This is a genomic window from Mucilaginibacter sp. GW821-FHT07H05, from assembly GCF_059418485.1.
This window is the reverse complement of record NZ_JBWKPY010000001.1, coordinates 1-57,671: the sequence shown is the minus strand read 5'-3', so window position 1 is coordinate 57,671 and position 57,671 is coordinate 1. Positions and strand designations below refer to the sequence as shown.

General features: G+C 44.4%; 47 protein-coding genes, 1 tRNA gene and 1 pseudogene (1 of these 49 running past the window's edge). 24 read left to right on the top strand and 25 right to left on the bottom strand.

Annotated elements, in window-relative coordinates; genetic code table 11:
* On the bottom strand, positions 1-1,177 hold the 5' portion of the coding sequence (locus tag AC07M6_RS00245; protein ID WP_494886593.1) for a sensor histidine kinase. It extends 953 nt beyond the left edge of the window; only the first 1,177 of its 2,130 coding nucleotides appear in the window; the start codon lies at positions 1,175-1,177; the stop codon falls past the left edge of the window.
* A 115-nt stretch (positions 1,178-1,292) separates the two neighbouring features.
* On the opposite strand from AC07M6_RS00245, the gene AC07M6_RS00240 reads away from it, so the two are divergent.
* The 3 genes from AC07M6_RS00240 to AC07M6_RS00230 all read left to right on the top strand — a co-directional run bounded on the left by AC07M6_RS00240 (position 1,293) and on the right by AC07M6_RS00230 (position 6,464).
* Positions 1,293-1,742, top strand: coding sequence for a response regulator (locus AC07M6_RS00240; protein WP_494887625.1), 450 nt, complete (start codon positions 1,293-1,295; stop codon positions 1,740-1,742).
* Between the two features lie 106 nt (positions 1,743-1,848).
* Positions 1,849-5,442, top strand: a complete 3,594-nt coding sequence (locus AC07M6_RS00235) for a PKD domain-containing protein (RefSeq protein ID WP_494886591.1) — start codon at positions 1,849-1,851, stop codon at positions 5,440-5,442.
* Positions 5,443-5,450: 8 nt separating this feature from the next.
* Positions 5,451-6,464, top strand: a complete 1,014-nt coding sequence (locus tag AC07M6_RS00230) for a PorP/SprF family type IX secretion system membrane protein (RefSeq protein WP_494886589.1) — start codon at positions 5,451-5,453, stop codon at positions 6,462-6,464.
* A gap of 66 nt (positions 6,465-6,530) precedes the next feature.
* Here the strand turns inward: AC07M6_RS00230 and rpoN are convergent, their stop codons facing one another.
* Positions 6,531-8,003, bottom strand: a complete 1,473-nt coding sequence (gene rpoN / locus AC07M6_RS00225) for an RNA polymerase factor sigma-54 (protein WP_494886587.1) — start codon at positions 8,001-8,003, stop codon at positions 6,531-6,533.
* A gap of 157 nt (positions 8,004-8,160) precedes the next feature.
* Between rpoN and mscL the strand changes: the two genes are divergently transcribed.
* Positions 8,161-8,574, top strand: a complete 414-nt coding sequence (mscL, locus tag AC07M6_RS00220; protein ID WP_494886585.1) for a large-conductance mechanosensitive channel protein MscL — start codon at positions 8,161-8,163, stop codon at positions 8,572-8,574.
* Positions 8,575-8,678: 104 nt separating this feature from the next.
* On the opposite strand, the gene AC07M6_RS00215 is transcribed toward mscL, so the two are convergent.
* Complete coding sequence (locus tag AC07M6_RS00215; RefSeq protein ID WP_494886584.1) at positions 8,679-9,458, bottom strand: DUF4249 domain-containing protein; 780 nt, start codon at positions 9,456-9,458, stop codon at positions 8,679-8,681.
* Between the two features lie 15 nt (positions 9,459-9,473).
* Positions 9,474-11,792, bottom strand: a complete 2,319-nt coding sequence (locus AC07M6_RS00210; RefSeq protein WP_494886582.1) for a TonB-dependent receptor — start codon at positions 11,790-11,792, stop codon at positions 9,474-9,476.
* Between the two features lie 468 nt (positions 11,793-12,260).
* On the opposite strand from AC07M6_RS00210, the gene AC07M6_RS00205 reads away from it, so the two are divergent.
* Positions 12,261-13,400: an FAD-dependent oxidoreductase gene (locus tag AC07M6_RS00205; RefSeq protein WP_494886581.1), complete on the top strand. Its 1,140-nt coding sequence runs from the start codon at positions 12,261-12,263 to the stop codon at positions 13,398-13,400.
* A 154-nt stretch (positions 13,401-13,554) separates the two neighbouring features.
* Here the strand turns inward: AC07M6_RS00205 and AC07M6_RS00200 are convergent, their stop codons facing one another.
* Positions 13,555-13,875, bottom strand: coding sequence for a DUF6881 domain-containing protein (locus tag AC07M6_RS00200; RefSeq protein WP_494886580.1), 321 nt, complete (start codon positions 13,873-13,875; stop codon positions 13,555-13,557).
* Between the two features lie 254 nt (positions 13,876-14,129).
* On the opposite strand from AC07M6_RS00200, the gene rpsL reads away from it, so the two are divergent.
* From rpsL to AC07M6_RS00175, 5 genes are all read left to right on the top strand, one after another.
* Positions 14,130-14,543, top strand: coding sequence for a 30S ribosomal protein S12 (rpsL, locus tag AC07M6_RS00195; RefSeq protein WP_073405808.1), 414 nt, complete (start codon positions 14,130-14,132; stop codon positions 14,541-14,543).
* A 19-nt stretch (positions 14,544-14,562) separates the two neighbouring features.
* Positions 14,563-15,030 carry a 30S ribosomal protein S7 gene (rpsG, locus tag AC07M6_RS00190; RefSeq protein ID WP_494886578.1) on the top strand — a complete coding sequence of 156 codons (468 nt, stop codon included), beginning with the start codon at positions 14,563-14,565 and terminating at the stop codon, positions 15,028-15,030.
* Positions 15,031-15,154: 124 nt separating this feature from the next.
* Entirely contained in the window at positions 15,155-17,266 is a 2,112-nt protein-coding gene (fusA, locus tag AC07M6_RS00185; protein WP_494886577.1) for an elongation factor G, read from the top strand.
* Between the two features lie 119 nt (positions 17,267-17,385).
* Complete coding sequence (gene rpsJ / locus AC07M6_RS00180; RefSeq protein ID WP_022830652.1) at positions 17,386-17,691, top strand: 30S ribosomal protein S10; 306 nt, start codon at positions 17,386-17,388, stop codon at positions 17,689-17,691.
* Positions 17,692-18,132: 441 nt separating this feature from the next.
* On the top strand, positions 18,133-19,821 hold the full coding sequence (locus AC07M6_RS00175) for a sodium:solute symporter family transporter (RefSeq protein ID WP_494886573.1): 1,689 nt from the start codon (positions 18,133-18,135) through the stop codon (positions 19,819-19,821).
* Positions 19,822-19,919: 98 nt separating this feature from the next.
* On the opposite strand, the gene AC07M6_RS00170 is transcribed toward AC07M6_RS00175, so the two are convergent.
* The 5 genes from AC07M6_RS00170 to AC07M6_RS00150 all read right to left on the bottom strand — a co-directional run bounded on the left by AC07M6_RS00170 (position 19,920) and on the right by AC07M6_RS00150 (position 24,009).
* Complete coding sequence (locus tag AC07M6_RS00170; protein ID WP_494886572.1) at positions 19,920-20,756, bottom strand: 3-keto-disaccharide hydrolase; 837 nt, start codon at positions 20,754-20,756, stop codon at positions 19,920-19,922.
* A gap of 103 nt (positions 20,757-20,859) precedes the next feature.
* Positions 20,860-21,576 carry a DUF92 domain-containing protein gene (locus AC07M6_RS00165; RefSeq protein ID WP_494886571.1) on the bottom strand — a complete coding sequence of 239 codons (717 nt, stop codon included), beginning with the start codon at positions 21,574-21,576 and terminating at the stop codon, positions 20,860-20,862.
* Between the two features lie 10 nt (positions 21,577-21,586).
* Positions 21,587-22,027 (bottom strand): hypothetical protein, encoded by a 441-nt coding sequence (locus tag AC07M6_RS00160; protein WP_494886569.1) that lies wholly within the window; start codon positions 22,025-22,027, stop codon positions 21,587-21,589.
* 60 nt (positions 22,028-22,087) lie between these two features.
* Positions 22,088-22,387, bottom strand: coding sequence for a GIY-YIG nuclease family protein (locus AC07M6_RS00155; RefSeq protein ID WP_494886567.1), 300 nt, complete (start codon positions 22,385-22,387; stop codon positions 22,088-22,090).
* A gap of 80 nt (positions 22,388-22,467) precedes the next feature.
* Positions 22,468-24,009, bottom strand: a complete 1,542-nt coding sequence (locus tag AC07M6_RS00150; RefSeq protein WP_494886565.1) for an acyl-CoA carboxylase subunit beta — start codon at positions 24,007-24,009, stop codon at positions 22,468-22,470.
* Positions 24,010-24,275: 266 nt separating this feature from the next.
* Here AC07M6_RS00150 and AC07M6_RS00145 point away from each other — a divergent pair, with 266 nt between their 5' ends.
* The 7 genes from AC07M6_RS00145 (at position 24,276) to AC07M6_RS00115 (ending at position 29,510) form a co-directional block, all read left to right on the top strand.
* On the top strand, positions 24,276-24,611 hold the full coding sequence (locus AC07M6_RS00145) for a hypothetical protein (RefSeq protein ID WP_494886563.1): 336 nt from the start codon (positions 24,276-24,278) through the stop codon (positions 24,609-24,611).
* 79 nt (positions 24,612-24,690) lie between these two features.
* Positions 24,691-26,289, top strand: coding sequence for a SulP family inorganic anion transporter (locus AC07M6_RS00140; protein WP_494886561.1), 1,599 nt, complete (start codon positions 24,691-24,693; stop codon positions 26,287-26,289).
* Positions 26,290-26,297: 8 nt separating this feature from the next.
* Positions 26,298-27,020 (top strand): carbonic anhydrase, encoded by a 723-nt coding sequence (locus AC07M6_RS00135; RefSeq protein WP_494886560.1) that lies wholly within the window; start codon positions 26,298-26,300, stop codon positions 27,018-27,020.
* 78 nt (positions 27,021-27,098) lie between these two features.
* Positions 27,099-27,530 carry an energy transducer TonB gene (locus AC07M6_RS00130; protein ID WP_494886559.1) on the top strand — a complete coding sequence of 144 codons (432 nt, stop codon included), beginning with the start codon at positions 27,099-27,101 and terminating at the stop codon, positions 27,528-27,530.
* Positions 27,531-27,544: 14 nt separating this feature from the next.
* A complete protein-coding gene (locus AC07M6_RS00125; RefSeq protein ID WP_494886558.1) occupies positions 27,545-28,279 on the top strand; it encodes a YoaK family protein in 735 nt (244 codons plus the stop codon).
* A gap of 5 nt (positions 28,280-28,284) precedes the next feature.
* Positions 28,285-28,782, top strand: coding sequence for a hypothetical protein (locus AC07M6_RS00120; protein ID WP_494886556.1), 498 nt, complete (start codon positions 28,285-28,287; stop codon positions 28,780-28,782).
* A 38-nt stretch (positions 28,783-28,820) separates the two neighbouring features.
* Entirely contained in the window at positions 28,821-29,510 is a 690-nt protein-coding gene (locus AC07M6_RS00115; protein ID WP_494886555.1) for a carbonic anhydrase, read from the top strand.
* Between the two features lie 321 nt (positions 29,511-29,831).
* Here AC07M6_RS00115 and pruA read toward each other — a convergent pair whose 3' ends face one another.
* The gene (gene pruA, locus AC07M6_RS00110) at positions 29,832-31,469 is read right to left on the bottom strand and encodes an L-glutamate gamma-semialdehyde dehydrogenase (protein ID WP_494886554.1); all 1,638 of its coding nucleotides are present in this window, start codon (positions 31,467-31,469) and stop codon (positions 29,832-29,834) included.
* 189 nt (positions 31,470-31,658) lie between these two features.
* Here pruA and AC07M6_RS00105 point away from each other — a divergent pair, with 189 nt between their 5' ends.
* From AC07M6_RS00105 to AC07M6_RS00090, 4 genes are all read left to right on the top strand, one after another.
* Entirely contained in the window at positions 31,659-31,850 is a 192-nt protein-coding gene (locus tag AC07M6_RS00105) for a hypothetical protein (RefSeq protein WP_494886553.1), read from the top strand.
* 39 nt (positions 31,851-31,889) lie between these two features.
* Positions 31,890-32,150, top strand: coding sequence for a hypothetical protein (locus AC07M6_RS00100; RefSeq protein ID WP_494886551.1), 261 nt, complete (start codon positions 31,890-31,892; stop codon positions 32,148-32,150).
* A 75-nt stretch (positions 32,151-32,225) separates the two neighbouring features.
* Complete coding sequence (locus AC07M6_RS00095) at positions 32,226-32,885, top strand: Pr6Pr family membrane protein (protein WP_494886549.1); 660 nt, start codon at positions 32,226-32,228, stop codon at positions 32,883-32,885.
* Between the two features lie 61 nt (positions 32,886-32,946).
* The gene (locus AC07M6_RS00090) at positions 32,947-34,860 is read left to right on the top strand and encodes an AMP-dependent synthetase/ligase (protein WP_494886547.1); all 1,914 of its coding nucleotides are present in this window, start codon (positions 32,947-32,949) and stop codon (positions 34,858-34,860) included.
* A 92-nt stretch (positions 34,861-34,952) separates the two neighbouring features.
* Here AC07M6_RS00090 and AC07M6_RS00085 read toward each other — a convergent pair whose 3' ends face one another.
* Positions 34,953-35,333 (bottom strand): hypothetical protein, encoded by a 381-nt coding sequence (locus AC07M6_RS00085; RefSeq protein WP_494886545.1) that lies wholly within the window; start codon positions 35,331-35,333, stop codon positions 34,953-34,955.
* Between the two features lie 94 nt (positions 35,334-35,427).
* Positions 35,428-35,676, bottom strand: a complete 249-nt coding sequence (locus AC07M6_RS00080) for a hypothetical protein (RefSeq protein WP_494886544.1) — start codon at positions 35,674-35,676, stop codon at positions 35,428-35,430.
* A gap of 100 nt (positions 35,677-35,776) precedes the next feature.
* On the opposite strand from AC07M6_RS00080, the gene AC07M6_RS00075 reads away from it, so the two are divergent.
* Positions 35,777-36,562: an NIPSNAP family protein gene (locus AC07M6_RS00075; protein WP_494886542.1), complete on the top strand. Its 786-nt coding sequence runs from the start codon at positions 35,777-35,779 to the stop codon at positions 36,560-36,562.
* Between the two features lie 175 nt (positions 36,563-36,737).
* Here the strand turns inward: AC07M6_RS00075 and AC07M6_RS00070 are convergent, their stop codons facing one another.
* The 5 genes from AC07M6_RS00070 to AC07M6_RS00050 all read right to left on the bottom strand — a co-directional run bounded on the left by AC07M6_RS00070 (position 36,738) and on the right by AC07M6_RS00050 (position 44,526).
* Complete coding sequence (locus tag AC07M6_RS00070; RefSeq protein ID WP_494886540.1) at positions 36,738-39,158, bottom strand: DUF5703 domain-containing protein; 2,421 nt, start codon at positions 39,156-39,158, stop codon at positions 36,738-36,740.
* Positions 39,159-39,318: 160 nt separating this feature from the next.
* Positions 39,319-41,346 carry a discoidin domain-containing protein gene (locus AC07M6_RS00065; RefSeq protein ID WP_494886538.1) on the bottom strand — a complete coding sequence of 676 codons (2,028 nt, stop codon included), beginning with the start codon at positions 41,344-41,346 and terminating at the stop codon, positions 39,319-39,321.
* A gap of 1 nt (position 41,347) precedes the next feature.
* Positions 41,348-42,307 (bottom strand): glycoside hydrolase family protein, encoded by a 960-nt coding sequence (locus AC07M6_RS00060; protein WP_494886537.1) that lies wholly within the window; start codon positions 42,305-42,307, stop codon positions 41,348-41,350.
* Between the two features lie 130 nt (positions 42,308-42,437).
* A complete protein-coding gene (locus tag AC07M6_RS00055) occupies positions 42,438-43,706 on the bottom strand; it encodes a zinc dependent phospholipase C family protein (RefSeq protein WP_494886535.1) in 1,269 nt (422 codons plus the stop codon).
* Positions 43,707-44,040: 334 nt separating this feature from the next.
* A complete protein-coding gene (locus tag AC07M6_RS00050) occupies positions 44,041-44,526 on the bottom strand; it encodes an ABC transporter ATPase (RefSeq protein WP_494886533.1) in 486 nt (161 codons plus the stop codon).
* A gap of 44 nt (positions 44,527-44,570) precedes the next feature.
* Here AC07M6_RS00050 and AC07M6_RS00045 point away from each other — a divergent pair, with 44 nt between their 5' ends.
* Positions 44,571-45,059 carry a hypothetical protein gene (locus AC07M6_RS00045; RefSeq protein ID WP_494886532.1) on the top strand — a complete coding sequence of 163 codons (489 nt, stop codon included), beginning with the start codon at positions 44,571-44,573 and terminating at the stop codon, positions 45,057-45,059.
* Positions 45,060-45,068: 9 nt separating this feature from the next.
* On the opposite strand, the gene AC07M6_RS00040 is transcribed toward AC07M6_RS00045, so the two are convergent.
* On the bottom strand, positions 45,069-45,896 hold the full coding sequence (locus AC07M6_RS00040) for a (Fe-S)-binding protein (protein WP_494886530.1): 828 nt from the start codon (positions 45,894-45,896) through the stop codon (positions 45,069-45,071).
* Between the two features lie 111 nt (positions 45,897-46,007).
* Entirely contained in the window at positions 46,008-47,309 is a 1,302-nt protein-coding gene (locus tag AC07M6_RS00035; RefSeq protein WP_494886528.1) for a 4Fe-4S dicluster domain-containing protein, read from the bottom strand.
* A gap of 288 nt (positions 47,310-47,597) precedes the next feature.
* Between AC07M6_RS00035 and AC07M6_RS00030 the strand changes: the two genes are divergently transcribed.
* Positions 47,598-47,670, top strand: a tRNA-Phe gene (locus tag AC07M6_RS00030).
* A 144-nt stretch (positions 47,671-47,814) separates the two neighbouring features.
* Here the strand turns inward: AC07M6_RS00030 and AC07M6_RS00025 are convergent.
* The 5 genes and pseudogenes from AC07M6_RS00025 to AC07M6_RS00005 form a co-directional block, all read right to left on the bottom strand.
* Positions 47,815-48,495 carry a hypothetical protein gene (locus AC07M6_RS00025; protein ID WP_494886527.1) on the bottom strand — a complete coding sequence of 227 codons (681 nt, stop codon included), beginning with the start codon at positions 48,493-48,495 and terminating at the stop codon, positions 47,815-47,817.
* Between the two features lie 767 nt (positions 48,496-49,262).
* Positions 49,263-52,760: a DUF6443 domain-containing protein gene (locus tag AC07M6_RS00020; RefSeq protein ID WP_494886525.1), complete on the bottom strand. Its 3,498-nt coding sequence runs from the start codon at positions 52,758-52,760 to the stop codon at positions 49,263-49,265.
* Between the two features lie 13 nt (positions 52,761-52,773).
* Complete coding sequence (locus tag AC07M6_RS00015) at positions 52,774-56,832, bottom strand: hypothetical protein (RefSeq protein ID WP_494886524.1); 4,059 nt, start codon at positions 56,830-56,832, stop codon at positions 52,774-52,776.
* Between the two features lie 52 nt (positions 56,833-56,884).
* A complete protein-coding gene (locus AC07M6_RS00010; protein WP_494886522.1) occupies positions 56,885-57,247 on the bottom strand; it encodes a hypothetical protein in 363 nt (120 codons plus the stop codon).
* A gap of 73 nt (positions 57,248-57,320) precedes the next feature.
* Positions 57,321-57,671 (bottom strand): annotated as a pseudogene (locus AC07M6_RS00005) (hypothetical protein); the annotation flags it as partial.

The window sequence follows — 57,671 nt, the reverse complement described above, 5'->3', positions numbered from 1 at the left end:
CCTGGGTTTCGCTGGTTTGATTACGATAGAAGTTAATACGATCGGCCAGGGCCACCGAAAACATGATCAATTCAAAGGCCGAACTGTACAGGATAAAATTTGCCGTAAAATCATTAAACCGTATCAGCCCTTTGTTACGGGCAATAGTTGCCACAACGGTTACCAGGAACAAGCCCCATCCCAGCATAAAAAATTTAGCCGGTTTAAAGCCTTTGATATATAATGATATGCCAATAATAAGCAGCACCGTGGCGTTAATGAGGGCGCCGGTTGTAATAAGGCTATAGGTTATTGTATTTTGATTTAGTAAAATACTGATAAAAGGCAAGCTGATAAAAACGTATAACAGGTAATAATAGCGGGTATATTTCTTTTTTATGTTTTGATCTAATTGCAAAAATTCATAAACAAAAAGTAATATAGAATACCAAAAGCATATACGGGATACCGGTATAATATAATTATTAAGTATTACCGTGTTTATGGGTAAAAATGACGTCCCCAAGCCGCGGGACAGCCATTGGGTTAATCCTAAAAAGAGGATATATAACACATAATACAGGTAGCTTTTATCCTTCACCAGTATAAAAAGCATCAGGTTGTACATCACCATGATCACTATTATCCCCATAAAAAAGCCAAACGTGAGGCTTTCAATTACACTATCGTATAAAAAAGCATCGGCACTTTGTACTTTTATAGGTATAGCTAACGAATCATTACTTTTTAAGCGCAGGTAAATGGTAGCGGTAGAATCGGGCAGTATGGGGAAATCTATGATCCTGCTCATCTTCCTCAGGCTGTTCTTATTTTTAATATCTAACGAACTTAAATGTACAACAGCCCCTGTTGTACCCACATAAAACAGATCGAAAGTATCAAATACACCGGTAACGTTTACGGCTACATAGGGTTGAAACGTTTGGTTACATAATACAAATTTGATCCATAAAACCGAATCGGTATACCGCATGAAAGGAAGGGTTGACCTGCTTTGATGAAAGCTTTTGCTATTCATTACCGCATTAATGGACATGTTGCCACGCAGGTCTTCTAACTGAGTAAAATAACTTTTTTTTAAAAGCACCGATTGTTTATTGTGTATGGTAAGCGTATCGCTTGCATTTGCAAAAAAAAACAGCGTCAGCAGGCCAATAACAATCGTAATTATTCTCATTTGTGGGCTTATATTCAATATCAGCAATAATTTTACATAAATTTTTGCGATAATTAAACCTTTAACCTTTAATTTCGTTTAACACTATTGATTGCCTAACCCTAATGATGTGACTATGCAAATAGGTGTATTATATGTTGATGACGAGGTGAATAACCTTAACAGTTTTAAAGCCGCCTTCAGGCGTTATTTTAATATATACACTGCCCAGTCGGCCAAAGAAGGCCGGAAAATACTGGAGAGCGGAGAAATTGGTGTGATTATTACCGACCAGCGCATGCCCGGCGAAACAGGGATCGAGTTCCTGGAATCCGTATTACCCATATACCCAGATACCATCCGTATATTATTAACCGGTTTTTCGGACATTAACGCCGTTATGGGCGCGATTAACCGCGGACAGGTTTACAAGTACCTGGTAAAACCATGGCAGGATGATGAACTGAAAATGTACATCCAAAACGCGCTGGAACTCCATAGCCTGCGTAAAGAAAACAAAGACCTGGCCAACAAATTAAAAATTGCCAACCTGGAATTAGAACAACTAACCAGGGTGAAAATTTAATTTTACCGCAACGCGCTTTTTTTTAACCATTTATGTATTTTTAGCAAACCGTTATGTTTTTGCCTGAATGGCATAGCGGTAACACTAACTAATACTATTGAATAGGTTGAAAAAGCCCTTACTGATTGTAGTTGTACTGCTATTAATTGTTTTTAGCTGCGCCCGTGTTCGGGCACAGGGAAGTACAAGCAAAGGTACCGAGTTTTGGACCTGCTGGATGGACCATATTAATGGCGCTGTAGCTACACCTGGTGTATCGCCAAGTAAAATGAGTCTTTACATTACGTCGGATGTGTCAACAAGCGGCACAGTTGCTATAGCTGACGGAACCGCCAATATCCCTTTTAATGTTACAGCTAACCAAGTTACTATTGTTGATATACCTGCCAGCGCCTATTTAGGTACACAAGGCCCATTTTTAAAGGGCATACACATTACAGCGGTAAAGCCTATTGCCGTTTATGCACATATTTATGCTATGTCGGTATCAGGTGCTACCCTGTTGCTGCCCGTAAACACGCTGGGTAAAAGTTACCTTTCGCTTAATTACACGCAAAGGTCAAACCAGGCCAACAGTTACTCGGCCTTTGATGTAATAGCAACAGAAGATAATACCAAGGTTGAAATAACACCTTCGGCCAAATTAAACGATAATTCACCAGCGAATGTAGCCTTTACAATCACCTTGTCAAAAGGGCAAGTATACCAGGGTTTATCCGCTACCGATTTAACCGGAACAATAATCCGGTCGATAAGTACAGACAACGAGCCTTGTAAAAAAATAGCTGTTTTTTCGGGCAGTGGTAAAATAGCGATAGGCTGCGCGACAGGCAGCCAAACATCCGATAACTTGTTTCAGCAGGTTTATCCTACCGCATCTTGGGGTAAAAATTACATTACAGCCCCATTAAAAAGCCGCCATTACGATACTTACCGTGTAGTATTAAGCGATCCGGCTACCAAAGTTACTATTAACGGCGTTGCCATAACCCAATTTGTAAATAGTTTGTATTATGAATTTAATTCAGATGTCCCCAATGTAATAACTGCTGATAAGCCTATCCAGGTAATACAGTATGCTGTTACACAAGGTCAAACTTTAAACTGCGTGAACGATGGCAACGATGCTGGCGACCCGGAGATGATATTTTTAACTCCTATTGAACAAAGTATTGATCGTGTAACTTTATATTCTACCAACCAATACCTTATTACCAAAAATTTCATCAACGTAATCATTCCGCATTCGGCATCACCATCATTTACAATTGACGGCACTACAACAGGTGTAAACTTTACGCCGGTGCCCGGCAACACACAGTATGATTATGCGCAAATAAATGTAAACTCAGGCACCCACAATATACAAGCTAACGAGGGCTTTAACGCCATAGCCTATGGCTTTGGAAATGTAGAATCCTACGGTTACGCGGCTGGTACCAACCTCAAAAACTTAAATGAGTTTATAGAGTTACAGGATCCGGCAACTAATACAGTAAGCGCCTCGGGTTGTGTAAGTATCAGCTATAAGCCACAGTTAAGCATCCCTTATCAAACAACCAAAATAACCTGGGATTTTAAAAACGGAAGCCCGCCAGTAGTTACTAACCCAACTGCACCTAAAGATACTGTGGTAAAAAATGGCACAACTTTATACGTTTATGAATATCCCTCGCCCGTTACTTATTCCACATCCGGCAGCTATACCATGGTTGCTACTGTTGTAAACCTTACCGCCGACGAATGCGGCAGTAACGAGGATATTCAGTTTGATTATACCATATCAGATATACCCGATACTAAATTTACAGCCTCATCCTTAAACATTTGTCCCGGTGCCGAGGTAAGTTTTGCTGATATTACCAATATCAATGGCGTAGCCACCAAAACCTGGAGCTGGGATTTTGGCGATGCGGCTAATGCTACCGCGGCTAACCCTAACACGGCTACCAATGCAAACCCCAAACATATTTATACCATTCCGGGCGATTATTTGGCAACGTTGACCGTAGAAAATCAAAATGGCTGCTCCACCACTTCGGCACCGCAAACTATACATGTTAACAAAATGCCAGTGGCGGCATTTAATATCGCCCCAATAAATTGCGAAACACAAAGTATCTTATTTACAGATGCTTCGCAGGCTAACGAAGGGACAATTACCCAATGGGCGTGGGATTTTGGTGATGCGGCCAACTCAACTATAGCAAACCCAAACACCTCCATTACACAAAACCCGCAGCATGTTTTTAAAACAGCAGGTACTTATACTGTTGGCCTTACAGTTACCAGTAGTACAGGCTGTACAAGTTTTATTACTAACCAGGTTATTGTGCATCCGCAACCACAAGTTGATTTTGTACCACCGGATGTTTGTATATCAGATGCGTTTGCTGTTTTTAAGAACACCAGTACCATAGCTGATGGTACGGAAGCTGATTTTGAATATACCTGGGATTTTGGCGATAAAAACGCCACAACTGCCAATAATGCATCAAAGGCTATAAACCCGAAACATACTTATACCGAGGCTAATGTATATACCGCAACGTTAACGGTTAAATCAAAATATGGCTGCGAGGTTACTACATCACACACCTTCACAGTAAACGGCGCGACACCCAAGGCAGCCTTCGCCACTGATAAAACCGAAGTACCAAATACCTTTTGCAGCAGCGATGATGTATTGTTTAAAGATAAATCAACCGTTGACTTTGGTATAGTTACCAAAATTGAATGGTATTTTGATTTCAACAATCATCCAAATGATGTAACCGTTTATACCAAAGATCAATTCCCATCCGACCGGATTTTCCGTCATAATTATGGCTTATTTAACAATACACCATCACAAACTTATCATGTTAAAATGATTGTTTACTCTGGCGGAATCTGTCAAAATACCTTTGAAAACGATGTAACGATATATGCCAATCCCCTTATTGATGTATCGCCAATAAACGCTACTAACACCCTTTGTCAGGAAGCCCCGCCGGTTCAAATTAAGGCCACGGTTTTATATGGTGCTGGCACAGGCGTATTCAGCGGTACAGGCGTATCGTCAGATGGGTTATTCGATCCGGCCGTATCAGGCCCGGGTACTTTTACCATTAACTATTTGTTTACTACAGATATTACCAAATGTACTTATGGCAGCAGCCAGCAAATAACCGTTTACCCAACCCCAAAAGCCGATGCCGGGCCCGCGCTGCACCTGTTGCAGGGTGGCAATATCACCATTAACGCAACGGCCAGCGGTGTGCAGCCGCTCACTTATAAATGGACACTGGCCAACGGCAGCAAAGCCATTGGTTTAGATCATGACGACGTACTGACCCCGGTTGCCTCGCCAAACGATGATGTAACGTATATGCTCACCGTAACATCGGCCGACGGCTGCTCGGCATCATCAAACGTAGATATTACCGTACTGAAGGCGCCGGTGGTACCTAACACCTTTACACCCAATAGTGATGGGGTAAATGACCGCTGGGAAATAAAATATTTAGATACTTACCCAAATTGTAGCATAGAAATATACAACCGATACGGAGAAAAGCTATATTCGTCAATTGGTTACCCATTACCGTGGGATGGCACTTACAAAGGCGCCGCTTTACCGGTGGGCACCTACTATTACATCATCAACCCAAAAAACGGACGGAAAGTAATCACAGGCAGTGTAACTATAATCAGGTAGGTTAATTAATGAAGAGGATTTTATTTCTGTGTGTGGTATTTTTGGCAGGACTGCAGCAAATTTTCGCACAGCAGCGCCCGCAATATACCCAGTACGTGTTTAACAGTTATTTGCTTAATCCCGCGGTAAGCGGTATTGAAAATTATATTGACCTTAAAGCCGGCTACCGCAGCCAGTGGACGGGCCTGCAGGGCGCGCCCGTAACCAGCTATATTACTATAAACGGCCCTATCGGCCAGGCCTTTTTACAAGGCGATGCTACCGCCATGCCCGGCGATGGTGCAAACCCCTACAGCCGCAGCTACACGCAGGATTATATGGCAGCCGAACCTCACCACGGTGTAGGTTTCAGCATGGTATCCGACAAAACGGGACCAATCAGCCAAACCAATATGAACCTGAGCTATGCTTACCACCTTGGCCTAACCGAAAAACTGAACCTGGCCGTAGGCGTATCGGCAGGCCTTAATCACATCAGCCTTAATACAAACGAGATCACGCTGGAAAACCCGCTCGATCCTGCCATATCCAACGGCAATAACAGCCAGTGGAAACCCGATATAGGCGCTGGTATATGGGCCTATTCGGCAAATTATTATTTAGGCGTATCGGTACAGCAGTTACTTAAACAAAACCTGTACTTTAATACCAGCAGCACCATAACCCAAAGTCAAACCGTTCCGCATTACTTTTTTACCGCGGGTATTAAAGTACCGATGAACGAAGACCTTTCCCTGCTGCCTTCGGTATTGGTAAAAGTGATACAGCCCGTGCCTACTACTTATGATGTGAACCTTAAAATGGCTTTCCGCGATATTTTCTGGATAGGCGGCTCGTACCGTAAAGATGATTCTTTTGGCGCGCTGGCCGGCTTTAACATCAGCTCATCCATTAACCTGGGCTATTCGTACGATCTGACCACCTCGGCTCTGAAAACCGTCAGCAACGGCACCCACGAAATTGTTATCGGTATTTTGCTGAACAACAAGTACAAAGTAAGATGCCCGCAGCACACTTTTTAAGTCCAAAGTCTCAAGTTCTAAGTCTTAAGACTTTTGACTTAGAACTTGAGACTCCTGACTTAAGACTTACAACTCCTTCCGCAGCCTGGCTACCGGGATATTCATTTGCTCGCGGTATTTGGCTACGGTGCGGCGGGCAATGTTATAGCCGCTTTCTTTCAATATTTCGGTCAGCTTTTCATCGGCCAGGGGATGGCGTTTGTCTTCCTGACCAATATGCTCTTCCAGTATCTTTTTCACTTCTTTGTTAGATACTTCTTCGCCGCTTTCCATTTGGATGGCTTCGCTAAAGAAAGATTTAAGCAGGAAGGTACCGTGTTCGGTTTGTACGTATTTAGAGTTGGCCACACGCGATACGGTAGAGATATCCATTCCTATTTTATCGGCAATATCTTTCAGGATCATCGGTTTCAGGTTCTTTTCATCACCCGTCAAAAAAAACTCGTACTGGTATTGCATAATGGCATTCATCGTTTTCAGCAGGGTTTGCTGGCGCTGCTTAATGGCATCAATAAACCACTTGGCCGAATCCAGCTTTTGCTTCACAAACTGAACAGCCTCCTTTAGCTTTTTATCTTTTTGCGATGCCTTATCGTAATGCTCAAACATATCCTGGTATGATCGGCTTACGCGCAATTCGGGGGCGTTTTTGGCATTCAGGGTCAGTATCAGTATCCCATCGTTATTGCTGATATGAAAATCGGGGATCACCTGCATTTGCTTGGTGTTGATCTCGTTGCTATCGCCCGGTTTGGGGTTCAGCTTCAAAATCTCGTTCACCACGCCGCGCAATTCTTCCGAATCCATATTGAGCGATTTTTCCAGCTTATCGTAATGTTTGCGGGTAAACTCATCCAGGTAATGCTCTACCACATTCATCGCTTTTTTGATGATCGGGTCGCCGTTATCCTTTTTACGCAATTGGATCAGTAAACACTCCTGCAGGGTACGCGCGCCAACGCCCGCCGGGTCAAAGCCCTGTATCACCTTTAGCATCTCCTCTACTTCCTCGTCCTCGGCCATTACGTTTTGCGAAAAAGCCAGGTCGTCTGTAAGCGATGTTAAAGGCCTGCGCAGGTAGCCGTCATCATCCAGGCTGCCGATAATTTGCTGGCCGATCCGGAAATCCTTATCCGATAAAGGCAAAAGATCGAGCTGATTCTGTAGATTCTCGAAAAAGGAAGTTTGTATCGCAATCGGGATCTCTTTACGTTCCTCGTCATCATCACCATTCTGGTCATAGCGCGATCCGTAATCGTTCACGTTATCTTCCTGCAGATAATCATCAATGTTAAACTCATCGCTGCTGCCTTCATCGTCGCCGTTGTAAGTATCCTCGTCCGGGTCGCGGTCGGGGTACTGCTCCTCCGGCTCGCTCATGTTGGTCAGGCTCAGGTCTTCAAGCGCCGGGTTCTCTTCCAGCTCCTCCTTAATACGGGTATCTAACGACACAGTGGGCACCTGCAATAGTTTGATAAACTGTATTTGCTGAGGAGATAGTTTCTGTAATAGTTTTTGTTGAAGATTCTGTTTTAGCATATGTTAGATAGCGGCAAAATTACATCAATTAACTCGAAATAAAAATGCAGAATAATTGATGAAATGCTAAAACCCTTTTATTTGTTTTGGGTTTTTTGACAAAACTAATTAAATCAATATATTGTATAAGTTTTTAGCTTAGTATAAAATTTGACGTATGGCTATCATTAAAGAGTTTAAGGAATTTGCCGTAAAAGGCAATGTAGTTGACCTGGCCGTTGGTGTGATCATTGGCGCTGCTTTTGGAAAAATCGTTACATCTTTGGTTAATGATGTAATTATGCCGCCTATAGGTTATCTAACCGGTGGTATCGACTTTAAGAACATAAAGATCCCGTTAAAAAGCGCCGACCCTGTACTGAAAACCCCCGAAGTTGCTATTAATATCGGCAATTTTATCAATACGGTAATCGAGTTCCTGATCATAGCTTTCTGTATTTTTATGGTGGTAAAAATAATCAACTCGCTAAAACGATCTAACGAGGCCGATGAGGCAACAGCCCCGCCGCCGGTCCCCAGCAAAGAAGAAATATTGCTGACCGAGATAAGGGATTTGCTGGCGAAGAAGTAACCCCCCAGCCCCCTAAAGGGGGAGTTTGGCTGAAAGCTAAAAGACCAAAGCAGAAAGCTTTGTGCTTTTAGCTTTAGTCTTTTAGCTTATCCCCCCTTCAGGGTTTAAAGCACCACAATACTTTTGCGCTGCACGGTATGCGCGCTGAAGTAGCCCAGCGCACCATTGCTGATATTGGAGGTTGGGTTAGATGGCGTGGCCGAATTAGCCGGGCCATTGCCCCCCTGCTGACTAAGACTGTACCAGTAATTGTATACGTTTTTATCAATACACTGCATCTCCACCTCTACCTTATCGCCACTGGCCAATTCAATATCATATTGGTAAAGCATGGAGTTTACAATACGGCCGTTGGTCAGTGCATCGTTAACGGTAAAAATCGCCTTTACCTGTACACTGTTAACATACATAATAAAACGGTACTGGTTAGCCGCATCGGGCGGATCATGATAGTAAACCGATACGGTTTTCACTGTTTTTTTGCCTACAGAGATCCCGCTTACGCCAAGCGAATCCAGCGTTACCTGGCCGGGTAAAACAGACGATGCCGTATAAACTTTACCATCGGCCAGCACATTAAGCGTATAAGCCTGGCCCGATCTTCCCTTGAAATTACTGATGGTATACTGCCCCGGCTGTGTTTCTTTTAGGGTAGTTGTACCGCTGGTGCTTGTTATGGTTACCGTAGCGCCGGTTACCGGCGGATATACGTTGGCATCGCTATAAGGTACTGTTTTTGATATGGATACGGTTTGGATGCCCGCCACGTTAGTAATTTTACCTTCAATTACAATTAACGATACGCCATGATTGATATCAATATCAATTACCCGCTGGCACGATGTAAATGCCAGCAGCTGGATAAAGCTATATATCGTTAACAAGCGTTTATACACGGCTCAAAATTTAAAATTCCAGGTTACGGATGGGATAATGCCAAACAAACTGGTTTCAACAGCTTGCGTGCGCGGTGGAGTATCCTTGGTATCCTTAAATATCACACTGTAAGGGTTTTTACGATTATACATATTATAAATACCAAACGTCCAACCCGAATGGAATTTTTTGTGCAGCTTTCCATCAAACGTAATCCCCAGGTCCAGCCGGTTATCTGATGGCAGCCGGTATCCGTTACGCGCCGAATAGTAATAGGTGGTAACCCCGCCAACCTTATACTTACCATCCGGAAAGGTTACGGCATTACCCGTTCCATAAACAAATACGGCCGAAACCGTAACACGTGGCTTTAGCTGGTAGATCCCCACCAGGGAGATATCGTGCGTACGGTCCTGCCGGGCCGGGAAATAAGTGCCGTTATTGATCCCGTCAAATTTATGTTCAACCCGCGACAGCGTGTAGCCTACCCAACCGTTCAGCCGGCCGAATTTCTTTTTCAGGAAAAGCTCTATCCCATAAGCCCGCCCCACGCCGTAAAGCAATTGCGATTCTACATTCTCGTTAGCCAGTAACTGGGCGTTATTTTTATAATCAATCTGGTTTTGCAGCCATTTGTAATACACCTCGGCCGATAGTTCAAACTTGTTTTGATCCAGGTTTTTGTAGTAACCAAGCGCTAACTGATCGGCAATGCCGGGTTTTACATTATTGCTGCTCATTACATAAATATCGGTTGGCATGGCCGCTGTAGAGTTGGATAACAAATGGATATTTTGCGAATTATGGTTATATGATGCTTTAACGGAGTTTTGCGCGTTGATGGTATAATTGGCTGTAATGCGCGGTTCTAAATTTAAATAATTTTTAACCGCCGCGCCCGATGGGTAAGTAGTAGTGCTGCTGATAAAGCCATTACTATCGTAAGTATAAAACACACCCGGGCCGCGCAGGGTAAATAAATTGAGGCGGGCGCCATATACCAGGTTTATTTTACTGCCTATCTTTAATTCATCGGCCAGGTAAGCGGCTAACTCATAAGCGTTACGGTCTTCTATTTTTGTGGAATTATATATGGCCGTGGGGGTAGAGTTAATATTGCCCGGCGTAATATGATGATGGGTAATATCCGCGCCAAATGTCAGCTTGTTACGGTTATTGGCAAACCAGGTATAATCGGTCTTCACGCTAAAATCTTTAATGCGCGATACTACATTGAACACGTTATTATCGCTGTAATTATTTATCGCGTAATTATAGTTGCTGTACACTACTGAAGTATTGGCAAACAGCTTACTGCTGTAAATATGGTTCCATCTTAAGGATGCCGTAGTATTTCCCCAATTGGTGCTGAAGTTATCTTTTAAGCCGATATCGTCCTTACCGTAATAGGTTGACAGGTACAGCGTATTTTTATCATCCAGCTGGTAATTCAGCTTAGCGTTCAGATCGTAAAAATAAAGACTGCTCCCCTTCAGACTGGAATCTCCGGAGAGCTTCAAAAACACATCGGCATAGGTGCGCCGTGCGCTCACCATAAACGAACTTTTGCCTTTCACCAGCGGGCCTTCGGCTTTAATGCGCGATGAAATGAGCCCTATCCCCCCTTCGAACCCGAAATTCTGATTATTGCCCTCATCCATCTTTACATCCAGTACAGACGATAACCTGCCGCCGTACGATGCCGGCATGCCACCCTTATACAAGCTGACATCCTTTATAGCGTCTGAATTAAAGATGGAGAAAAACCCGAAAAGGTGCGTAGCGTTATAAACCTGCGCCCCATCCAGCAGAATGAGGTTTTGATCGGCCCCGCCTCCCCTTACGTAATAGCCCGTATTAGCATCGCCGGTTGATTTTACGCCGGGCAACAACTGGATGGTTTTCAGGATATCCTTTTCGCCTAACAGCACGGGGACGTTGTTCATCACGTTAATATCCAGTTTGTTTACGCCCATTTGCGGGTTGCTGATGTTATCGTTAGCAGGTACGTTCCCCTTCACCACTACCTCCTTCAGCTCATTATCGGTATGCAATGATTGGTTAACGATCAGGTTTTTATTCAGCGTCACTTTTATGCTGATGGTTTTATAACCGATATAGCTTATTTGCAAAGTATAATCGCCGGCAGGCAAACTGAGGGAATAAAAGCCGAAATCGTTGGTGACTACGCCGTTCTGTTTCAATTCGGCCGTGGTAAGGGTAGCGCCGATGAGGCTTTCGCCGGTCTGCGCATCTTTAATGGTACCGCTGATGGTGAACTTGTCCTGCGCGCGGGTGTTTTGTGGTACAAATAAAGCTGCTAAAACAAGTAGCAGGCACACTTGCAGTAGTACGTTATTGATTAAATTATGATAGGCGCTATCAGCCGGTTTACAACACATTTCCAAGAGCTTTACTCTTCTATAGTTCAAGGCTTTAAATATGCGTTTTTATTTGGAGATTGTGATGGTGAAAATGGTGAATTTGCGGGAGTGGGTGGCGTGGTGAGTTTAACCACAAAGGGCACAAAGATTTTCACGGAGGACACAGAGAGTCTTTTCAACCAAATACTTTCTCTCTTAGCCAGTTCATGCGTCCACGCTTGAACTGCAATTCGAAGAGAGCGTCTACGCTCACATTTAAAGGTTTTATTAAGCGTGGACGCTTAATCAGGAATAAGTTCAAGCGTGGACGCTTGAACTGGCGGGGGTGACGCGGCAATAGATCTATCCCCGATCATTTGAATATTTCCTCCCCCCATTTAAAATGTTCTCCCCCCTCATTCGTCTATCCCATTAAACAAGGATAAAATGAGCAATATCAACCATAAAAAAATAGCCATTATAGGCGGCGGACCAGGCGGCTTAACGCTGACACGCCTTTTACAAATACAGGGGGCCAATGTAACCGTTTACGAACGCGATAAAAACAAAGATGCCCGCATGCAGGGTGCCACGCTCGATTTGCACGACGATTCGGGCCTGCTGGCCATACGCCAGGCCGGCCTAATGCCCGAATTTATAGCCAATTACCGCCCCGGCGCCGATCACCTGCGTATTACGGACAAACATGCTAATATCGTGATGGATGACGACATGAATAAGGAAGGCTATCCCGGCCGCCCCGAAATTGACCGCGGGCCGCTGCAAAACCTCCTGTTAGATTCATTAAAACCGGGTACTGTGGTGTGGGACAGCCATTTTGCAGCACTTACCCCAATCGGCGATGCCTGGCAACTGGAATTTAAAAATGGCATTACTGCCACCGCCAACCTGGTAATAGGTGCCGACGGGGCAAACTCCCGAGTACGCCCCTACGTTACGCCAATTAAACCGTTTTTCGCGGGTGTTACGGCTATCGAGGGTTTGGTACACCACTCGGCAATGACCAGTCCCAAATTACACCGCTTATTACATGGTGGTAAAATATTTGCCATGGGCGATGAGAAAACGCTGATCGTCAGTTCAAAGGGCGATGGCAGCATGGCCTTTTACACCAGCTTTAAAACCAACGAAAACTGGAGCAAAACCTGCGGATTAGATTTTACCGATAAGACAGCTGTGCTGGCTTGGTTTAAGCAGGAATACGCCGGTTGGAGCCCCATTTGGAACGAACTGTTTGAAAATACCAATTTCCTGATCCCGCGCCCGCAATACTGTATGCCGCTTGACCAAACCTGGGCGGCCTTGCCTAACCTTACCCTGCTGGGCGATGCCGCCCACCTGATGCCGCCCTACGCCGGCGAAGGTGTAAACATGGCCATGCTGGATGCGCTGGAACTGAGCAAAACCTTAACCGATCCCCAGTTTACGGATCTGCATCAAGCCATTGCCGCTTACGAAAAAGAAATGCGCATCAGGGCATCCGAAACGGCTGACATGACGCTGATATCGACCGCAGCACTACACTCGCCAAATGCCATAACTTTTATGATGAATATGATAGGTTAAAACATCAGATTAACAACACCGCCAGTTCAAGCGTCCACGCTTGAACTTAATACGGAGTGAGCGTCCACGCTCACGTAAGAGTTTTTTAAATTAAGCGTGGACGCTTAATTAAGAGTTACGTCAAGCGTGGACGCTTAACGCGGCAGTAGCATATTCATGCCTTAAATATATTGAATATCCGCCAATTGAGGCGCTCACGCTTAAACTGGCGGGAGGTAATCCAAATGGCTTCAAAATCACCTTTGCTAATTATAGTATATTCCATATCATCCAAATCAAGTGGCTTTTCGGCTAACCCTCCATATTCATCTTCAAGATTATTTTCATCATACTTAAGCACCGTGCCGTTTTGGTATATTTCAATTTGCCTGGTCACATAGCAATCATCACCAATTTCAAAATACCATTCAGATGCACCCCAATGATCAAATTTGTCTCCTCTTAATTCGTTCCACTTACTTTTCAAGTATTCCATTTACTATAATTTATCCCTACAATTTACATATTCGGTTACTATATTATTTATTATTTTTAATTTATAGCTAACCCCTTTATTAACAACAACTTTACAACAGTTTAATTTTAATATATAGCTATAATGCAAAACCAAAAACTTTTTACGCCAACCTATTGAATATCACAAATAATCTTCCTACTTTTGCAGTCCCGAAAACTGCCCACCGTGTTGGTGGATAAAGGGATAAAAAACAATAAACAAAAAAAGGAAGAATGCCTACTATTCAGCAATTAGTTAGAAAAGGTAGAGTAGCTCTGGTTGACAAGAGTAAGTCGCCAGCGTTGGACAGCTGTCCACAGCGAAGAGGCGTGTGCACCCGTGTGTACACCACTACCCCTAAAAAACCAAACTCAGCCATGCGTAAAGTTGCCCGTGTGCGCTTAACCAACGGAAAAGAAGTTAACGCTTACATCCCTGGCGAAGGTCACAACTTACAGGAGCACTCTATCGTATTGATCCGTGGCGGTCGTGTTAAAGACTTACCGGGTGTACGTTACCACATCATCCGTGGTGCATTGGATACTTCAGGTGTAGCCGGTCGTAACCAACGCCGTTCTAAATACGGAACTAAACGCCCTAAACCAGGTCAGGTAGCAGCGGCGCCAACAAAAGGTAAAAAGAAATAATTAAAGGAGGATAGTAATAATGAGAAAGTCAAAACCAAAAAAAAGAATCCTTCTTCCTGATCCAAAATTCAATGATGTTTTGGTAACCAGGTTTGTAAATAACATGATGTTCGACGGTAAAAAATCTACCGCTTACACCATTTTCTACAATGCTGTTGAAATAGTTGAAAAGAAAACCAGCGAAAACGGTTTAGATACCTGGAAAAAAGCGCTGAATAACGTTATGCCTGCTGTTGAAGTGAAAAGCCGCCGTGTAGGTGGTGCTAACTTCCAGGTGCCAACCGAAGTTCGTCCGGAACGTAAAGTGGCTTTGGGTATGAAATGGCTGATCAGCTATGCCCGTCGTCGTGGCGAAAAAACCATGATGGAAAAACTGGCTGCCGAGATCATCTCTGCTGCTAAAGGTGAAGGCGCTGCTGTGAAAAAGAAAGAAGACACGCACAAAATGGCTGAAGCCAACAAAGCGTTCTCTCACTTCCGTTTCTAATATAAGATTACACCTATATAAGAAAGATTTCACCGATTAACAATACGATCACATTTGAGCGGTTATTATTGTAAATCGGTGAAATCATTAATAAAATCGGTGAAATCAAAAAAATAAAACAAACATGTCAAGAGACTTAAGATTTACAAGAAATATAGGTATTGCCGCTCACATTGATGCCGGTAAAACTACTACTACCGAGCGTATCCTGTACTACTCGGGTTTCAGCCACAAAATTGGCGAGGTGCACGAAGGTGCAGCTACAATGGACTGGATGGCACAGGAGCAAGAGCGTGGTATCACTATCACATCGGCTGCTACCACTATCGATTGGAAATACCGTGGCAACAAATACCACATTAACATTATTGATACACCGGGTCACGTGGATTTTACCGTTGAGGTAAACCGCAGCTTACGTGTATTAGATGGTTTAGTGTTCTTATTTTCGGCAGTTGACGGTGTTGAGCCGCAATCTGAAACTAACTGGAGGCTTGCCAACAACTATAACGTTGCCCGTATAGGTTTCGTAAACAAAATGGACCGTAGCGGCGCCGACTTTTTAAATGTTGTAAAACAGGTAAAAAGCATGTTAGGCAGTAACGCCGTACCATTGCAATTACCAATTGGTGCTGAAGAGCATTTTAAAGGTGTTGTTGATTTAATTAACTGGAGAGGTATTGTTTGGAACGAGCATGATAAAGGTATGACCTTTACCGAAGTGCCAATTCCGGAGGATATGATAGAAGAAGCGACCGAGTGGAGAGAAAAACTGCTTGAATCGGTAGCTGAGTATGACGAGTCGTTAATGGAGAAATTCTTTGACGCCCCTGAAACAATCACCGAGCGCGAAGTATTGGACGCTTTACGTAAAGCCGTGCTTGACGCTAAGATAGTTCCGATGGTTTGTGGTTCATCTTTCAAAAACAAAGGTGTACAAACCATGCTTGATTATGTGATGGAATTATTGCCTTCACCTATGGACGTTGACGGTATTGTTGGTACAAACCCTGATACCGGCGAAGAAATTGTTCGTCAGCCATCAGAAAAAGAGCCATTTGCAGCATTAGCGTTTAAAATTGCAACCGATCCTTTCGTAGGCCGTTTGTGCTTTATCCGCGTATACTCTGGTAACTTAGAGGCTGGCTCGTATGTACATAACATGCGTTCAGACAATAAAGAGCGTATCAGCCGTATCTTCCAAATGCACGCTAACAAGCAAAACCCTATCCCTAACGTAGGTGCAGGTGATATTGCTGCGGTAGTAGGCTTTAAGGATATTAAAACAGGTGATACCCTTTGCGATGAGAAACACCCTATTGTACTGGAATCAATGAACTTCCCTGAGCCGGTTATCGGTTTAGCTATCGAGCCTAAAACTCAGGCCGATGTGGATAAATTGGGTATGGCTTTAGGTAAATTATCTGAAGAGGATCCAACCTTCCGTGTAAACTCTGACGAAGAGACCGGCCAAACCGTAATTAGCGGTATGGGCGAGCTTCACTTAGATATCATCATGGACCGCTTAAAACGTGAGTTTAAAGTAGAGGTTAACCAGGGTGCGCCACAAGTAGCTTACAAAGAGTCTATCACTGGTACTACGCAACACCGCGAAACTTACAAGAAACAAACCGGTGGCCGTGGTAAATTTGCTGATATCCAGGTAATATTATCACCTAACGATGAAGGTAAAGAAGGTTTAACATTTGTGAACGAAATTAGCGGTGGTGCTATCCCACGCGAGTTTATCCCATCTGTTGAAAAAGGCTTTGCAGCCTCAATGGTGAACGGTGTATTAGCAGGTTACCCTTTAACAGGCTTAAAAGTACGTTTAATTGATGGTTCGTTCCACGCAGTCGATTCAGACGCGCTATCTTTCGAGTTAGCTGCTAAGATGGCTTATCGCGAGGCATTGCCAAAATGTAAACCAATGTTGCTTGAGCCGATCATGAAGATCGAGATCCTTACCCCTGAAGAAAACATGGGTGATGTTATCGGTGACATGAACCGTCGTCGTGGCCAGCTTTTAGGTATGGACTCGCGCGCTGGTGCACAGGTAATTAAAGCTACTGTACCACTTTCAGAAATGTTTGGTTATGTAACCCAGTTACGTACCATCACATCTGGCCGTGCTACTTCAACCATGGAGTTTGATCACTATGCTGAAGCACCACGTAACGTACAGGAAGAAGTAGTTGCTAAAGCAAAAGGCAAAAAAGCTGCTGGTAATAACTAAGAATAGAGATTAGTTGATTGGAGATTAGTTTCTCAAATTATCAATCAACTTTTTAAATCCAAATAAAAACCGATTGTTATAATAAATAGCTCTTATAACGGTCATAACAACAAAACAAAATGAGCCAAAGGATCAGAATCAAATTAAAATCGTACGATTACAACCTGGTTGATAAATCAGCCGAGAAGATCGTAAAAACAGTAAAGCCGACAGGCGCTGTAGTTAGCGGACCACTTCCGTTGCCAACTGAAAAGAAAATTTTCACCGTTTTACGTTCACCGCACGTAAACAAAAAGGCACGCGAGCAATTCCAACTATGCTCTTACAAACGCTTACTGGACATTTACAGTTCAAACTCAAAAACTGTTGACGCTTTAATGAAGCTTGAATTGCCAAGCGGTGTTGAAGTTGAGATCAAAGTGTGATAGTACCGGAAGATCAAATATTACAAAGGCCATTCGTAAATACGAGTGGCCTTTGTTGTTTTAGCCATATGTTTGATTTGTAAATAAAATAGCGATATAACAGGGAAATCGCTTTGAAATTTCCGCTCATTTTTTGGCTAAAGCCCTGTTGTTTCTTATCATCATCTCCGTCCCATAAATGGGACGGCAATGAATTTAAGCTGCATTTTACAGGAAAGCGCGTTCAATTCATTGCCGTTTGGCTTCAGCCAACGGCTTGTGAAAGATATGAGGTGGCTTTAGCCAAATTCTTTATGGTTTGGGGTTTAAAAACGATTCCCCTGAGCGATACATAATTTATTAATTATATTTTCAGCAAATTTTCTTATTATTAGGGCTTATTATAAACCGGCCTTTTCTTACGAAAAGGTATTATGAACAATTACCCCTAATAATCACTAAATGCACGCAATTTCTACGGCCGATCTGCTGGTGTTTTTCACCTACTTTATCCTGGTTTCTGTTTATGGATATTTGGTTTACCGCCGCAAAAGAACCGAGACCAACTCCAGTTCCCACAGCTTTTTCCTGGCCGAAGGCTCCTTAACCTGGTGGGCCATCGGCGCGTCTATCATCGCCTCCAATATATCTGCCGAGCAATTTATAGGCATGAGTGGCGACGGCTTTTTTGCCGGTATAGCTGTAGCCGTTTACGAATGGCTTGGCGCGGCCGCATTGATTATTGTGGCAGTATTTTTTATGCCCATATATATCAAAAACAAGATCTATACCATGCCGCAATTTTTGCAGGATAGGTATAACAGCGGCGTGGCCCTGGTAATGTCCATTTTCTGGTTGTTTTTATATGTTTTTATTAACCTTACCGCTATTTTATTCCTGGGATCATTAGCCATCAACAGTTTGTTGGGCGGCCAGTATTTTCACCAGATACTAATAGGGCTGGCTATATTTGCCGTAATTATAGCGCTGGGTGGTATGCAGGTGGTAGGTTATACCGATGTAATACAGGTTGGTGTACTGATCATCGGCGGCCTGGCTATTACCTACCTGTCGCTAACCATCGTCAGTGAAAAATTTGGCTTCGGCACTAACGCGCTGGTAGGCTTTAAGCTGCTGCTCAAAGACTCGCCCGATCACTTTCACCTCATATTTAAAAAACCGGCCCAGGGAGCGTCTTTAGAACAAATAAGCAAATACCTGATCCTGCCCGGCTTTGCCATGTACGCGGGCGGGCAATGGATCAGCAACCTCAATTACTGGGGCTGTAACCAGTACATTACCCAACGCGCGCTGGGCGCCAATTTGCATACCGCCCGTTCGGGTATCCTGTTTGCCAGTTTATTAAAGATATTAATGCCGGTTATTGTAATGCTGCCGGGTATTGTGGCATTTGTATTATACAGGCACGGCCATTTACCGCAACTGCTTAACGGGAATAAGGATAGCGCCTATTCGGCCATGCTGTCCTTCCTGCCATCCGGACTTAAAGGCTTATCTCTGGCGGTGCTTACAGCGGCTATCGTGGCTTCGCTGGCTGGCAAGGTGAACAGTATAGCTACCATATTTACCTTAGATATTTACAAAAAATACGTATCGCCACAGGCAACCGAACGTAAAATGGTTTGGACAGGCCGCATCACTATTTTAGTTAGCTTGCTCATTGCCATATTTTTTACATGGAACGATACCTTAGGGATAGGCAGCGCCGGCGGTTATACTTTTGTACAAAAGTACTCCAGCTTTGTTAGTCCGGGTGTATTAGCCACCTTTTTGTTAGGTATGTTTTGGAAACGCACTACTGCCGAAGCCGCCGTTGCAGGTATTATTACCGGGTTTGCGGCATCTATATTTTTCAACCAGTTTGCCATCGGGCTGTTCGGCCCCGAAACCTGGCTTTACACCGCCTTTAAAAATGCCTCGGGAGTATATGAGATCCCTTTCTTTATTTCCTTAAGCTGGTCGTTCCTTTCTACCGTTTTGATTATGGTTGGTATCAGTTTATTCGGGGTAAAAACAAACGGAAAAGCGATACAGATCGATTCGTCTATGTTTAAACTGAAATACTCTTCTGTTATGGCTATCGCGGCAATATTACTGCTGTTATCGGCTATTTACATCCGGTTTTGGTAAAAGGCAAAGGGTATATATCATCTCTTTAAAGAATGATATATACCCTTTGTTTTATTGTGATGAATAGTAAAGGACAGGAAGATACTAAGGCAGGATGTTTAATCCTTCAGCATACCTTCCGGAAGTTTAGTGATAGCCTGCAATTTTACTTCCTTATAAAACACCTCTGCCCCTTCCGATTGTAGTTGGATTTTACCTTTGGTAAGCGGCAACACCTGGTCTTTTTCCTGTTGCTGGTTATGATATAACACCATAACCACCTTACCATTCACTACGTGGATGCTGGTATCGCCAAAGCAGTACAGATCCAGCGTATTCCATTCGCCTATAGGTTTCTCGGCATCCGCGCGTTTAATACAGTGCCGCCCTTGCGGGCTTTTGGCGCTAAAGGTGAGCAGTGTACCTGCCTGATCGTACACATATTCTTTTTCAGATCGTTTGATGGCCGGCACATCGGCCATGGCACCCGCGCAACCCCAGTAATCACCACAATCGCCCTCTTCAATCTGGAACTCCTGCGACCGCATCCATGCGCCAGAATCGGCCCCCTGCTCTCCTACCGAATGATACAGCAAACCGCTGTCTTTCTTCTTACGGCCCTTTTGCAGCCAGGTACCCCATTTAAATGTCAATTGCAAGTGGTAGTTTTCATATTCGGCCTTGCTGGAAATACCACCAATACACTCGCCCGAAACCCTGATTACGTTTGTGCCGTCTTGCTTCACCACGGTGAATACCTGCAAGCGGTCGTTATTTAAGCCGATGGGGGTATCGCCTATCTTTTTTCCGGCTGTATCGCGGGGGATCCCCAAATAACTATCCCAATTGCTAAGGTCTTTCCCGTTAAACAACTGCACCCAGCCTTTTTTATTTTGGGCAATACCGGGGGTATGTATAATTAGTAGCAGGGCTATCAGCCAACTCAAATGTTTCATCGCAAATGCAGTTAATGGTTTATATTAAACTAATATAAAGCGATAAGGCTGAACATTATACCATCGGTTTACCCAAATAGTATGACATATCAGCATCAGATAATCATCTGTATAATTTAAACAGGATGAAACAAACCAGCGCCCCGGTAAGGGTATTCAGGAAATTTACCAGGTTATTGCCCATCTGCTTCTTACGCTCAAACGCAGCGCCTAAAACCGAATCGGCCAGGTTACCTATAAAGCCTGCTATAATTATCCAGTAAAATGCCGGGCCCCAGCCAAAAGCCAGTGAATAGATCGTGGCCACTAAAGCTGCTCCGGCTATACCAATCAGCGTACCTTCCAAACTTACCACACCATCCAGTCCGCGCGTATCTTTTCTTAAACTGAGGATATTAAAAAAACGTGAGCCATAAACCGTACCCAACTCGGATGACAGGGTATCGGCAGTAGCGGCAGCCAAACTTCCGGCCATCATTACTTGCAGGATAGCTGCATGAGCCGGCAGATACCAGGCCAATGCCCCCAACAACGCCGCCGTGCCGCCATTAGCCAAAACCTGACTTGCAGTGCGCCGCCCTTTATTTTGCTCGGCAAAACCAATAGCTTTCTTTTTTGAGATTTGCCAGCCCGTAGCCCATGATCCGGCTACAAAAAACAGGGCCAGCATAGCTATGCCGGTAAGGCCTGCACCTTTATAGATCAGCAAACCGACTATAAAACCCGTCGCCGATCCGGTTAAGGTAAGCTTACGGGTTACAAAACTGAGTACAGCAGCCAGCAGCAAAAAAACGTAGATGAGGATATCGTATAAAGCCATTATAGAGAGATCAAATCTGATGCTTATTTTCCAAAAAGTCCAGCCAAACGCCTTCCAGTTCATCAACCAATTCGGGCCGGATGGATATGCCGGACGCCTGCGGTGTCCAGGTTTGGGCGGCAAGATTGCCGGTTTTTAAAATATCTAAAGTTAGTATAGGTTCGCTATCCGGGTTCAGCAGTACATCCAAAGTAATTTCAATACGATGATAATGCCGGCCCTTCCTGAAAGCGAGATAAGGTTGGGATGATATAAAGCCAGATGCAAAGATCCCTTTAGGTTCAGCCCCCACCCTAACGATGTAAGCCCTGTCGCCGGGCTGAATGGTTTTATGGCTGGCCACGCTCCAGTTATCGGTATAGGCACCCGTTGTTTTAAGCTGCCTGATATCCTCGTCGATATCAGCCCATTCAAATTTGATCGGGTTCCATCCGAATAGGTAGGATTTCATATAAACCTCCCGTCATCGTGAGCGACAGCGAACGATCCCCAGAAAGCAGAGTCATAATGACTATTCATTAACCAATAAATCATATAAATCGTTCCATGTCGGATTAAGTCCGTTAATTAAATCAATTTTATATTGTCGTACTTTACCTTTCAAATACTTTTCAGCAGCTATTGCCTCCCCAATCGTTGAATAACCGTGATAATAAACCAACTTGTTGCAGTTGTATTTAGCTGTAAAGCTATTGGGATGCGTTTTGTTTTTATGTTGATAAACCCTACTTATTATATCAGATGTGACGCCTATGTATAGCACAGCGTGAGTTTTGTTGGTCATAATATAAACACAACCGCCTCTATGCATTAGTGCTACTATTTTTAGTTAATGATTTTCCTCTGGACAGTTTGGGATCGTTCGCTATCGCTCACGATGACGGGGTGGTTTTACAACGGTATATTCCCATGCTTCTTCCTCGGCAGGTTCACCACCTTATTTTCCAGCATTTTAAAGGCGTGGATCAATTTAATACGTGTTTCGGCAGGTTCAATTACTTCGTCAATAAAACCACGCTCGGCGGCGCGGTATGGGTTGGCAAATTTTTCCGAATATAGCTGTTCCTTTTCCCTCCATTTAGCCTCCGGGTCTTCGGCCGTGCTGATCTCGCGCTTAAAGATGATCTCGGCGGCTCCCTTCGCTCCCATCACGGCAATTTCGGCTGATGGCCAGGCGTAGTTCATATCCGCGCCAATGTGCTTGGAGTTCATCACATCATAGGCGCCGCCATAGGCTTTACGGGTGATCACGGTAATACGCGGCACGGTGGCCTCGCAAAAAGCATATAACAACTTAGCGCCGTTGGTAATAATGGCGTTCCACTCCTGGTCGGTGCCCGGTAAAAAGCCCGGTACATCCTCAAATACCAGTAAGGGGATATTAAAGCTATCACAAAAGCGCACAAACCTTGCGCCTTTAGTTGATGAGTTAATATCCAGCACACCCGCCAAAAACGCAGGCTGATTGGCCACTATACCAATGCTTCGCCCGGCCAGGCGGGCAAAGCCTACTACTATATTTTCGGCAAAATCCTTGTGTACCTCTAAAAAAGAATCAGCATCAATCACCTGCGTAATAATATCACGGATATCATAAGGTTGCGAAGCAATTTCGGGCATAAAATCATTCAGCGCCGGGCGCAGTTCGTTACCTCCTTCGTAAGGCAGCGATGGGGCACGTTCTTCGCAATTCTGCGGCATATAGCTGAGCAGTTGCTTGATATGCTGTATAGCCGAGATCTCGTTAGCGCAGGCAAAATGCGTTACGCCCGATTTGGTGGCGTGGGTCATGGCACCGCCCAATTCTTCGGAAGTTACCACTTCATGCGTCACCGTTTTCACTACATTGGGGCCGGTTACAAACATATACGAGGTATTTTCTACCATCAAAATAAAGTCGGTAATAGCGGGCGAGTAAACCGCGCCGCCCGCGCAGGGCCCCATAATGGCCGAAATTTGCGGCACCACGCCCGATGCCATGGTATTGCGGTAAAATATATCGGCATAACCACCCAGCGATACCACACCCTCCTGGATACGTGCCCCGCCCGAATCGTTCAGACCGATAACGGGTACGCCATTCTTCATGGCCATATCCATCAGCTTACAGATCTTCTCGGCATGGGTTTCGGATAGCGAGCCGCCAAACACGGTAAAATCCTGCGAAAAAACGTAGGTCATACGGCCGTTAATGGTACCGTAGCCGGTAATTACGCCATCGCCGGGGTAATGCTCTTTCTCCATCCCAAAATCGGTACTGCGGTGCGCTACCAGCATCCCAATCTCCTGGAACGATCCTTCATCCAGCAGGAAATGCAGCCGCTCGCGCGCGGTTAGTTTCCCTTTTTTATGCTGACTATCTATACGGGCCTGGCCCCCGCCTAAAAGCGCCTGTTCGCGCTTATGCAACAGGTTTTTTATTTTTTTCTCCAATTTGGGTTTATTAGTAAAGGCTAAAAATAAGTAATTAGTGCGGGAATGTGCAACTGATTATTTAACCACAGAGATCACAAAGAAAGAACCACAGAGTACACAGAGATTTAGCTTCAATAAATTAAATTAATATATCTTACCTCTGTGACCTTTGTGAAAAAAACTCTGTGATCTCTGTGGTTAAAATTCAAAAACAGACAAAAAAATTACATAACCTTAATCAAAATGTGCCCCGAATGCCCATTTAAACGCTATATTTGCTTACAGTGAAAACAAGGAAATCATCCATATTGATCAGCATGATGTTTATCGGTATCTTTTTAATAAAGATGTCGATATCCGTAGCGCCCCTGTTTTTAATGCTCAATAACAAAACAGTTAATGCTGTAATTATGCAGCTTGAACTGGAAGGTAAGAACGAAAAGGACAATGCCGAAAAAGACTTTGCCAAAGAGAAAAAGTTTTTTGACGAAAACGTAGTATCGCATTGTTACACGCTTACCCCACTCCTGATAGAGAATAACATTTTGCACAATCAGGAACATGCCTTATTTGTGCAAACCTATCACCCCGAAGTGTCTACCCCACCTCCCAACGCATAAATGAGTTAGTCCGGATCTGTAACAAGTCCGGATGCATCTACTATTCATTTATTATTTCATATCATTTATTGCATTTTTTATGGAGCAACATGGGATTGCTGCAGGTGGCCTTAACCTGGGTAAATATTTTTTGGCTAAAAATTTAAAGAAAGATATTCCGGCAAGTATAGTAGTATTTTTAGTGGCCCTGCCTTTATGTTTAGGTATAGCCCTGGCATCCGGCGCGCCGCTTTTTGCGGGAGTGTTAACTGGTATTATAGGTGGCATTGTGGTAGGTTCATTAAGCGGCTCGCAACTAAGCGTGGCCGGGCCTGCTGCTGGTTTAACAGTTATTGTGTTAAACGCCATTACCACACTGGGTAATTACGAAGCATTTTTATTGAGTTTAGTAATAGCCGGTGTATTCCAGATCATCCTGGGTTTAGTTAAAGCTGGTACCATTGCCAACTACTTCCCGTCGGCAGTTATCGAAGGCATGCTGGCCGCAATCGGGATCATCCTGATATTGAAACAGTTCCCGCATGCAGTAGGTTACGATGCCGATTTTATAGGCGACGAAGGGTTTAGCCAAACAGATAAGGACAATACTTTTTCGGGCATATTCAGCGCATTGGCTAAGATCAATTACGGCGCCGTAATCATTAGCCTGGTATCGCTTGCGCTGATGATCTACTGGCCTAAGTTTAAAAAACTGGCAGGTATACCGGCAGCCTTAATGGTGGTACTGGCAGGCATTGGCTTAAGCTTTGTATTTGGTGGCAGCGATTTCGCTTTGCGCGATAAGCAGTTTGTACAGATCCCTATTGTGAACAGCACGACCGAGTTTTTCGGCTTATTTAAAATGGCCGATTTTGGCGCTATTGGCAATAAACAGGTTTGGATAACCGCCTTTACTATAGCCGTTGTAGCCAGCTTGGAAACATTGTTAAGCCTGGAAGCGGTGGATAAGATAGACCCGATTAAACGTGTATCCCCTACCAACCGCGAATTACTGGCACAAGGTGCCGGGAACCTGGTGAGCGGTTTATTAGGCGGCCTGCCTATGACGGCCGTTATCGTACGTTCATCGGCCAATGTAAATGCCGGGGCACGTACCAAAACCAGCGCGGTAACGCATGGCCTATTGCTGCTGGTAGCTTTATTAGCCATTCCAAAGGTGATCAACCTAATCCCGCTTTCGTGCCTGGCAGCTATACTGCTGATGACCGGTTATAAACTGGCCCGCATTAGCCTGTTCAAACACATGTGGCATAAGGGACTGGATCAGTTTGTCCCTTTTGTGGTAACCATAGTGGCCGTTGTATTTACCGATTTGCTGATAGGTGTGGGTATTGGTATGATGGTGGGCATCTTTTATATCCTGCGCACCAACCTGCGTAACCCTTACTTCTATCATATCGAAAGAAATGGGAATAAAAAGATCATTACCATACGCCTGGCCGAGGAAGTTTCCTTCCTGAACAAGGCGGCTATACAGGTAACACTAACTAATATACCTAAGGAATCGACCGTAATTATTGATGGCAGCAACTCGCGCTATATTGATCAGGACGTACTGGAAACCATCCATAATTACAAACACAATGCTTATACCAAGGCCATTATTGTAGAGCTTAAGGATATTAAGACCTACTACGAAGTGCCTAAACTAAAAGATCTAATTCTTGACGTTAAATAATTATCATCATGGAAAATATTAAAAATCATAAAAACGGAAATATAGCAGTAGATACTGCAGATAGTAAATTAACCCTGCGCACCGGCTACAATGCCCTGCTGCAAGGCAACCGCGATTGGGTGAAGAAACAACTGGAAGGCGATGCCGACTACTTTACCAAACTGGCAAAAGGCCAAAGCCCCGAGGTATTATGGATAGGCTGCTCGGACAGCCGCGTACCTGCTAATGAGGTAACCGGCACCAAACCCGGCGAAGTATTTGTACACCGCAACATTGCAAACGTGTGCGTACACTCGGATATGAATATGCTATCGGTATTGGATTACGCAGTTAACGTATTAAAGGTAAAACACGTAATTGTGGCCGGCCATTACGGTTGCGGCGGCGTGGCAGCAGCCCTTACCCATAAACAATTTGGACTGATTGATAACTGGTTGCGCAATATTAAGGACGTTTACCGCCTGCACAGCCACGAGCTTGACCGTATTACCGACGAGGAAACCAAAATAAACCGCCTGGTAGAACTAAACGTAACCGAACAGGTATATAACGTTTGCAAAACTACTATTGTGCAAAACGCCTGGAAAGAACGTACCGACTTGCAAGTGCATGGCTGGGTAATTGACCTGAAAAGCGGCCTGGTGAAAGACTTGCAAGTGAGCAGCAGCAGCCCTGCATCGCTGGGTTATGTTTATGAAGTGAACAAACCCGAAGCCGTAGCCGCCCATTAATATACTGACCCTACATCAACCTACCTATGTAAAAAGGGGCCTTTGAAAAAAGGCTCCTTTTTTGTTTATATTCGGGGCATGAGAAAGTACCTGATTGCAACCTTATTAACCTTATCATTTATATTTGCGAAAGCTCAAAACGGCAATTTGCCACCTCTTAGCGCAAACGATATCCGCAGTAGTGCAGATACCACTATATATAACGCGGTTGACATTGGAGCGGAGTTTCCCGGTGGTACGCAAGAGTTTATGAATTATTTGGGAAAAACAATAAGATATCCTGCAGATGCCAGAAGACAACACATTCAGGGCAAGGTGTTTATACAATTTGTGGTTGAAAAAGATGGTGTATTAAGTCATATAAAAGTTGTCAGGGGCGTATCACCAGATTTGGATGCCGAAGCCATACGCGTTATAAAGGCATCACCAAAATGGCGCCCAGGTTCAATAAAAGGAGCTGATGTAAGGAACCGATACACTCTTCCTATTAGTTTCGCATTAGCTAATTAATAACAGTAATCCCCATGCTCCGCCAGGCCAAAGAAGACCGAACCCTTAAAGAGAACCTGCTGCTGGCATCGTCCACAGCGTTTGTTTCCGGCGTTACTAATGTGGCCGGGGTGGTGGCGTTTTTGGCATTTACATCAAATATTACCGGGCATGTGGCTAATTTGGCCAAACATGTGGTTGAGCAGAATTTTAAAGAGATCATTGTGTTTTTAGTATGGCTGATGCTGTTTATGGCAGGGGCCTTTATCTCTAACTTCATCATCCGGTCGTTACAGGACCGCAGCCGTTACCGCGCGCATGCCGCGCCCATGATACTGGAGATCATCGTCTTACTCATTGTAGCCATATATGGTTACCATTTTTATGATGACAGCATGCTGGAGCGCGAGGCCATTATTGGCGCTATCCTTTTTGCCATGGGCTTACAAAATGCCCTGGTATCGGCCATATCAGGCGGACTGATCAAAACCTCGCATCTCACAGGCTTGTTCACTGATCTTGGCTCGGACCTGGCCGATTGGTTACACCCCAAGACCAAAGCTACCGACGCGATTAAAAACAAGATCATTATCCGCCTCACCATCCTTTCTTTTTATTTTATGGGCGGTGTAGCAGGCGGCTATTTTTTCGATCTGTACGATTTCCGCATCTTCTATTTTATCCCCGTGATATTGCTGACCATTCTTTATTACGATCTTTCGCCTTTGGCGTTGCACCGGTTTATGCGCATGTTTCAGGCAGGCAAATAAAGTTTATGGATAAGGGGTACTATCTTGATAAATTTCAACATGGCCTGGTAAGGCTAAACGGTGAGCTATTCCGCGAAAAACAACTGGAATTAAAAGTGGGCACCTGGCTAAATTCGGTTGCTTTAAAAATTCAGAAAAAGGCCTGGGTCAACCTATCGCCAACAGCTAAACCTTTCCAGGAATCCATTTTCTTTTCGATATGGGTGAACGCCGAAACCATCCGGCAGGGTAAACTATATTATAATATTCATGCCCTTAAACTACGTGAACTAACCTGTTACACCATTAAAAGCAGGGATTTTGCCGAAGCCTTCCGGTTGAGGTTTAAGCAGTTTGAAGCTAAATGGCCAAATATAAATTTGGGTTTTGGGCCGCTTACGCTGATGGAGGGCTGGATAAGCCTTGATGAAAATAATATCGAAAAGGATATTACCCAACTGGCCTACCTCTTTTTAGAAATAACGTCTATTATTGACGAACTGCTATCTGCACGAAAAAAATAACATCATATTTACAGTATCCTGCATACCTTTGCCCTACTATGAGTAAACAAACTAACCCAGATATTCACGATACCAGCCATATCACCTATCAAGCCCTGATTAAAGGGAATGAAAGGTTTGTAGCCGAAACTTTAGAGAAAGACCCCGACTACTTTACCCGGCTGGCCGCAGGACAAAACCCGCCGGTGCTATGGATAGGCTGCGCCGATAGCCGCGTACCCGCCAACCAGATCACCAATACCGCCCCGGGCGAGATCTTTGTGCACCGTAACATCGCCAACATGGTGATCCATACCGATATGAACATGCTCAGCGTGCTGGATTACGCGGTTACCGTTTTAAAGGTAAAGCATGTAATTGTTACCGGCCATTATGGCTGCGGTGGGGTAATAGCCGCCATGAGCAACAAGCAATTTGGCCTGATTGATAACTGGCTGCGCCACATTAAAGATGTTTACCGCCTGCATGCCGACGAGTTGAACGCCATTGAAGATTTGAACGAACGCAGCGACCGCCTGGTAGAATACAACGTAATTGAAAATGTGCGCAACCTGTGCAAAACATCCATTGTGCAAAATGCCTGGGAAACCGGCCGGCAATTAAGCGTGCATGGCTGGGTTTACAGCGTAGCCACCGGCAAAATACGCGATCTGAAGATCAGCAGTCATAATAACTCCGATCTGGATGAGGTGTTTAGGTTTAATAGTACGGGGCCAATAGCTAAATAACTTGCGCTCGTCTGTGACGAGTGCTTCAAACTGCGTTGCGATTGTATCGTACGCAGAAGCGTCGCAGACGCTGAACCATTTTAAGCACTCGTCACAGACGAGCGCAAGTGGTGCATTGCGAGGAGCAGCGAGGCAATGTGGGATGGGGTGATGTGGCAATCCCGTAGTTTGCGCTGCATGCGACGAGATTGCCACGCTATCGCTCGCAATGACAATTTGTATATAAAAGGAAAGCGGCCCGATTTGGGCCGCTTTCCTTTTTAAAATCATTTGCACATCTGCATATTTGCACATTCACTCCCCCTTTAGGGGGCCGGGGGGCTAAACCTCCTTCGCCAAAAACGGATATTTATAATCCTTCGGCGGATCGAATGTTTCCTTAATGGTGCGTGGCGATACCCAGCGCAACAGGTTGATCATCGACCCGGCTTTATCGTTAGTACCCGATCCCCTTGCACCGCCGAATGGCTGTTGTCCAACTACCGCGCCCGTAGGCTTATCGTTAATATAGAAGTTACCAGCCGCGTTGCGCAGGCGTTGGGTCATCTCGGCAATAGCATACCTGTCCTGCGCTATAATAGCGCCTGTAAGGGCATAGATAGATGTTTGATCAACAATGTCTACCACTTCGCTAAACTTAGCGTCCTCGTAAACGTAAATGGTTAATACGGGGCCAAACAACTCTTCGCACATGGTAACATAGTACGGATCGTTTACCTTAATAACCGTTGGCTCAATGAAGTAGCCCTGGCTTTTATCGTAATTACCACCGGTGATGATCTCTACACTGCTATCGGCTTTAGCCGCGTCGATATATTTAGCCAGTTTATCAAACGATTTCTCGTCGATAACGGCATTCACAAAGTTCTCAAAATCTTCAACCGGGCCAACTTTAAAGCTGGCTATGTCGCGCTTCATGCGCTCGCTGATGGCCGGCCATAACGATGCGGGCACATAAGCCCTTGATGCAGCCGAACATTTTTGCCCCTGGTATTCAAACGCGCCACGGATTAAAGCTACGTTGCTTACGTCCACATCGGCGCTTGGGTGTATCAGCACAAAGTCTTTACCGCCGGTTTCGCCAACAATACGCGGGTAGGTTTTGTAAACGTGGATGTTATCGCCAATAGTTTTCCAGATATTCTGGAAAACACCGGTCGACCCCGTAAAGTGGATCCCTGCAAAATCAGGGTGTTTAAATACCACCTCGCCAACAGTAGGGCCATCAATATAAACCAGGTTGATCACGCCCGGAGGCACGCCGGCTTCGTTAAATACCTGCATCAGCACATTGGCCGAATAGATTTGCGTATTGGCCGGTTTCCAAACCACTACGTTACCCATCATAGCGGCAGATGTGGGCAGGTTACCCGCGATAGCCGTAAAGTTAAACGGTGTAAGCGCGAATACAAAGCCTTCCAGCGGGCGCTGCTCTACCCTGTTCCATACACCTTTTGGCGATATAGGGGGTTGCTGCGCGTAGATCTGGGTCATATAATGCACATTAAAGCGCAAAAAGTCGATCAGTTCGCAAGCCGAATCAATTTCGGCCTGGTAAGCGTTTTTAGATTGGCCCAGCATGGTAGCCGCGTTAATACGGGCACGGTACGGGCCGGCCAGCAGGTCGGCGGCTTTTAAAAATATGGCGGCGCGTTGTTCCCAAGGGAGGTTTTCCCAATTGGCTTTAGCGGCAAGGGCTGCGTTAATAGCATCGGTAACGTGCTGTTTGCTGCCCTGGTGAAAAACGCCCAGCACGTGTTTATGATCGTGCGGCGGACGGATCTCGGCCGTGTTGCCGGTACGCACTTCCTTACCGCCAATATACATGGGTATATCTATTTGCTTTGCACGGCCCGCGTCCAAAGCTTCTTTCAGCGCTGCGCGTTCCAAACTGCGCGGACCGTAATTTAATACCGGTTCGTTTGTTGGTTGCGGAGCATTAAAAAATCCTTTAAGCATAAATAGTTTGTTTGTTTATGGTGCGGCAAAGATACCGATTAACAAGCATAAGCAAGCAATGCATGCATAGCAAATTACGGGTTGTTGACAATGTAATGCATTGTAACAATATACCAGATAATTCAACACCGGCCTAAACCCTGTGCCCCAATTTTAGTTAAACCTATATAATTTATAAAAATGAACGCCATGAAAAAGCAAATGATAAGAATGATAACCCTGCTGGCTATTTCGTCGGTATTGTTATCAAGTTGTGCGGTTGGATACAGGCAAAACCGTAACCGTACACATGATGACAGAAGGAACAGCCGCGGCCACGACCGGGATCATGACAATAACCATGATCATAACGATCATAACAATTATTACAAGCGTTACTAAAAAATCAACAATTAATTAACCCGTTAAAAAATAGAAATCATGAAAATTATAAAAATAGCCCTTATAGCTTTAGTAACCGTGTTTACTTTTAGCGCCGCTGAAGCACAAGTACGTGTAAATGCAACCATAGGTTCAAGGCCGGTACCGCATCGCACCGTTGTGGTGCACAGGCCATACCATCGCCCGGTTATCGTAACCAGGCCGGTTTATCATCACCGGATGGTAGTACGCCGCCCGGTATATCATCACCGGGTAGTTGTGGCGCATCGCCCTCATTACAGAGACCATCGCCGTTACTAATCAAAAAAAGCCCTCCGAAATAATCGGGGGGCTTTTTGTTATATTTGGTTTGGTATCAAACCTATCTCATCATATATGACCGGTCCGATAATCTATATCAGCAAGCGCGGCAAGGCTGCATCTGCATTTATGTTATTTATAGCTTTACTGGCCTGGTTTGGCCTTATCGCCCAGTTAGCTATCACCTTAACCAATTATCAGCCCGGCAGAACCATACCGGGGGTATTAGTCCAGTTTGTTAGTTACTTTACCGTTATTTGCAACGCGCTGGTTAGCATCAGCCTTACGGCTGTTTTATTAATACCCGCATCGGCAACAGGCCGGTTCTTTTCGCGCAATACCGTTTTAACAGCCATCACCCTTTATATTATGGTAGTAGGGCTTGTTTTTAATACCGTGCTGCGTAACCTGCTAAACTTAGCCGGACTGGCATTTTGGGTGAACGAAATTATGCATGTTTTTATCCCGGCATTATTCCTCATATTTTGGCTGACGCTTATCCCCAAAGGCGGCTTATCTTATAAAAGTACACTACCCTGGTTATGGCTGCCTCTTATTTACCTGGTATACACCTTAATCCGCGGGGCATTAACCGGTTTGTATCCGTATCCCTTTATGGATGCTGGCAAATTGGGATATCCGCAGGTTGCCGCCAATTCGGTAGGGGTATTGCTTGTTATTTTAATTTCGGGTTCAATGCTGATATTTTTCGCCCGTTTATTAGCTAAAAAGTGATCTTTTGTTTTATATAAATTAAGGTTATGTTTGTTTTAACTAATTATAAAATGATTTTTGAATGAAGCCGCCTGTAGCCTCAACCACGGTCCCCCAGTTTATACGCAATACCGTTGCCCATATCCATCCCGACACGCATACTTTTTTAAAACACAAAGTAGGCGAGGTATGGAAAGAGGTGAGTTATGGAGAAGCATTAATAAAAATTGATGCCATATCGGCCTGGCTGCTGGACATAGGTATTGCCAAAGGCGACCGCCTGGGCCTGATCATAGAGAACGGCCCCGATTATGTGTATTACGACCAGGCCCTGCAACAGATAGGCGCCGTTAATACCTCCATCTACCCTACCCTGTCTGAAACAGAAATTGAATATATCCTGAATGATTCGGGTGCGAAAACCCTGCTGGTGGGCAACCCTTTTCTGTTGCGCAAAGTGCTGAAAGTAGCTAATAACTGCCCCGAATTAATCCGCATTATACCGGCTTTTGATGATTTTGAAAAGTATAGTGATAAAGTTGAACTGAACGCCGGCATTATCGGCTTGCAGCAACTGATTGCCGAAGGTAAGGGACTTGTTCCGCAGTTTAAAGCCGCCATTAACATCGCGCGCGAGGCTATTATGCCGTCCGATCTATCGTGTTTGATCTATACATCGGGCACTACCGGCACGCCTAAAGGTGTGATGCTGACCCACCATAACCTTACCGAAAACGTAAATGTAAGCCTGGATCAGATCCCGGTGATTGAGTATACCGATCTGTTTTTGTCGTTCCTGCCGCTATCACACGTGTTTGAGCGTACCGCTACTTACCATATTTGCCTGGCCATGGGCTGCCAGATAGCCTTTGCACAAAGCCTCGACCTGCTGGCCCGTAACATGGGCGAAGTGCGCCCTACCGTAATGAACTGCGTACCCCGCCTATTGGAACGCATCCACGATAAGGCCATGAAGAACGGTACAGATGCAGGCGGTATTAAATCGAAAATATTTTTGTGGGCGCTAAAGATTGGCCGCCAGCACCGCGAAGTTTTGGAAGCCGGTAAAAAACCGGGACTGATATTGCAGCAGGAGTTTAAACTGGCCGAGAAGCTGGTTTTCAGCAAGATAAAGGAGAAAACCGGCGGGCGGTTAAAGTTTATGATATCGGGCGGCGGCGCGCTGCCTAAAAATATTGGCGAGTTTTTCGGCGATCTGGGCATTAAGGTGCTGGAAGGTTTCGGCCTGACCGAAACATCGCCTGTAATGGCTGTTACCGAATATCACCGGCAAGTGTATGGTACAGTTGGGCGGATTATCCCGGGTATTGAAGTGGGGATCCAGAATGTAGATACCAAAGAGATCTATACCATACAAACGCACCATACGTTTAAAGAGCATTACGTATCGGAAGAAGGCGAGATCATTGTGCGCGGGCATTGTGTAATGAAGGGCTATTTTAATAAACCCGAGGAAACCAAAGCCGCTATTGATCCTGAAGGATGGTTCCACACCGGTGATATTGGCCGTTTTTATAAAGGCAACCTGCAAATTACCGATCGCCTGAAAAATATGCTGGTAAATGCTTACGGTAAAAACATCTATCCAACCCCGGTGGAGAACACTTACCTGAAAAGCCCCAAAATTGAAGCCGTATTTTTAATTGGCGATAAACGCGAATATGTAACCGCTATTATTATCCCCGCAAGGGAAGCATTCCAGGAAGCATTTGGTTTGGATAACGCGTTTTTTGAACAGCCGGAGATATTTATTGAAGATAAGGCAATGGTAGACTGGATAACCCAGGATATCCGCAAATATGGTAATGAATTAGCCAAATTTGAGCGGATTAAAAACTTCAAGATCAAACGCGTACCATTCAGCATGGATGAAGGCGAGATTACCCCTACCATGAAACCCAAGCGCAAAATCATCGAGAAAAAATACGCCGGGGCTATTGACGAACTGTATCTGCAAAATGTAGAGGCAGATTAATTGTCATTCTGAGTGAAACGAAGAATCTACCGCCAATGCATGACCGCTCTGCTTACGATAGATTCTTCAATACGTTCAGAATGACAAATGGGTTACTGAGCAGGCGGCGTTGTGGTTGCCGGGGCCGCAGGTGCTTTTTTAGCTTTTTTCTGTTGTTGCTCGGCCCTAAAGTCGGCATACATTTTCTTTTGATCGGCTGTCAATAAGCTCTCCACTTTTAATACCGCTTCATCATTTACAGCCTTTTTTTCCTTATGTAAAATCTTTTTATCAGTCTGGGCAGCTGTCAGGCTATCTAATTTAGTTGCCTTTGTTTGTAGGATCGCACTTATTTGGGTTTGCTGGTCGGCAGTAAGGCCCAGCCTGCCTACCAGGGCCTTTGGTAATTTAGCAGGTGCTTTTTTAGCATTTTGCGCATGGGCGCCTGCCATTATCCCGGTCAGCAGGAATACAATTAAAATTAATTTTTTCATGGTTTTTCTGATTATTTACCTGATAGATGCTGAAAAGCCTGAAAGGTTTATTTTCAAATCAGATAAAATTAAAAAGACCGGGAATATGGTAATATTAGGATTGATTATTGGTTACCTGATCAATCAAATCGTACCCTTCCAGCGCAAGGCCTATGTTAATTAAAAGCTCGCTATCAATATGATGGTCATCGGCCGAACGCCAGGCCCCCGCTTTGTTTACTATAAAAAAGCCGGAACCATTAGGATGTAATATCCGGAAACCATGCATACCGTTAAAATGCTCGGGTTTGGCTGTTAGCTGCATTAATATACCCGTAGCGGGATCTTTTACCTCGATATTCATATTCGCTCATCTTTAGTTTAATGCTATTAGTATAGCAACGCCCTTTTTTACTAAAGGTTTAAATAAATTATATTTGTTCGCACCCAAACAAACCCATCTTATGCCGAAAAACAATATTACCCCATCAATCAAAGTCATTATTTTACTCATACTGCTCCAACTAACGGCTTCTTACAGCTTTGCCAAAGCATCGCCCTATTATTACCAGCTGAAAGTTTACCATTTAAAAGGCAAAGCCCAAATGGATATGGTTGATGAGTATCTGCAAAACGCCTACATCCCGGCCATGCACCGCGCGGGGATACCAGCCGTCGGCGTGTTTAAACCGATAGCTGTTGATACCACCGAGCAGTTGGTTTACGTATTTATCCCCTTTAAAAAGTTAACAGATTTTTTAAATTTGGATGATGCCCTGGCTAAAGATGCCCAATACCTGGAGGCGGGTAAAAATTACCTGAACGCGGCGTATAATAAGCCCCCTTACCTGCGGCTGGAATCGATCATCCTGAAAGCTTTCAGGGCCGTACCCGAGTATCATTTGCCCAAACTCGCCGCACCAAAAAGTGAACGGGTGTACGAATTAAGAAGTTACGAGAGCGCTACCGAAAACATATCGCTGAACAAAATAAATATGTTTAACGATAGGGAGATCTCCATTTTTGATAACCTGAATTTCAACGCCGTATTTTACGGACAAGCGATCTCTGGCAGCCACATGCCCAACCTGATGTATCTCACCACCTTCGAGAACAAAGCCGACCGCGACAAGCACTGGGCCGATTTTGGGCCGGAATACAAAAAAATAAGCGTCCTGCCACAATACCAAAACAACGTATCAAAAAACGTGACGCTGTTTGTGCGGCCGACGGATTATTCGGATATATAGGTCATTGAAGTTAGCTCCGCAGGAGTGATATGTTAATAGCATCAATTAAGACTCCATTATAAAGCTCCATCGGAGCGGCATGTACATTAACATGCCGCTCCGATGGAGCTCTTGAACTTCGTTTACGCGATGCTATTAACATATCACTCCTACGGAGTTTTGATCACAAACACACTCAGGAACTATGCGGTGGTACTATCACCACATCCTTAGCCCGGCTTTGCGGTGTAACCTTTAACTTTTCTACCTTGCCGTTTTTAATGGTGGCTTCGATGGTGGTATGGTACGGCGCGTGTAGTTTTACCTCCGCGTCCCAATCCTTTGGCCAGGCGGGTAACAGGTAGATCTTTTTGCCGACGGTTTGCAGCATCATTTCCTGCAGGGCTATCATGCCGCTGCCGCCCCAGTTATGATCGGGCGCCCAATCCAGGCCCGGCCCCCAAAACGTAGGGAAGCGGTATTTGGCATCGGAGAGTTTTTGAGTGGTCAGGTCTTTAGCTTCGTCGGTCAGGCCTAAATCGGCCGCGTAAATCGGGTCGGGGTGCCAGCTTACAATACTATATTGGCTTTTACTATCAGCCCCGTGGTGCCAGGTATCAATAGCTATTTGCAATTGGGGCAGGCCAACACCAAACAAATGATACGGGAACACCGGGTAAAGCTGCGGCAATTCGCTGTTAATAGCTTTGCCGTTCCAGGTTTGTGCGGGGGATATTACTGTTTTGCCCTCTTTTTCGCGGGTAGCTATTTCGGGCAGGCGTTTTAATACAGCCTGCCAGTAAGCGCGTTGCTGTATGTTGCCGTATGGCTTAGGCAAATTGAGCAGCCCTGCCAGTACTGTTTTCATCCCGGCAATGGTACTGGTGGAGTTGGTAGCGCCTTTATAGGTTTCCAACCCGGTACCGGGATACATAATTAATTTGCCATCGGCACCAAGCGGGTAACCGTTTAGTTTTTTTGACCAATATTGAAAGTGCTGATCAAAGAATTGTACACTGCTTTGTATAAAAGGCATGTATTTGCTGATATCGGCACCACTGTATAATTGATAATCAAGGATCATTTTTGCAAACTCAAGCTGCCCATCGTAATGATCAACCACCCAAACATTGGTCAGGAAGCCGTAGTCGATGAATTTCATCTCCTCGCCTTTCACATTCTTCAATACACGGGTGCTTGATGAATCTGATCGGGGCTTAAGCGGGTCTTTACCCCACAAACGCTCGTAGGTATGCCCGGCGGGTAGTCCAAAGTTTTCTACCTGTTCGGTAAAAGACGCACCATCGTGGCCCCAGTAGGTTTTGGTGCGCAGCTCGGCGTTTTTTAAAGCGCGACTGTAAAAATCAAACTGGGGCTTCATCAAATCAAAATCGCCCGATTTAAGCATGGGCCAGTAAACCAAACGTTGATTTTGCGCGGTAAAGCTGCCCCCGCCCCAGCGGCGGAAATCGGGGGTTACCCTGTTTTTGTATTCGCCTTTCACAAAGTCGGCATCAAAAACAAACAGGCCTCCGTTAAATTTAGTGGGGTACTCGCCAAAAGCATTGCAGCCCAATTGGTAACGGAACACATTATAATTGCGGCCAATTTCCCAGCCCTTATCGTCGCTATTTTTTTTACCGGTATTGATATAAATGTGGCTGTGATCCCAGTATTGCGCCCACCAGGTTTTGGTTTTTGCCCATTTTATGGCGGTTGGGGCAGCTAATTTCACTTCCTGTTGAAGGCCTTTCAACCAGGCAGCATTGGTTGTACTATGCGCGGTATGCAGCACCACATCTATTTGCTGGTTTGCAACCGGCCGGGCGCTTTGATAAATCCAGCCGCGATATTTGGCTGCTACATAAATACTGTCTATTGTACCCATAAACTTCATGCCGGGCGCCAGCATTTCGCCGCCAAAAATGAGGTCTTTCATGGGGTTCCAAAGCTGGGCTTTAACCTCGCCAAGATGTTGTTGTACGGCCTCACGGTCGATGATCATTTCATCGTTGCGGTCGCGGTGATACCAGACCAGCGATGATGCCTGCGGAGTGATGGTATCTTTACGGGTAAAAACGCCAATTTTATCGGGCGTGGTATTACTGTAGCCGTAAGCCTGGTGCCGCTCATCAACAGCTAAAGAGCGGTCTTCGGTGCGCCAGTTTTCAAAAATGGCTTTAGCTTTAAAATTTTGCCCGCTGGTAATAGCGATATGGATCACCGGTTTAAAAACTTCTACCCATAGCTTTACCAGTGTATGGTTTTCGCCGGCTATTTCAATATAGCCTTCCTTTAGCTTTAACTCCTGCCTGAAAGTGTTTTTGAAGGGGTTGGTCGACAAGCTGATCCGCAAACGCCCTAATTTCAGCATCGAACTATTTTCGTCAAATGTCCCGCTGCGGCTGATATAGATGAGCAGGTCATTGTTTTCTACCCATACGTTACAGCCAATGTCTCCCCCGCCCAGGGGCATACTCTCGGACGAGTTTTTGCTTTGGCTATCCCATACTACATTATAATCTGCAATACTTTGGGCTTTTACAGCAGCGCTTAACGCGATAACTGCAAACAGTAGAAATATCTTTTTTGATAGCATGGGTTTCCCGGTAATCATTGGCAAACGCTAAGTTCGGTGATTAAGGGGTAACCGACTTGCTTTTTTTGCCGAATTATTGTGATATCTTATCCTGTTTGGGGAGGAGTTACTACAAAGTTTCTTAAAGACTTACGAAGTTTTTAAAACTTCGTAAGTCTGATATATGACGTGGTCGATTCTATTTCACCAAATACAAGCCAAAACTGCTGATAGCAGGATAATCTTTTGCTTTAATAACAGTAAGCTTTACTTTCCATGCGGTTACTTTCGGGAATTTCACTACCAGGTTTGGGCCGATGCTTGTTCCTTCGGATAGCAGCGTCCAATCGCTTTGTACCTGGGCTTCTATCTTGTAACTCTCAATATGCTGACCTAAGGCCTCGCTTACTTTCAGAGCGTTGATATCTACCGGGCCTTCCATATCCAGCTCGAAGGTGGCGGTGGTTTTACCATCGTTAATAGCCCAGTAGGTTTTGGGGTTACCATCAAGCGCCTTTTCGCCGCCAAACTCGCGGGTGGCACCGCGGATTTCGCTGGTATTCACCGGGCGACCTAAAGCCAGGTTAAGGCCAAGGGCTTTATCGATATCGGTTTTAACCGGGGTCAATTTCACCTGTTTGTTGTGAAATTGGGCCAAAGTATTACCGGCATACTTGATATTTTGCAAAGCTTTTATGCCTAACCTGTCCTGCAGTTGTGCCAGGTACAAGCTTTGAATAGCTACCGGTTTACCATACGAATCAAAATAGCCCTCATCTAAAATGGGTGCCGAATCGAAATAACGCGCGGTTTGCTGGCGTTGGCCAATACAACCAATTGCCCAGTTAGCTGCACCAGGCGGGTTTTGGATGATATAGGTTTTTGCTATACAATTCCAGGCTACGCCCCAGCCCATTGTCCAGCCATGGCCCGATCCGCCTACGCCACGGTTCATAAAATCAATTCCGCCATCGGCTACGGTACAGTTATCAACCAATAAACCGGTAGCCCAGCGCTGATGCGGCTGGATGCGGCTGCCGATGCCCCTAAAAGTGCAGTTGAGTACCACATTTGGCCCCGGCACCAGTGATGATGTCCATACAATATAGGTGTTGCCGCCGGTCACATCGCAGCGGTCAATCAGGTTTTGGCTGCCCTCCAAACTAAAGTCGGCAGGTTTGGATGCGCCCAAATTAGGATAAGTATGTTTGATCACAACCCGCTCCATGGTAATGCGGTTACCGGCCAGCACGGTAGTATTCATGGTTTCCTCGCAATAGATATTCTTCAGCCAGCAATCATCGCCGCCTACGCGTACGCCGGCATAAGGGGCATGGCCGTAATCAACCTCCAGTGGCGGGCATTGGATATGCAGATCCTCTACCCCTACCTGTGTAATACGGTTTGATCTGGCGGCTTTGGCAACCGTTGTGCTGTTTGCACCCAAATAGCGCACATCATAAGAATCGGCCATGGAAATATTGACTGTGATCTTATTACCATTAATAGCAATGATCTTTCGTTTGATCACCTCTTTGGCCGATTTGCTAATCCAGGTTTGCGGTTTACCATCTCGTTTCATATTATCCATCTGCATTAGGTGGATCCAGTCCCCGGTAACCGGGCGGCGAATGATCAGGGTATCACCCACAGCAAAGCCCGATGCATCGGCTACGGTAAATGCATTTGTCCCGGTAGGAACATAGGCATCCGTAATGGTAGTTGGTTTTCCTTCGTCGTTATCGTCTGATTGTTCAGTGCGGCCAAGGGCCACATTGGTGTTATTGATACCTATTACAACGGCGGTATGTTTGTCGCCGGTCATTTTGATGGTAGTCCCGCCTGCCCCGCTGCCACTTCCGCGCAATACTACGCCGCTGGCTGATAGTGTTAATGATGCCGAACAGGTAAACACACCGGGACCTAATAATACGGCGCCGCGAAAACCATTTACCAGGGACATGGCAGCTACCTCGTTAATGGCTGCCTGTATTTGTTTGGTATCATCGCCGCCGGATGGTTTTACGGTGCGTTTTATGGCAACCACCGGTAAAGCCACGCCGCCGCCCATATACCCCGCGTGCGAAAAATCCATTATCCTGTCGCCGGCCGGAGTCATTTTATAGGCCAGTTTGCCATCTTTGCCTTTATACACCCATTGGCTTTTTTGTGCCGATGCGCTGCAGGCCATCAAGCCACATAATATCAGTAATACACTTTTCTTCATCTTACTTAATTTTAGGCGGCATATAATTTTTAACCGGATTTACTACTATCCACGATTGGCCTTGCTCGGTAAGGCAGGCTGTAAATAGTGCGATCACCTCGCCTTTTTCGTTGGTGTATACAAATGGCCGTTCGCGCCTTTTAAAGGTTTGGGTGCTGCCGTCATCATACATCACGGTTTTGCCGAATATAATATCTTTTGATACTGGCTGATAATTGATCCCATCAACCGAGGCATATTGTGCGCCGGCTTTGGTAGTGCCTGTTAAAGTCCCTGTAAAATCGGTCAGGATCACGTTATACTGGTTTTGTGCCCACCATATGGTAGGGTCTTCCAGTTGGTTATTATCAGGGAGTAGGTTTTCCTTATTACTCAACATTGTGTATTTGCCGTTCCAGGCCGGCGCGGTATAAGCCTGCGCCACACGGATATTGTTAACCGATTTACGCCCGAACACATAAATGCTGCCATCCTTACGCACCAACGGCGCCGGATTAGAGAAAGGCATGGCGATAGAATCTGTCCGGTTCCAGGGGCCGGTGATGGATTTTGACCAGGCATAGCCCGTTTTGTTGGCCGACGAAATATAATACAGCACATAGGTATCGCCCGTCTTTACAATTTTAGGGTTATGCGCGCGCTCCTTATCCCAGTTATCCGCCCGTTTTTGGATCACCACTTCCTGAAATTTGTAGGGGCCGTAAATATTATCGGATGTAGCCCTTACAATTTCCGAATAGGTTGTCCAACCGCCCAAACCGTATTGCTCGGGCCAGCGGGATGCAAACATGTGGTAAGTATTGCCCACCTTAACAATGGTTGAGCACCACAAAATATAGCCATCCATTTTAAACCCGGCATTTTTTATAGCGGGTTGCATGGCATCTTTAAGTGATTGCGCCTGGGTATTGGCTACCAACAGCACCAACATCAATTGCAGTATAATACGATAATTCTTCATTTTTTAAACGGCAGGTACATGGTTTATCAACCACTAACATCGGCTTAATTTTTAAATGATTTTATCCTAAATAAAAGCTAATTTATCAGTTGGATTGACATAGAGAGGATTTGCGAGTAAACCCTTATCCCTATTCAGGCATACGGTTAAACCTGCTTACTAAGGGCCAGGCTGGCCATTGCTTCTCATCGCCTATGGTGGTGTTTACTATTAAATTAACAGCCATACCATTGTTATAAAAAGCAATAATGTTTTGTTTAAGGGCAGGTGTAATAAGGGCCGATTGGTCATTTTGAAGCTTTAAAACCCAATCCTGATAAGTTGCATCGGCCAGCCGGTATTCGTTTAACACGGATGGGGCCCCGGTATCAAAATCAATATTAGCTAAAGCCAGCTCATTACTACCGGCCTTTTGCAGGGCATATTCATAATTAACCATGATGCTGTCCATGCTTCGCAGGTAAAGCTCCTCGCATTGCAGGCCGGGGTATTTGAAGCCCATTTTTTTAAGCGGACCAATCTTAGGCATTTTCCGAATTAAACCGGCCACTACCCTTGCAAGCACACCGGGGCGACGGTGTTCTGCATCAAATTGCTCATCAAAGGCATCCTGTGGCATCCGGTTACTTAAGCGCTTTTGTGTAATGTCCTTCCTTGATATTTTCAACCCGGCTTTGTCTGATTGCCAGGCAATGCGGGCAAGTTCAGGAAAAAAATCGCGTACGCCCCATCTAAAAGTTGATATGGCCGATGCAAAATTGGGAAATATGGCATTCAGGTTTTGCCCGTAAATCTTCAGGAAAGCCCTTTCCAAAACCGGTGCAGCCATTTCGAAGCCTATAAAATTATGATAGGCGGCAGTAGCGTAGTTGCCTTTACAAGTTTGAATAATATCGTAGGCAAACTCCAAACTGCTGTGCGATGTATGATCATCATCGTAAGTAATTAAATTCCCAAACTTATTTTTTAACCGGGGATATGCTATGGCTATTGAAACATTAGTAGCCAATGCATGCCCATACTTATCGGCCATATAGTGCGAAATAGCGCCTAACGAAAAAGCATACTCGTTCAAGTTTTGCGATTGGCTAAGCAGTTCGGTTACAAAATCGCCGCTGCGTACGTAGTGCAACAGGTTGGTAAAATAAGGGCAACCAAAAGGCATATAACCCATATCGGCTACAAGGCTCCCTCCGTAAGCGTAGGCATGGGCTTTTAACAATTCGCCTGCTGTAGCAGACGGATATTTTTTTAACAACAGCGGACGAATATGGTTTAGCCATTCGGCATCGATAATAGCTTCGTGAGCGAGGATAGAAAAAGAATGGACCGGAGCGAAGAAGACCAGGCAAAACAATAAGGCGAGGAGATATTGCTTGCACTGGTATATCAATTTCATGATATATGTACTTGGTGGTAAATGCGTTTCCTGATCACAACGCAAATATCACCAACCAGTTTAATCTGAATATTCTTTTAAGTTAATCTTTTATTAAGATTTGTGGATAATATTAATCGGGATAACATTTTGTTAATATTAGACCATAGCACACCTGACCAAAAATAAGCTGTTTCCTTAATAGTTTTGTCATTGCGAGCGATAGCGTGGCAATCCCATAGGACATGCAAACTCGACGTGCCTATGGGATTGCCACGTCGCCCCCAAAGCACCGTCCCGACAGGCTCCTCGCAATGACAAATTGTGTTTTTCTTGAATAAATGACGCTAAATAATCAATGGCCGATCAACGACGAAAACAACTGTATATGCCAGCTATCTTTAAAAGGCACTTCCCATTTAGTTTGCAATTCGCTTAGGTTTTGTACCATGTTGTTAAACACAATGGTTTGCTTGTTGATGCTGTTTTGTTTAATCAGTTCCTCGAATTGGTGGCGGGGGGCTGATATTACAGCGTCACCCTCGCGATAAGCCAGGTTAAACCTGTCGAACAGGTTAATGCCAAACTCCTGCTCCAGGTGTTTCATAAAGTGCACCGATTTATCAATAGAGCAGCCGCTGGCGCCGGCCTGGCTTTCATCAACAATCAATATCAGGAAACGGTTATAGCGCACCTCGGCCCTGGCCTTTAGCTGATGGTTGTGTGCAGTCCACCCGGTGGTAAAGTTGTTTAACTGTTGTTGTATTTCGCTAACTTCGCCGGCAGACAGTTCCCTGTCGGCCTGGTAAACCCATACTCTTGAATTTTCGGAAAAATGCATGTGCAAATTTATCAAATTATTAACTTAGTACTGCTTTTGATGTCATGGTAAACTCAAATCTGAAGAAAACGCTGAAATTATTCCCGGCGCTATTGCTTAGCGTGCTGATATACAGCTTTAAACCTACGCCGGATACCCAGCAAATGCTGAATTGGAGCAACAGTTTGCTCCCCCGTGTTTACGATCCTTCGGCCGAAGTGAAGCTTAAAAAATGGGAATTATCCGTTACCGACGACTTTTTCCTCCGTTTACGCAAAACATATCAAAACGGAAAGCAGGAATATTACTCGTGCCAGCTGCACAGTTTTACCGACCTGGATTACATTGGCAGCAGCGCCAGCGGTTTGCTCAGGATCAGCACCAAAGCTGATGATATTATTGTGCAAACCTATAACGACCGCAAAGGCGATGTTGATTCCATGGCCACCACCCTAACCATCCCCGTAAAAAACATGGAACCCGAGCAGGTAGACAGCCTGCGGACTGCCTTACTTTATTTTAAAAATACCTTACCTGCTACAGTACATCAATAGTCCGGTAAATTATAACCCGTTTGCCCTTGCCGTGATCTCGGCTATATCCAGTACCTGTATTTCACCTTCTTTATCGCTGTGTTTAACGCCATCGCTCAGCATGGTCATACAGAAAGGGCATGCAGCGGCCACTACTTTTGCCTGCGATTGCAGGATATCTTCCATCCGTTCCATATTGATCTCTTTTTTGCCAGGCTCGGGTTCTTTAAACATTTGCCCGCCTCCTGCGCCGCAGCACAGGCCGTTGCTTTTGCAGCGTTTCATCTCCACCAAATCGGCATCCAGTATCTCCAGCGAGCGTCGCGGGGCTTCGTAAACATTATTGCCGCGGCCTAAATAGCAGGGATCATGATAGGTGATGCGGCGGCCTTTAAAGCTTTCGCCACCTTCGGCTTTTAGCTTACCCTCATCAATTAATTGCTGAATGAGCTGGGTATGGTGGATCACCTCATAATTACCACCCAGTCCCGGGTATTCATTCTTGATGGTATTAAAACAATGCGGACAGCCGGTCACTATCTTTTTCACTTCGTAACCGTTCAGCACCTCAATATTCATCATGGCCTGCATCTGGAACAAAAACTCGTTACCGGCACGTTTGGCCGGATCGCCGGTGCAACTTTCTTCGGTACCCAGCACAGCGTAACTCATGCCTACGTGCTGCAGTATTTTGCAAATATCGCGGGTTATTTTTTGCGCCCGTTCATCAAAACTACCGGCACAGCCTACCCAAAATAAAATATCAGGTGTTTTCCCCTGCGCAACCATTTCGGCCATAGTGGGCACATGTAACGGTTCGGATTTTGGAGTTTCGGTTTCAGATTTCAGATTTTCCATTTAGGATATTTTTTTGTCCATGATCTATAGGTAATAATCCATAGTTATGGGATTCTTCAATAAATTGTAATACTGCTATGGTCCATGGCCTATCGACTATGGACTCAGAACTTAAGACTTCTCCGCCCAGTTAAACCTGTCGGCATTGCTATACTTCCAGGGCGCGCCGTTATTTTCAACGTTGCCGAACATATTGTTAAGGCTGGCCGGTGCCTGCGATTCCTCCATCACCACATAGCGGCGCATTTCGGTAATAATTTCCAGCGGGTTAATGTTTACCGGGCAAGCCTCTACACAGGCATTACAACTGGTACAGGCCCATAACTCCTCGCGGGTAATATAATCGTCCAGCAGCGCTTTACCATCCACATGGTCTTTACCCTGCTTATCTATGTTATTGCCTATTTCGGTGATCCTGTCGCGTGTATCCATCATGATCTTGCGCGGCGAGAGCAGCTTACCTGTAATATTAGCCGGGCAAACCGACGTGCAGCGCCCGCATTCGGTACAGGTATAGGCCTCCATCAGGTTTTTCCAGGTGAGGTCGGTGGCATCCTTTACACCAAAACGGGCCACTTCGCCGGTAGTTTCGGGTACAAAAGACGGATCGAGCATAGCCTTTACCTCGTTAGTAACCGAAGCCATATTGGTAAACTTACCTTTAGGGTTAAGGTTAGAATAATAAGTATTTGGGAACGCCAACAGGATGTGGAAATGCTTGGAATACGGCAGGTAGTTTAAAAACGCCAGGATGCCCACAATATGGAACCACCAGCAGCCACGCTCGATACCGGCCAGTACACGGGCATTTTCGGGCAGCAGCGACGCGATGAGCGAGCTTACCGGGAAACTGCCCGCGGTAATATAATGCCCGAAGTGCTGTAACTGCAATTTATAGTCGGCGCCGTTCATGGTCAGGAAGGCGGTCATGAGCAGGATCTCGGTAATCAGGATATAGTTAGCATCTGATTTTGGCCAGGTGGTCATTTCCACCCCGCTGAAACGTTTTAAACGCAGGATATTACGCCGGGCCAGGAAAACCACGCAGGATACCAGCACCAGCACCGCCAATACCTCAAAACCGCCTATCAGCAAGCCATACAGACTGCCCAGGGGCTTAGAAAAGATACGGTGCGAGCCGAAGACCCCGTCGATCATGATCTCCAATACTTCCAGGTTAATGATGATAAAACCAACGTAGATAAAAAAGTGCATTACGGCTGCTACGGGGCGCTTTACCATTTTGGTTTGACCGAGCGCGATTTTAGCCATGGTTTTCCAGCGCAGGGCTGGCTGGTCGCTCCTATCGGTATCCCTGCCTAATAATATGTTACGGCGCACCTTAGCCGCGTTACGGCTGAACAGGTAAACGGCAAAGCCTAATATGATGATGAATATGATTTGTCCTATCATTATGCGTGCATAGCAATTTGAAACTAAAGTAGAAAAATACTTTATTATTTGCAGTTAAAAAGATTAAAGAAGTTGAAATTGTTATTTGTTAATAAAAAATAAAACAGCAATACAGATATGGGTTGTATTTATGGCGCAATCTATTTCCCACATTTTTAAATAGTTAAACTATTTATACCCCATTTTATGCCTTTTAACTGCTTAAACAATTTCGCTCTTTGCTAAAAAAGTTCGAAAAAAATTTCGATAAACAAAAAAAGACACTACATTTGCAATCCCAAATCGGGCGGTATCATAGCTCAGTCGGTAGAGCAAAGGACTGAAAATCCTTGTGTCGCTGGTTCGATCCCAGCTGATACCACAGAAAAGACCACGTGGTCAATTTTAAAAAAAAACAGAAAGCTCTCGGATTAATTTCTGAGAGCTTTTTTATTTTTGTACTTACAAATTACGGATATAATCGCCCGAAGGATGGTGTATCGTTCCATTTCATTTTCAGTATTCATTAAGCTTTTTTAATATCAAACCCCTGTAAATAAGATATTTTCCATTTACCACCCACCTTTGTCACATTGAATTTATATGTAACGGTTTTCCAATCGGGCGATACGTCTTTGGGTAGACTCCCCCAAGTCCAGTACATTTTGCCACTTTCGCTGTTTAATTCAATAATATGCACATCAACTAAACCGTAAGCATCAGGATGGTCATAAGGCACTTCCTGACAATTGCACCATGGGTCAGCATCTGTATCGAAACCAAAAGGTGGTATTTCTCCTGTTGAGAAAGGCGCGATCTCCTTATCTTTCATCCGCCTATCGAGTACTCGGATGATTTGGTTATAGTTATCGATAAATTCCTTTGAGAAAAAGCCGGTAATTCCTAAACTGTCATCAATTCCTTTCAGTCTGTAAAGGTCAAACCCGGTAACTAAGCTATCTTTTTTGTTTACCACGTATGGTAGCAGATCAGGAACTCTTTTTCCATCTTCGGCCCATACAAGTACGTTTCTGATAAGTTTTTGAATCTCTTGCTTATCCTTTAAAGTGTCAAGGGTTATGTGAGCATCAGCTATAACAGCCATTTTATTTTTCGTTTCAGACGCTTTAGACTTATCGTGTCCATTGCAGCTTAAAAGACTCATTATTAAAGCGATGATGGCAAAATTAAGATAATTCGTTTTCAATTGATTAAAGATTTTGATACAAATGAATATACCTTAAATATCTGAAATCATATCAAGCTCCTTTATATATTCGGATGATGGGCAGAAACAACTATATGCCGTAGTGGATGCTTTACTACGGGATTATAAAGCTAAGAAAGCTTACTCAAAGTAAAAGCCCAGCTTGCGACTGGGCTTGGGTTAACTTATCGCATACTCATCTTACGTACCACAACCGAAGGAAGCTTGCGGTAGCGGTGAGGAGGCTGGGCTCGGTATGCTGGAAGCTTACAATATTATAAGTCGAAGTTACGCTACGCTAAACTTAGACCAGGCTGGGGCTTTGTATTAGCTGCCTTCTTTTAATCAAATTTATGATTGCTTATTAAATCGTTTAGTTTGTAATAACATTTCGATGTTTTAGTAGAAGAGGAAACATTCGGTGACGATACTCGTTTATTTCCGATTGTAATCGTATCATTTGTAAGCAATTGACTTTTTGTGTCTTTTTCCACTAACAACATTCCTCGATCACATTTGAAAGATATAATTTCGTTTTCATCATTATAAGTCCCTGCATACATTCTAAAGTTTATAGAATCTGTTACATAAGACGCCCTCAATGTATTGAACCAAACGTTGTAGACCTCGACATAGAGCTTACAATTACAGTTATTATTAGATAATGGTACGGTATAATTAAGGTTGCTTCTACTTTTGAAACAACTGCAACAGCATGCCGTTATCAGGAATAAAAATATAAATCTGCACATATAAAATTTATCAAATTAAGGATTCAAACCTGCTTGAGTTGCCATATTCATTCCTGTTGTATTCCACAAATAATCAACGGGTTTATCCCCAACTGCACCAGAATCTGTAAAAAACTCTTTTATCTTTTTCCAGTTATCATTGAAAGGTGTTAATATTTCTCCCAGACCAGCTAATCTATACTGAGAAACTCGTCCCATACCGACGGCTATTCCAGTATAGCCAGCATGGAGACTTCCAATGTCAGCAGCGGTAAATTTGGGGATACCATAGGCACTGCTACTCATATTTTTATACATGAAAAAGGTATCATTATCTGTGCCTGGGTTAGTTGATTTAACTTTTTGATCGTTTTCCCATGCTAATCCAAAAATAGTATTTTTGTTAGCTTTAAGATCCCATTCATTACCTTTATCAACGCGCCAAGTCCATTGATATCTATTTAGTCCTTGTGCAATTTTACCATCTCTTGCCAATAGATTATCCAAAATTATATTTACATCAATTACTCCACCTAATGTCCCTATATTTTGTCCCCCCGCTCCTGTGTTTTTGGAACTGTACTTTTTGTTTATATCGGCCTCAGTCTTAGCATCATCATGTTCATAAACATGATTGTCCCCATCATCAACCTTTTTAAGTACGGTACCATACTTATCAACATGGATTGATGCCGGCCCCATCCCATCCGGGTCTGTAAATCGCATAGGATTATCAAATCCATAATTATAAACAGAATGCCTGCGCATCTTCTCCGCCAACGGATCCACGCTCGCCCACCTTGCGATCACCGGATCATAAAACCTCGCGCCGTAATCATACTGCCCCAGTTCCTCTTGTATCTCCTTACCGTTATAAAGATATTTATTTGTCGGGCTGGATACAAGGCCACCGGCTATTTGAAGGCCAAATGGATAATAATCACTTGTTTCTTTTGGCGTTGTACCTGATGTTTGGTCGAAGGTAACGCGCGTGTTCCCTAAATGATCGGATAGTGTGTATTCGTAATTCCAACTACCTGCATTTTTTAACGCCCTGCCGGCCTCTGTTTGTACAAAGTCTATAGCGTTATTGTTATACTGTATGCCGCCAACATAATCGGTAGTGGTGGTAGTACTGCCCTGTACCGATACCTTTTTTAGTTTTTGCCCTGTGGCTGTATAAGTGTAAGTTAAGCCTTTACCGGGTATGGTAGCCGGCAAATTAAGCTGGTTATAATTAATAGTGTTGCCCAGCCCGTCGGTTGTGGCATTGCCATTTACATCATATCCGTAACTGCGATAAGGGTTGCCGCCATTTGTTACGCTGGCTAATTGGTTGCCGCTGGTGTAGCTATATCCCAGGTTAGCCGCGCCGGTTCCCGAACGGCTAAGCGCTTTTATATTGCCCATTACATCGTATACAATATCGCTTTCGTTATTTCCTGCCAAACTTGTACCGCTGGTGAGCCTGTTTAGCCTATCATAGGTATAGGTAAAGGCCTTGTTCAGGTTGCCGGGGGTGCCCCATAGCTGGTTGGCAATATTTCCGTTAAACTGCGGCGTTGTGCCATCGTTATATTTAAGCTGCATGGCAAATAAACCGGCACTGCTGGTTGTTAACCAGCCCCGCTCATTATAAGTATAGTTAATAGTTTGCAGTCCATTGCCCAGTTGCCTGGTTTTTAGCTGACCAATTTCGTTATATTCAAGCGATGAAACCAGTACATCGGTGCCGCTGTCCATTTTTTGCCAGCTTTGCAGCTTGCGGCCCATGTGGTCGTAAGTGTAATGGGTAGCTACGGTAACCGCGTTGCCTGCTGTGCCGGTATGCTGGCGCGCGCTGGTCAGCAGTTCATCGGTAAAACTGTAGGTGTTTGTGGTAATATCGTTACCTCCCAAATGGTTGCGGCTTTTAGACTGTATTACCCGGCCTTTATCATCGTAATAACTCATCGTAAACAACATGGTATTGGTGCCCAGTATATTAGTTTGCGTTGCAGTGGGCAAACCTGTGGGATTGCTTATCTGCCCGACGGCATTATTGGGCGCGGTAAATACGGCTGCATCGGGGTTAATGCTGATATTGCTTAAAAAACCATAATCGTCATAGTAATTAACAGTTAATACCTTGCAGCCGGGACTTGCAGGGTCGCTAATATATGAATGATCTATGCCAATACCATCGCCCTCGACATAATCATACCCCATTCTGATATCTTGTGATGATATACCATAGGAACCATCGTATACACCCGATTTGGCCAGCCTGCCAATAGCGTCATAGGTAAACCAGCTCCACTGGTTGCTTTGGCTTTGTTTGGTATCGCGCGAATACATTACCTGGCCATTGATATTGGAAATCATTTCTTCCCAGCCTTTACCCGGCAATTTTTTTTCAGATAAGCGCTGCTCCCTGTCATATCGATATTGATAACCAAAAGCATCAAGCTGCGTTGGCGTTAGGCCACCAGCATCCGGATTTAGCCCGGGTGGCAGCACAAAACTTAAATTCCCTATATTATCGTACACGTAATAGGTGCTTAAGGTTTCCAGGGTATTATCTGTCTTTTTATTAAATGTACGCTTTAAAACAACATGCCCCTCTTTATCTGTATATTGCTGCACAGTGCCTGCCAAACCATCCGTAGCCTGCCAGTTCTCGTCTTTGGTAATGGTTACATAAAGTTCATTGGCATTATAATATCCCGTACTATTTAAAACCCTGCTGCGGATCTCATCAAAAACAGTACTAAAAACACCTGTATTGGCCGGCAGGGTTATTTCATCGGCCGTGTAAAGCCGGGCGCTATAATCGCCATAACTGGCCGTGTTTGCTGTATATTCGGTTTTTACCGTATGTCCTGCCCCGGTTACGCCGCTGCCTGCAAGTTGCCACGGATTGCCGGGCGCGCCCTGCTCGGTAATACGATTTAAGGGCGAGGCCTCAAACGCTGTACCAGCGTAAGGACTGGGTATAACCGGATAATCGCCCGATTGCTGATAAAAAGTATTTTGCGCCCCGGTTAAAGCGTTGGCCCGGTAGCTGCCCGGTGTGCCGCTGGTGGTATAAGGTAAATACTTTAGCGGCTCGCGGCCGTAAGCATCATAAGCTACCGGCTGCACAATATCTTTGTCGGCCTTGGGATTACCTTTAACCTGCACTGTTTGTAATGGACGGCCCAAATCGTCAAAATACTGAATAGTTTCCATCACATCACAAGTGGCTATGCCTGCACCCGCCGGGTTTGTTATACCCGCCTGCCTGGGTGTATAAGTAATAATATAGTTGAGGGTTTGTGTAGGTTGCGCAGCAAGGGGCGCGCACGTACTTTTAATAAATAAATGCAATGATTGCCCCGGTTGCGCTGTAAAGCTGAAGCCGTTACCCAGGGTAATACTATTATCATTATAATACTCGCCATAGGTAAGCGGCACCGTTTGTGTTGCCGATGATATATAAGTTTGTGCCGATGCAACTAAGGGCATCAGCAACAATGTTAAGCAAATAAGGATGCGGTAGTTAATTGTTGTCATAACGCTTAGGTTGTTAATTTTGGGTAGACGAGTATATCAACAGCTCGATAGAACAAGGATTTGAGTTTGTTTCGGTATAATCCACACTAACGCTACTGTCGGACCAAACGTAATGATAGGTACATAAATAAGTACCATCTTCGTTAGGTACCGAGCCGGTATATTTTTTTATCCCTGTTTCACAAATGCCGTTGACTACTTTTTTATCAACTGTGCCACAATTGATTTCTAAAGTTGGGGCCTGATAAACCGGCGCCGCACATATGCCTTTATAGTTATAGGTAAACTGTTTTAACAGGTTGCCGTTGTTATCGGTTATGCTTTTTAAACGTTGCATTTCGTCGAAGGTATAAACAGTGGTTTGGCCTCTTTCATCAGCTTTACTGGTGATACCTAAACCTGGCTCATAAGTATAAGTACTCATTGATGCATCGGCAGGGCAAATGCGGATATCATCAAACCATACATTACCGCTGCCCGCGTTATATAAGGTTAAATTGTAGTGGGCGTAGTAACTGTATACCGGTATTATCTTTTCAAGATAAACCCATTTGCCGGTTTGGCTTGTTGATATTTTTTCTACATGGCTAACGTCACTATAATCCTTAAAATCCAATCCAATTGACGCAGCCGGCCCGTTGGAATAAACCCAACCGGACAATTTGAGGTAATACGTATCGGCGTTTATATTTACGAGCAGCCGCGATGCGTTCACTTCGGTTGAGCCACTATTGGCCAGCAGGGCCGAAAAGCTGCCTGTGTGTGAGCGGCTCCTGTCAAATGTTAGTCCATTTGACCATAGGCCGCCAGGATTATTAAATTCAAAAGGTTCGTACATCGCCTCGCCGTAAGATGTGCCATAGGCTATAGGCTGGGCATTGGTTACCTCGCCTATAGGATAACAATTATTATATCCCCATAAGTAGCTTTTTGTTAACACCTGATTATTGTAATCGGGCTTGGAAACCGATGCCAGGTTACCCTGAAGATCGTAGTTATAAAATGTACGCAATTTTAAACGGCCGCTAATGTTCATCTGTTCAACAACATCATTATCCACTGTAGCATAGCGTGCTTTTGCAAGGGAATAACTCAAATTATCGTACGATAATATCGAAACTGTAGGATCGGATTCGTTATATAATAAGTCGCTATACCCTGAAACAGTTTGTTGCGGCAAAAGCACTGTGGAAGTCAGATCATATTCAGCAATCGGCGCTACAAAATCTGAAATAATACCTTGATAATTATTGTTATAACGGCTAATTAAGCTATAGGCGGTTACCTTTGCCGATCGTATATAGTCTGTACTGTTCTTATTCAGAATATTTAACGTTTCAACCGGATACTTCAACATATTCCTTTTTATCATCTCGTTTAACGGGTAGTTCCCGTAATCAGGGACGGGGGTAGTTGTCAGCAGATCAAACGGATACCGGTACCGGGTTATCGCCTGTTCGCCCTTGCTGTTACCAGCCTTGTCTTCTTGTAACAGGCCATATTTAGGCTCATAAGCATAAGTATGCGTTTGGGCAACGGGGTGTGTCCCATCGGGGTAATCAGTTGATACAACTTGTGCAACTTTAGTAGGGTAATTATAAATTTTATAAGACGCCCCCCCGATAACAGCCCCGGTAGCGTTGCCAATTTTTATGATATTTTGGCTAAGACTGATGGCACGGACATAATCATTGGTGTTAGGGGCAGTATAGGTATAGGTTTCTGAATGTAAGGGGGTACCTGTTTCGGCATAAACTGTTTTTTGTTTGAGTAACCCTCTCTCATTTTCCCGGCTGGCCAAAGGGAAAGTGTTTAAGTTTCCTGTACCCAACGCCTCTATAAAACTATCGTCCAATATATCGTAATTGCTGTAGGTGTATTCTGTAGACCCGTTTCCGGTTTCAATTTCTTTAACTTTTGAATAGCCTACATGGCTCCCAACCGTATTCGAGCTCATTGGCAGGATGGTTTGAGAGAAGAATTTCTTTTCCGTATAAGTCTCCTCTGTTAAATCGTTCCATACAATTGTCCCGGTATTGTTGGGCCAATAATATTGGGCTTTACCTGCTAAAATACCATCAGTATATTCGTAGTTTTTTTTCGATAATTGTTGGCCATCACAGTTATAGTTTATAATTTCCTTTATACGCAGCCCTCCTGCATACTGCGCTGTTGAGGGTGAACTTATGCTAAATGCGCCGCTTGAAGCCGAACGGGAAACCTCCCGAACATACTGATTTGGCTCGTAAACAAACCTGGTGTAGCCGCCTGTAGGATAGTTAATCTGATCAAGCGATCCGGCGTAAAGAAAAGCAGGATCAGGCTCTTTATAGCTATAATACCCAGTATAGTCGGCTGTGGTAAAGTCTCCGATCTTGGTACTAAAGCTTTTACCGTTATAAAAGCCCCAATGGTCGGTTGCAAAGCTGCAATAACCAGGCAGTGGTTTGGAATTATCGTAATGAAACGTGTAAGACTGGGGGGCTGTTGATGTACTGTCTGTTTTGGTGGCAGAAAGCAGGGTTAACCTCACCTTAGGATCATTTGAATACTGAAATCCCCATTTTAAAGTGCTTGCCCCCGTACGTAAGTTTTTCACATCAATATTATTTAATTGAAGCCATTGAAGCCGGGTAAAATCAAGTGGTTCGCATGAAAAATTCAGATCACACGGGCCATTACCTAATGCACTATAAACTTTTAAATAACCAACACGATAGCTGACAGCAGTTATCGATTTATCATAGCCGTCGGCCCTTGCGTTCAACGAATTGACGACGTCATTATAATTGTAGGTAAGTTCAACCGTCCTGCTATAATTAAAAGTTACTTCCTCATTGCTGGTTTTGATTTTGGTAAGATAAACAGGTTGAATGAGCCTGCCGCTATACATATCTGATACTTGTTTTGAAGAGTGGTCAGGTATATCAAACTGATCCATTGTGATTGATTTGGAAAGTGAAACGATGGGTGCCCAAACATTTGGCAGCTTACCATATTCATACAAAACGGTGTTCTTTTTATCCGGCGATTCCACCTCTCTCAGATACCAGCTATCAAAGCTTTTATAATTATATCCCTGGGCAAAAAAATCGGTGCTTCTTTCAACCGGTAAATTATCGGCATTTGAATTATAGGTTTGGCCATAGAAACCAAATTTGTAAACAAAACCATCAGGCGTAGTTATTTTAAAGCCCTTAATTTTTTTCTCAAATATGCTGGTATACATATCGTACGCACCATAGTTATCATATCGATGAGCAACGTACGAGAAAGGAGGGCGAAGGTTTGTTTCGGGGGGAGGGAAATAGAGGTTGTTATAGTTAACAACGGTATCGGTACCATAAACGCTTGTTGAAGGCTCGTAAGTAACGTCGTATTCCACTTTTATGGAGGGGTCGGTCAACACTTTAATCTTGTCTGCTAAAACATCATAAACAAATTTACCCGAATAGCCATTGAAGTTAAAAACATACTCATCTGGTTCGGTGTCGCGCTGATAATCATACCCCGAACTGAATATATCACTTGCAGCTGTACCAAACCCTTTAAGAGCAAGCGTTTTTATACTTGCCGCATGTGCCCAACCGGTATTAGGCGTCGGGGGGTAAGTTCCGTCCGAATTAGAAAACAATAACGATCGGTTGAACATTAAGCCTGGAGTTAACCTCAATTCAAACGGGGGTATACGCCCGCTCATCACATAATCTAATTCAAAGAAATAATGCGGACGGTAATCATCCGGCAATCCTTTTACCGTCCTTGAAATTAGCCCTCCGGCATTTAATGCCCAGCCATTACCAACTACTCCCGGGTGAACATCAGGCCTAAAACCTGAAGAGTGATAATTTAAGGAAATAGCAGAGTTGATTTTTCCTTCAGATAGTTGATAAACTGGTATTGATATATTTGTAGTTCCGTTTTGCAATGTAACAGGAATCGTTCCGAATATGCCGATACTACTGGCATTAGGGCTCAGGAACGTTATCTTATCCGAACCAAGCGGTTGTTGGGCAAGTAATTTTGCACTCGATATAAGAATACAAAATGATACCATAAATATTTTTTTCATAAGGATAGGCGAATTTTTGAATTAGTAATATGATTAGTGCTTGATTTTTAGCTTATAATGGAAGAATTGCTTTATAATTCTGGGCTTGTTTCCGCTTAAGCGCATAAGCTTCCAGCTCCTCTTTGGTCAAAATAGTTTCAAGTTCAGTATGAAACTTTGCTTTTAAAGGCATTAATTGATTAATCGTTGCCCCGTGTGCTACCGCGCTGTCTAAAGCCCTTTGCTCCTTAGTTAAAAAAATAGTTAATACCTGTTTTCGCTCGGGCGAAAGCTTCACAACTGATGCCAAGTCTTTAATTTTTAAATTAATTGCTTCGGGGCGGTGAACTAAAGCAGAATCATTGCTGTTTTTTTGCGCGGTGGCTATCTGGACAAACGTTACCGACCCAAGTATAAATATGATTATCTTTTTCATTAGCTTTAGTGTGTTAGAGGTGGTTGTTAGAGGCAAGGGTTAAAAGGTAATAGTTAATTTATGCAAGTCCGGATCAAGGTTTTTTAGCATTGCTTTCTTCCTGTTTTCTTTTTATCATATTTATTTCCTCCTGTTGCTGGATGATGTACAAGGTCAACTCCTCTACCTTTTTCAGCAGCAACTTATTCATCTCACCTAGGTTTACACCATTTTTTATAACTTCCTGTTCGGATGGCATATCCGGCAGATGCTGGTTTTGGTCTATGTAAGCTTTTAGTGAAGTAAGAGATGGCAATTTATAAGCAGGCTTAAAAACATAATCCGGCCAGTTGGCTGTTTCTACTTTCACTTCCTTAGAGCGAATTGTGCCGTTAACGGATAGCGCTTCGTGAGGTGTACTTGTACCGATGCCAACATAACCATT

Coding starts and splice junctions, on each gene's coding strand:
- AC07M6_RS00240 (WP_494887625.1), top strand. CDS start 1,293: ATGCAAATAGGTGTATTATATGTTGATGACGAGGTGAATAACCTTAAC.
- AC07M6_RS00230 (WP_494886589.1), top strand. CDS start 5,451: ATGAAGAGGATTTTATTTCTGTGTGTGGTATTTTTGGCAGGACTGCAG.
- rpoN (WP_494886587.1), bottom strand. CDS start 8,003: ATGCTAAAACAGAATCTTCAACAAAAACTATTACAGAAACTATCTCCT.
- mscL (WP_494886585.1), top strand. CDS start 8,161: ATGGCTATCATTAAAGAGTTTAAGGAATTTGCCGTAAAAGGCAATGTA.
- AC07M6_RS00205 (WP_494886581.1), top strand. CDS start 12,261: ATGAGCAATATCAACCATAAAAAAATAGCCATTATAGGCGGCGGACCA.
- AC07M6_RS00200 (WP_494886580.1), bottom strand. CDS start 13,875: ATGGAATACTTGAAAAGTAAGTGGAACGAATTAAGAGGAGACAAATTT.
- rpsL (WP_073405808.1), top strand. CDS start 14,130: ATGCCTACTATTCAGCAATTAGTTAGAAAAGGTAGAGTAGCTCTGGTT.
- rpsG (WP_494886578.1), top strand. CDS start 14,563: ATGAGAAAGTCAAAACCAAAAAAAAGAATCCTTCTTCCTGATCCAAAA.
- fusA (WP_494886577.1), top strand. CDS start 15,155: ATGTCAAGAGACTTAAGATTTACAAGAAATATAGGTATTGCCGCTCAC.
- rpsJ (WP_022830652.1), top strand. CDS start 17,386: ATGAGCCAAAGGATCAGAATCAAATTAAAATCGTACGATTACAACCTG.
- AC07M6_RS00175 (WP_494886573.1), top strand. CDS start 18,133: ATGCACGCAATTTCTACGGCCGATCTGCTGGTGTTTTTCACCTACTTT.
- AC07M6_RS00170 (WP_494886572.1), bottom strand. CDS start 20,756: ATGAAACATTTGAGTTGGCTGATAGCCCTGCTACTAATTATACATACC.
- AC07M6_RS00165 (WP_494886571.1), bottom strand. CDS start 21,576: ATGGCTTTATACGATATCCTCATCTACGTTTTTTTGCTGCTGGCTGCT.
- AC07M6_RS00160 (WP_494886569.1), bottom strand. CDS start 22,027: ATGAAATCCTACCTATTCGGATGGAACCCGATCAAATTTGAATGGGCT.
- AC07M6_RS00155 (WP_494886567.1), bottom strand. CDS start 22,387: ATGCATAGAGGCGGTTGTGTTTATATTATGACCAACAAAACTCACGCT.
- AC07M6_RS00140 (WP_494886561.1), top strand. CDS start 24,691: ATGGAGCAACATGGGATTGCTGCAGGTGGCCTTAACCTGGGTAAATAT.
- AC07M6_RS00135 (WP_494886560.1), top strand. CDS start 26,298: ATGGAAAATATTAAAAATCATAAAAACGGAAATATAGCAGTAGATACT.
- AC07M6_RS00130 (WP_494886559.1), top strand. CDS start 27,099: ATGAGAAAGTACCTGATTGCAACCTTATTAACCTTATCATTTATATTT.
- AC07M6_RS00125 (WP_494886558.1), top strand. CDS start 27,545: ATGCTCCGCCAGGCCAAAGAAGACCGAACCCTTAAAGAGAACCTGCTG.
- AC07M6_RS00120 (WP_494886556.1), top strand. CDS start 28,285: ATGGATAAGGGGTACTATCTTGATAAATTTCAACATGGCCTGGTAAGG.
- AC07M6_RS00115 (WP_494886555.1), top strand. CDS start 28,821: ATGAGTAAACAAACTAACCCAGATATTCACGATACCAGCCATATCACC.
- pruA (WP_494886554.1), bottom strand. CDS start 31,469: ATGCTTAAAGGATTTTTTAATGCTCCGCAACCAACAAACGAACCGGTA.
- AC07M6_RS00105 (WP_494886553.1), top strand. CDS start 31,659: ATGAAAAAGCAAATGATAAGAATGATAACCCTGCTGGCTATTTCGTCG.
- AC07M6_RS00100 (WP_494886551.1), top strand. CDS start 31,890: ATGAAAATTATAAAAATAGCCCTTATAGCTTTAGTAACCGTGTTTACT.
- AC07M6_RS00095 (WP_494886549.1), top strand. CDS start 32,226: ATGACCGGTCCGATAATCTATATCAGCAAGCGCGGCAAGGCTGCATCT.
- AC07M6_RS00090 (WP_494886547.1), top strand. CDS start 32,947: ATGAAGCCGCCTGTAGCCTCAACCACGGTCCCCCAGTTTATACGCAAT.
- AC07M6_RS00085 (WP_494886545.1), bottom strand. CDS start 35,333: ATGAAAAAATTAATTTTAATTGTATTCCTGCTGACCGGGATAATGGCA.
- AC07M6_RS00080 (WP_494886544.1), bottom strand. CDS start 35,676: ATGAATATCGAGGTAAAAGATCCCGCTACGGGTATATTAATGCAGCTA.
- AC07M6_RS00075 (WP_494886542.1), top strand. CDS start 35,777: ATGCCGAAAAACAATATTACCCCATCAATCAAAGTCATTATTTTACTC.
- AC07M6_RS00070 (WP_494886540.1), bottom strand. CDS start 39,158: ATGATTACCGGGAAACCCATGCTATCAAAAAAGATATTTCTACTGTTT.
- AC07M6_RS00065 (WP_494886538.1), bottom strand. CDS start 41,346: ATGAAGAAAAGTGTATTACTGATATTATGTGGCTTGATGGCCTGCAGC.
- AC07M6_RS00060 (WP_494886537.1), bottom strand. CDS start 42,307: ATGAAGAATTATCGTATTATACTGCAATTGATGTTGGTGCTGTTGGTA.
- AC07M6_RS00055 (WP_494886535.1), bottom strand. CDS start 43,706: ATGAAATTGATATACCAGTGCAAGCAATATCTCCTCGCCTTATTGTTT.
- AC07M6_RS00050 (WP_494886533.1), bottom strand. CDS start 44,526: ATGCATTTTTCCGAAAATTCAAGAGTATGGGTTTACCAGGCCGACAGG.
- AC07M6_RS00045 (WP_494886532.1), top strand. CDS start 44,571: ATGGTAAACTCAAATCTGAAGAAAACGCTGAAATTATTCCCGGCGCTA.
- AC07M6_RS00040 (WP_494886530.1), bottom strand. CDS start 45,896: ATGGAAAATCTGAAATCTGAAACCGAAACTCCAAAATCCGAACCGTTA.
- AC07M6_RS00035 (WP_494886528.1), bottom strand. CDS start 47,309: ATGATAGGACAAATCATATTCATCATCATATTAGGCTTTGCCGTTTAC.
- AC07M6_RS00020 (WP_494886525.1), bottom strand. CDS start 52,760: ATGACAACAATTAACTACCGCATCCTTATTTGCTTAACATTGTTGCTG.
- AC07M6_RS00015 (WP_494886524.1), bottom strand. CDS start 56,832: ATGAAAAAAATATTTATGGTATCATTTTGTATTCTTATATCGAGTGCA.
- AC07M6_RS00010 (WP_494886522.1), bottom strand. CDS start 57,247: ATGAAAAAGATAATCATATTTATACTTGGGTCGGTAACGTTTGTCCAG.